We start from the raw sequence: 57671 nt of genomic DNA, 5'->3' as shown, positions 1-57671 counted from the left end.
TCCGGTCCTGCAGCCGCTTGGGCAGCCGCTCGTGCACGGACCGCCGCTCCCGGTCGTCACCGACCAGGATCAGCAGGTCGGCGCCCGTCTCCTCCTGGCACACGGCGAGCGCGTCCGCGATCTCCGCCGCGTTGTGCTCCCAGGTGTTCTCCACCCGCAGCTGGAAGTGGCGTTCGGACCAGTCGGCGGTGCTCGTGCGGTGCAGCGGCCACTGCCGGCCGGTCACACCGCCCGCGTCCGAGCTGCCCAGGGCGCTGCGCAGCTCGAAGTCGGCGCCCTTGCGGTCGATGTACGCCACCACGCACACCGGGTCCTCCCCGGCCAGTTCGAGCAGCGGCGCGACATGCGGCAACGGCGCCCAGTCGGCGGTGGTCCCGCCGTACGGGGGCCGGGCGAGCGGCGGATCGAGGACGACCCGGCCGGAGCGCGCGAACAGGGCCCGGCCGTGCGGGTCGGAGGCGTGGCGCAGTTCCTCCACCGCCTCCCGCACGGCCCGGCAGGTCGCGTCGTCGGCGCCCTGGTCCGCCAGCTCCCGGGCCACCGCGGCGGCCGTCAGCTCGCGTTCGTGGGCGGTGTCCTCGGCGTGCCGGGACAGGTCGACGTACACGGAGGCCCAGGGGCCCTGATGCTCGTAGAGGGGGTGCAGAAACGCGAGGTCCATGTGGCTGCCCTCCCGGGTGCCGCTCGGGGGTGGTAGTGCTCGGGGGCGGGTACCCGGACCGCATGAACGAACACGACATACGCGACATGGGGGACGACACCCCGACCGGAGTGGACCCGGGACGCCTGGAGGACCAGCAGCTCATGAAGGAGCTGGAGACCATCCACCGCACCCGCCACGACACGCTGCTGCACGGCTCGAACGACGCGCTGCGGGCCCACAACGAGCGCATGGCCCAGCTGGAGGGCGAGTGGCTGCGCCGCAACCCCCGGCGCCCGGTGGCCGCGGGCCGCACCCGTGAGGGCGCCCGGGAACGCGGCTGCGGGCAGGCCGCCGCTCCCGGCGGCTGAGCGCGGACCCTGCCACCGCCGGACCACGCGGCCGGGCCCGCTGCGGAATCCGGGCTCCCGCCCCCGTGTCAGCCGCCCGCCTTGGCGAACTCCGCGAGGAACGTCTCGCAGAACGCCTTGAGGTCGTCCGGCTTGCGGCTGGTGATCAGGACGTTGTCGCCGTGGTCGCAGACCTTCACCTGCTCGTCGACCCAGGTGGCGCCGGCGTTGCGAAGGTCGGTCCGCAGGCTCGGCCACGAGGTCACGACCCGGCCGCGTACGACGTCCGCCTCGATCAGCGTCCACGGGGCGTGGCAGATGGCGGCCACCGGCCGGCCCTGCTCGAAGAAGGCCTTGACGAACGCCACGGCCTTCTCGTCCATCCGGAGGAAGTCCGGGTTGGCCACGCCGCCGGGCAGGACCAGCCCGCCGAACGAGTCGGCGGCCGTGTCGCCCACCACCTCGTCCACCGGGAACGTGTCCGCCTTGTCGAGGTGGTTGAAGCCCTGGATCTCACCGGACTGCGTGGAGACGAGCACGGGCTCGTGGCCCGCGTCCTTCGCCGCCTGCCACGGCTCGGTCAGTTCGACCTGCTCCACGCCCTCGGGCGCGGTCAGAAACGCGATGCGCATGTGGTTCGTATTCCTTTCCCGGTGAGCCGGCCGGTTTCGCCGTCCGGCGTGCGTGTGTGGTTCGGCCGGGCGTGCCGGCCGGCTGCGGTGTCGTCCGCCCGGGCCGGCCGCCGCGCGCCGCCTCGGCAAGGGAGGAGTCCGGGCGGACGGCGGCCACGCCCGGGGCATGGCGTCCCCCACGTACTCGGCCTGTGCGGGGCACACCCTCTCCGGCGCTAGGCGCCGCGTGTTCCGGCCGGCCCGGACCCGCCGCTCTCGGTCAGGGCCACCGCCAGTTCCTGCACGTTGTCGTAGCGCGCCTTGTGCGGCAGCCGCTCCAGTCCCTCGACGAGGGCGTCCGGTGCGTGGCCGCGGCGCAGCGCCCGGGTCAGTTCCCGCGGGTTGGCGGGGAAGGAGCCCCGGGTCAGGTTCCGGGCCAGTTCGAGCCGGAGGGCCTCCAGGTACGTCGGTCCGCGGCCCGGCGTGACCGGTCCGTACGTGACGTCCGGGTCGTCCTCGGCGGCCGGTTCGGGGTCGTGCCACTCCTCGGTGCGGGTGGGGTGCCCGGACCGGAGCAGGCCCTGGAGTTCGTGCTTCATCTCGTCGTCGCGGTGGACGCTCATCCGGTCGCTGCCTCGCTGCATGTCTCCCTCCAGATCCTTCGGGGGTGCCGACCGCGTACCCGGACACCGCGGGCCGACACGGAATCAACCGGACGGTTCCGGTCCGACGGTTCCGGACACAGCGTGTGCCGCCGCGGGCACGGTGGGGCGGCCCGGCGGGCCCGGGGAACCCGGCCCGCGCCACCACCCCCCGCGCCCACCCCTTCTCGGGAAGGACGGATCATGGCGGTGCTGCTCGCCGTGGTCGTCCCGGTCCTCATGCCCGGCGTGGTGCCGGCCCCGGGCCGCCATGAGGAACTGTTGCTTCCGGACACCGCCCCGCCGTCCCGGGAGACCGGGCCGGCCGCGGCGTCCCGACGGATCAGTAATCGAGAAGCGGGAGCCACCGGCCCCCGTCTAGCGTGTCACTGCCGACCCGCCCGACGGAGGAGACCCGATGAGCAGCGCCAAGAGAAGCGACGCGCGGCCCGCCGTGCCGCACGTCGCCGACAGCCACGACATGATCCGTGTGCACGGCGCCCGCGAGAACAACCTCAAGGACGTCAGCATCGAGATCCCGAAGCGCCGGCTGACGGTCTTCACCGGCGTCTCCGGCTCGGGCAAGAGCTCACTGGTGTTCAACACGATCGCCGCCGAGTCGCAGCGCCTGATCAACGAGACCTACAGCGCCTTCGTGCAGGGATTCATGCCGTCCCTGGCCCGGCCCGAGGTCGACGTCCTGGACGGCCTCACCACCGCGATCATCGTGGACCAGCAGCGGCTGGGCGCCGACCCCCGCTCCACGGTCGGCACCGCCACCGACGTCAACGCGATGCTGCGCATCCTCTTCAGCCGGCTCGGCGACCCGCACATCGGCCCGCCCAGCGCGTACTCCTTCAACACCGCCTCGGTCCGGGCGAGCGGCGCGATCACCGTCGAGCGCGGCAACAAGAAGGTCACGAAGGCAACCTACGAGCGCACCGGCGGCATGTGCACGCACTGCGAGGGCCGGGGCACGGTCTCCGACATCGACCTCACCCAGCTCTACGACGACTCCAAGTCGCTCGCCGAGGGTGCCTTCACCATCCCCGGCTGGAAGTCGGACAGCCAGTGGACCGTCCAGACCTACGCCCAGTCGGGCTTCGTCGACCCCGACAAGCCGATCCGCGAGTACACCGAGCAGGAGCTGCGGGACTTCCTCCACGGCGAGCCGGTCAAGGTCAAGGTCAACGGCGTCAACCTCACCTACGAGGGCCTGATCCCGAAGATCCAGAAGTCCTTCCTGTCCAAGGACAAGGAGGCGATGCAGCCGCACGTCCGGGCCTTCGTCGAACGGGCCGTCACCTTCACGACCTGCCCCGAGTGCGACGGCACCCGGCTCAGCGAGGGCGCCCGGTCGTCGCGGATCGGGAAGCTCTCCATCGCCGACGCCTGCGCGATGGAGATCCGCGACCTGGCCGCATGGGTCCGCGGACTCGACGAGCCGTCGGTGGCGCCGCTGCTCAGCGCGCTGCGGGACACCCTCGACTCGTTCGTGGAGATCGGCCTCGGCTACCTCTCGCTCGAGCGTGCGGCGGGCACGCTGTCGGGCGGCGAGGCCCAGCGCGTCAAGATGATCCGCCACCTGGGCTCCTCGCTCACCGACACCACGTACGTCTTCGACGAGCCCACCATCGGCCTGCACCCCCACGACATCCAGCGGATGAACGACCTGCTCCTGCGACTGCGGGACAAGGGCAACACCGTCCTCGTCGTCGAGCACAAGCCGGAGACCATCGCGATCGCCGACCACGTCGTCGACCTCGGCCCCGGTGCCGGCACGGCGGGCGGCACCGTCTGCTTCGAGGGCACCGTCGAGGAACTGCGGGCCGCCGGCACCGTCACCGGCCGCCACCTCGACGACCGGGCCTCCCTCAAGAAGACCGTCCGCGAACCCACCGGGACCCTGGAGATCCGCGACGCCACGCGGCACAACCTCCAGGGCGTCGACGTCGACGTCCCGCTCGGCGTGCTCTGCGTGGTCACCGGCGTGGCGGGCTCCGGCAAGAGCTCCCTGATCCACGGCTCGATCCCCGCCGGCGCGGACGTCGTCTCGGTCGACCAGAGCCCCGTCAAGGGCTCCCGGCGCAGCAACCCGGCGACGTACACCGGGCTGCTCGAACCGATCCGCAAGGCCTTCGCCAAGGCCAACGGAGTGAAGCCGGCCCTGTTCAGCGCCAACTCCGAGGGCGCCTGCCCCACCTGCAACGGCGCCGGCGTCATCTACACCGACCTGGCCATGATGGCGGGCGTCGCCGCTCCCTGCGAGGACTGCGAGGGCAAGCGGTTCCAGCCCTCGGTGCTGGAGTACCGCCTCGGCGGCCGGGACATCAGCGAGGTGCTCGCGATGTCGGTGGCCCGGGCCGAGGAGTTCTTCGGTGCCGGCGAGGCCCGCACCCCGGCCGCCCACAGGATCCTGGAGCGGCTCGACGACGTCGGGCTCGGCTACCTCACCCTCGGGCAGCCGCTCACCACGCTCTCGGGCGGCGAGCGGCAGCGGCTGAAGCTGGCCACGCACATGGGCGAGAAGGGCGGCGTGTACGTCCTCGACGAGCCCACCACCGGCCTGCACCTCGCCGACGTCGAGCAGTTGCTCGGCCTGCTCGACCGGCTGGTCGACTCGGGCAAGTCGGTCATCGTCATCGAGCACCACCAGGCGGTCATGGCGCACGCCGACTGGATCATCGACCTGGGCCCCGGCGCCGGCCACGACGGCGGCCGGATCGTCTTCGAGGGCACCCCCGCCGACCTCGTCGCCGGCCGCTCCACCCTCACCGGCGAGCACCTCGCCGCCTACGTCGGCGCCTGACCCGCGACCGCGATCCCGCGGCGCCGGTGGCCGGCACCGGTGGTGTCCGGCGCTGTGGGATCGTGGTGGGGTGACGACGCTGGAGGACCTGGCCCGGCTGCGCCGGGCCCGCGACCTGATGGACCGCGACTACGCGAAGCCGCTCGACGTTCCGGCGCTGGCACGCGTCGCCCTCATGTCGGCGGGCCACTTCTCCCGCAGCTTCCGCGCGGCCTACGGCGAGACGCCGTACAGCTACCTGATGACCCGCCGGATCGAGCGGGCCAAGGCGCTGCTGCGACGCGGCGACCTGAGCGTGACCGAGGTCTGCTTCGAGGTCGGCTGCACCTCGCTCGGGTCCTTCAGCGCGCGCTTCACCGAACTGGTCGGCGAGAGCCCGAGCGCCTACCGGGCCCGCGACCATGCCGACGGCGCCGACATCCCGGCCTGCGTCGCCAAGATCTACACGCGACCGGTCAGGAACGGAGAAGCGAAGCCGCCGGGCCGCCCGTAGCGTGCGACGCATGGACATCAGCCTCTCGCAGTGCTTCATCGCCGTCGACGACCACGACAAGGCGCTCGCCTTCTACCGGGACGTACTCGGACTGGAGGTGCGCAACGACGTCGGCTTCGAGGGGATGCGCTGGGTGACCGTCGGCTCGCCGGCCCAGCCCGCCGTGGACATCGTCCTCGAGCCCCCGCTCGCCGACCCGAACGCCTCGGACGCCGACCGCAAGGCCATGGCCGAACTGCTGGCGAAGGGCATGCTGCGCGGCGTCATCTTCACCACCGACGACGTCGACGCCACCTTCGAACGCGTCCGCGCCGCGGGCGCCGAAGTCCTCCAGGAGCCGGTGGACCAGCCCTACGGCGTCCGCGACTGCGCCTTCCGTGACCCGTCCGGCAACATGCTGCGCTTCAGCCGGCCGCGCGAACGGTGACCCCCCGGGTCGGGCCGCCCGCCCGGCCCTCGTCCTCCACCCCTGTCCTGCCCCGGCCGGAGCCGCCGCGCCGTCGCCTTGAACCCGTGCTCCGCACGGGCACGACATCCGTGTGTTTGACGGGGGCGCCGGTGGGCAGGCGCAGGTCAGTGCTTCGGACAGGAGGCACGTCCGTGGGAGCGGCGCGACGCCGTCACGGGCGCGTCCGTCCGTACGCCGGACGCCCTCCCACGGTGACCGCCCGACCGAGGGCCGGGTCGTCGTACCGGCGCCCGCCCCGCACCCAGGGGGTCGCAGGCGCTCCCCGGGTGCCGTACCGCGCCGGGGCCGGCACCCGGCGCGCCGACCGGACCCCGCGCTCCGAGGGAGTTGCGACGCACATGCCGATCCACGCCAGCGTGAGGCACCCGCACGACGACGCCCCCGACACGGCCGACGCCTTCCGCCGGCTCACCGCTCTGCCCGACGGCCCGGAACGCGAGGCGGTCCGCGACCGGATCGTCGAGGCCTGGCTGCCCATGGCGGAACGGCTCGCGGGACGGTTCCGCAGTCGCGGCGAGAGCTACGAGGACCTGCGCCAGGTCGCCGCCCTCGGCCTGGTCAAGGCCGTCGACCGGTACGACCCCGAGCGCGGCAACGCCTTCGAGAGCTACGCCGTGCCGACGATCACCGGCGAGATCAAGCGCCACTTCCGCGACCACATGTGGACCCTGCACGTGCCGCGCCGGGTCCAGGATCTGCGCAACCGCGTGCGCTTCGCCGGCCAGGAACTGTCCCAAACGATCCCGGGCCGCAGGCCCACCGTCGCCGAGATCGCCGAGCACGCCGACCTGAGCGAGGAGGACGTCCGGGCGGGGCAGGAGGCCCTGGAGAGCTTCACGGCCCTGTCCCTGGACGCCGAAGTGTCCGGCGGCGAGGACGGATACTCGCTCGGCGACGCACTCGGCGGCCCCGACCCGGCCCTCGACACGGTCGTCGACCGCGAGGCCGTCAAGGACCGCCTGGCCGCCCTGCCCGAGCGGGAACGGGCCATCCTCTACATGCGTTTCTTCGACGACATGACCCAGAGCCGCATCGCCGAACAGCTCGGCATCTCCCAGATGCACGTCTCCCGGCTGATCAGCCGGTGCTGCGACCGGGTGCGGGAGCAGGTGCTGCGGGACCCGGCCGGCTGAACCGGCGGGGACTGGACCGGCGGCGCCGGGTCCGAAACCCGGCACTCACCCGCTCGGGCGCCTCGTTCCCGCGAACGGCGCACGGCGGCGCGCGCGGGTGTGCCGCGCGGGCTGTGATGGCCGCAGGGGCGCGCGTGTGCCGTGCCCTCCGCAGCCGTCGCTCGAAGGAGCCCGCCCCCATGCGCCGCACCGCCCGTGCCCTGTCCGCCGCCGTCCTGGCCGGCGCCGCCCTCGGCGTCTGCACGGGGCCCGTCTCGGCCGAACCCGGCGTGCCCTCGCCGCCGGCCGAACCCCGAGCGCCGTCCCCGCCCGTCGCGCCGGGCACGCCGTCCCCGCCCGTCGCGCCGGGTGCGCCATCCCCGCCTGTCGCGCCGGGTGCGCCCACGGCGCCCGTCGGTCCCGGTGCGCCTGTGCCGCCCGCCGTTCCCGGCGTGCCCGCTCCGCCCGCCGGTGCCGGCGAACCCGTCGCCGAGGCCGGCCCGGCCGACGTCGCGCGGGCTGGCACGGTGACCGTCTCCGTCTCCTGCGCCCCCACCGGTGGGTCCGTGCCCGCACCCCCGGACGCCGTCTCACCGGCCATCGACGAGGGCACCACGGCCCTGCGCGAGGTGGTGGCCGACGACGGGTCGGCGTCCGGTCCCGCCTACCGCGGCACCGTGCGCACAGCCGCGGCCGAGGACGCCGAGGAGCCCACGGACGCCGAGGACCTCATGGACGCCGGCCCCACGGACGGAGTGGGCGGCGAGGACGCGTGGACCGTCGACGGCGCCTGCCCGGAGGATTCCGGCGGCGAGGGCGGCTCCTGGAGTACGACGACGACCGTGCCGGAGCCGGAGGAGGGGAGCGCCGCGGGCGCACCCCCGTGCCCCGAGCCCGCCCCGCACGGCGAGGCCCCGGTGCCGGGCGGGGCCCCGGTGCCGGACGGGGCTCCCGCGCACCGTGAGGCTCCGGCCCCGGGCGAGGCTCCCGCGCGCGGTGCCTCCTGTGCCACCGAGCCGGCCTGCCCCGAACCCGTCGCGCCGCCCGGCGGAACCTCCGCGAAGAAGCCCTGTGGTGGCGCGGCCGTGGAACACGGCGTGCGGGCCGGCGCGGGCGGTGCCTTCACCGACTCGACGCCCGCCCTGGTCGCCGGTGGCCTGCTGCTCGCGGGCGCGGGCGCCGCGGCCGCACACCGGCTGCGGCTCCGGCCGCGCGGCGACACCGGGCACCGCTGACCCCGCACCGCCGCCGGCCCGCCTGTGATCGGCGCGACCCGCACCACAGCCATGGCAGGGCGCCGCGGTGGGTACTGGGAGCAACGACAGGGCAAGCAGGGCACCTGGCCGGCGACGACGGCACACGGCACCACGGACTGCGCGGAGGCACGCATGCGGCGGACGGACCCCGAAGGGCCTGACCCCCGGGGGCAGGAGTCCGAGCAGCGCGGTCCGCAAGGGCGTGGCCCCGAAGACGGTGCCACCGGACGACCCGGCCCTGGACGGGACGGACTCGAACGACCCGGACCCGAGCCTCCCGAGTCCGGTCGGGACGGGTCCGGACGACACGATTCCGCACGGCACGGCCTCGCGCGGCACGGCTCCAGACGACACGGCAGCCCCGAAGGACGTGACGGCGAAGGACGCGACGGCGAAGGACACGAGCCGGTAGGACACGGCCCCGTCCGCTACGGCCCGCACCTCCCCGGGGACGGCCTGCCCGTGCTGCCCGAGCTGACCGCCGTCCTCGCCGCCGCGGCCGACCGCGGTCACGAGGAACCGGTCGGCGGCGCTCGGGCCCTCCTGGCCGCCGCGAGCGGTTACTGGGACCGGCGCGGCCTGCCCACCGACCCCGGTCACGTGGCCGCCGCTCCGGGCGCCAACTCCCTGCTGCTCGCGCTGACCGCCGTGCTCGGCGGCGACGTCCTGGTGCCGCGCCCCTGCGCGGCCTGGTGGGCGCCGTACGCGCGACTGCTGGGCCGGCCCGTCTTCCACGTCCCGACACCGGCGGAGTCCGGCGGCGTACCCGATCCGTACGCCCTGCTGGAAACCGTCCGCCGGGTCCGTGCGGAGGGCGGCGACCCCCGCCTGCTCGTGCTGTCCGTCGCCGACGACCCCACCGGCACCGTCGCACCCCCCGAACTGCTGCACGAGACCGTCGAGGCCGCGGCCGGCGAGGGACTCCACCTGGTCAGCGACGAGACCTGGCGCGACACCCTGCACGACCCGCACGCCACCGTGCTGCTCAGCCCCGCCGAGATGCTGCCCGAACGGGTCACCGTCGTCACCGACCTGGCCGGCGCGCTGCTGCCGCCGGGCTGGCCGGCCGCCGTCGCCCGCTTCCCCGCGTCCGCCACCGGGGACGGCCTGCACGCGCGCGTGCAGGACGCGCTCACCGCACTCGGCGCCCGCGTCGCCGCGCCCGTCGCCGCCGCGGCCGGCCACGCGCTCGCCGAACCCGAGGCGGTCACCGCCCGCCGCTCGGCCACCGTCGCCCTGCACGCACGCGTGGCAGCCGCCCTGCACTCCGTCGTCGTCGCCGCGGGCGCCACCGCCCGGCCCCCGCAGGCCGGCCGCCACCTGTACGCCGACCTCGGCCCGCTGCGTGACGCCCTCGCCGCCCAGGGTGTCGGCGACGCCCAGGAACTGGAGGACTTCCTCGGCGCCCGCCTCGGCATGCCCGCGCCGGGCGGTCACCGCTTCGGCGACGACCTCCAAGCATTTCGCGTCCGGATCTCCACCGGCCCTCTGCTCGCCGGCGGTACACACGAGCAGCGCGCTGAGTGCCTCATGTCCCCCGACCCGTTGGAACTGCCACACGTGCAACGCGCGCTGATCGGTCTCCAGTCGGTCTTCGCCGATCTCCGCGACGCTCAGCGATGGGAGCCTCCTCGATGACGCAGCAGCCCCGGTCGACCACGAGTACCCGCACGTCCGTCAAGGACGTCGACGCGCCGGCGGCCACGCCCTCGTCGGCGCCCCCGGACCCACCACTCGCCGAACCCCGTCCGCTGGCCGAGCACCGGGTGTGGCCGCGGACCTTCCACGACCGGCTGACCACGCCGCTGCCCGGCCTGAAGGCGTGCGCCAGATTCGCCCGCGAGGGCGCGGTGAGACCCGGCCCCGAGGGCCTCGCCGACATCCCGAGGCTGCCGTACACCCCCGGCCGACCGCCCCGCGTGGACGCCGGGACCGTCGCCGTGACCTGGGCGGGACACGCGAGCTGGGTGGTGAACATGGGCGGACTCACCGTGCTCACCGACCCGGTCTGGTCCCGCCGCATCCTCGGCACCCCGGCGCGCGTCACGCCCGTCGGCGTCCCCTGGAGCGCCCTGCCGCGCGTCGACGCGGTCGTCATCAGCCACAACCACTACGACCACCTGGACGCCCCCACCCTGCGCAGGCTGCCCCGCGACACCCCCGTCTTCGTGCCGGCCGGCCTGGGCCGCTGGTTCCACCGCCGGCGCTTCACCCGCGTCACCGAGCTGGACTGGTGGGAGGCGGCCGAACTGAACGGCGTCCGCTTCGACTTCGTGCCGGCCCACCACTGGTCCAAGCGCACCCTCACCGACACGTGCCGCACACTGTGGGGCGGCTGGGTCCTCACCGACCCCGACGGCACGCGCGTGTACTTCGCCGGCGACACCGGGTACGGCCACTGGTTCAGCCGCATCGGCCGCCGCTACCCCGGCATCGACCTCGCCCTGCTCCCCATCGGCGCCTACGACCCCCGCTGGTGGCTCAGGGACGTCCACTGCGACCCCGAGGAGGCGGTGCGGGCCGCCCAGGACGTCGGCGCCCGGCGGATGGCTCCGATGCACTGGGGCACCTTCGTCCTGTCCGCCGAACCCGTGCTGGAGCCCCTCACCCGGGTGCGGGCCGCCTGGCAGCGCGCGGGCCTGCCCCGGGAGCGCCTGTGGGACCTGCCGGTCGGCGGCTCCCGCGTGCTGGAGTGACCACCCGGCCGGGGCGGCACGGTCCGAGGCCAGGGGCGCCGCCGTGGACCGAGGCGTACGCGGCGACGGCACGGCCTCGTACGCCCTACGCCGTACGCCGCGCGCCCCTGCCGCGCCCCGTGCGAGACGCACGCACGCGAGACGCACGCACGCGGGGCGCACGCACGCGAGGACGGAACGCGGGCCACGGGACGCGGGCGACAGGCGGCAGGGCGCGCACCACGCCGCCCCCGTCCCGCGCCCCCGCCCGCCTCGCGCGCCGGTGCGGCGCCTACGCCTTCGCCGGTCCCCGCAGCCGCCGCCACACGCTCGGCGCCCCGCTGACCAGCACGGTCAGCGCGATCGCGGCGGCCACGCCCTCCCACGGCTTGTCGAACAGGGCGCCGCTCAGCACACCGATCAGCTGGTACGTCACCGCCCACGCCAGGCAAGCGGGAAGGTTGCCCCGGGCGAACCGGCGCAGCGGCCACGCGGCCAGGAGACAGGCCAGCATCACCGGTATCCGCCCCGCCGGCACCAGCCGGGACAGCACCAGCACGGCGACGTCGTGCTCGGCGAGCTTCCGCTGCGCCTGCGCCAGCCGGTCCTCGGGCGCCCGGGACCGGATCGCCTCCAGCCAGCGCGAGCCGTTCCTCGAACCGACACCGCGCCGCCCCAGCCAGTACAGCGCCATGTCCCCGCAGAACGCGGCCAGCGAGGCCGTCACGAACACCATCAGCATCGAGAACGGCAGTGCCTGATGCATCGCCACCACGGCCGCCGAACTCACCAGCGCACCCGTCGGCACCACCGGCACCAGCGCCCCGATCAGCACCAGCAGGAACAGAGAGGGATAGCCGAACGCCTGCTGGGCCGGCGCGGCAGGGAAGTGCGTGGCGGCGTCCAGCCAGCTCACCGCGCGCCCCCCACCCGCACGCTCTCGCCGTGCCCCAGCCGGTGCACGGACACGTCCGGCGCGCTCAGCGCCGACAGGCGCACGAACTCGTCACCCGGCGTGTGGAACATGTGGGGGCGCACGGCGTCCAGCCCGATCGGCCAGTACGTGCCGTGGTGCACCGGCACCGCGGTGCTCGGGGCCAGCCGGGCCAGCGCCTCGGCCGCCCGGCCCGCGTCCAGGTGCTCCTCGCCGAGGGACGGCCCCCATCCGCCCACCGGCAGCAGTGCCGCGTCGACCGGCCCGACCTCCTTCTCCATGCCGTCGAACAGGCCGGTGTCCCCGGCGAAGTACGTCCGGGCCTCGCCCTCGATGACGTAGCCGAGGGCGGGGGAGCGGCGCGGCCCGAACGGCAGCCGCCGCCCGTCGTGCCGCGCGGGCACCGCCCGTATCCGCAGGTCCCCGACGGTCGTCTCGTCGCCGGGGGCCACCTCGGTCAGCCTCAGGTGCCCGAGCCGGCGCAGCCCCGGCACCGAGCGGCGTGCGCCCCGGGGCACGAGCAGGCGCGTGCCCGGCGCGAGCCGCGCGAGCGAGGGCACGTGCAGGTGGTCGGCGTGCAGATGGGACACCAGCGTCACGTCCGCGCGCCAGGCGTCCGGCGGCGGCATCGCGCCCCGCCTGCGGCGCAGATGGGCCAGTCTGCGGGCGAACAGCGGGTCGGTCAGCACACGTATGTCCGAGTCCTCGACCGTGCAGGTGGCGTGACCCCACCAGGTGAGCTCCACCGGCACCTCTTTGCCTCCTTCGCGCGACTGCCCGAAGCCTACGTCCAGGAGTAGGGTCGGCGGCGAAAACGGGAGGTGAGGGGGGACACCATGGGTCTGGTACGAGTGACGGCGATCGCGAGTCTGACGCCGCTGGAGCAGCTGGACGACGATCCCTTCCTGGTCGATTCCCGCGGCCAGCACGCCATGTGTGCCCGCTGGGCCGCGGAGCACGGCTACGTCGTCGCCAGGGAACTGCTGGTGCGCGGTCTGCGACCCGACCACGACGCCCTGTGGGACGGCGTCCGGCCCGGACGCGACGTGTTCGTGGCGCCCAGCCGCCGGGTGCTGGAGTGCGCCCTGTCCTCGGTGGAGGAGTTCTCCGTGGAGTGCGCGCGGCGCGGGGTCCGCGTCGAGACGGCCGGTCTCGCCGAACCGTCCTACGACGCCCGGATGAAGGCGTGCGTGCACCGGCGGCTGTCGATGCCGACGGCCGGGTACGACGGCCGCTGACCTGCGCCGCGGCGCCGCGGGGGTGTGTGAACCGGACCCGGGGGGACAAACGGGTGCTCAGCACCGTTGTGACAGGGTGGGGCAGGCCCGCGCCGAAACGGGCCGGGACGTGAGGTGTGCGGAGCGTGGGTGGAGGGCGTTGGCGCCGGGTCGCCAGTCAGATCGGGCGGAGTGCCGCGGTGTGGGCCGTGTCCACCGCCACCATGCTCGCGCTCGCCGGCATCCTGCCCGACTTCCGGCTCCAGTCGCCCGACGGTGACAGCGCCACCGACATCGCCGTCACCGCCGCGGTGGGGGCCGGCGGCTTCGGCCTGCTGTCCGCCCTGGTGTGGCCGCTGATGGTCCGGCTGCTGCTCCTGGTGCCGGCGCTCGTCCTCGGGCTGCTGGTCTTCTTCCTCAACGGCGCGCTGCTGCTCCTCGCGATCGACGCGAACCCGGCCGGGAGCGGCGGCGTCGCCCCGGAGACGGCGGTCGTGGTGGCCGCCGTCATGTCCGCGGTCGCCTCCGCCACCGGCGGCGCCCTGGCCGTGCACGACGACGACGCCTACCGGCGCCGGCTGTACCGCCTCGCCGACCGCCGCCGCAGATCCGGCCCGCCCTGCCCGGCCGGGCCCGGCACCGTCTTCCTGCAACTGGACGGCGTCGGCCACGACGTGCTGCTGGACGCCGTCGACAGCGGCGCCATGCCCACCGTCGCCCGCTGGCTGGGCCGCGACGGCAGGTCCGCGACCCACCGGCTCGCCGTGTGGCACACGGACTGGTCCAGCCAGACCGGTGCCAGCCAGCTCGGCATCCTGCACGGCAGCAACCACGACGTCCCCGCCTTCCGCTGGTACGAGAAGGACAGCGGCGAGGTCGTGGTCTGCAACCGCCCCACCAGCGCCGCCGAACTCCAGCGCCGGGCCGTCGAGCGCACCGGCGACGGCGGGCTGCTCACCTTCGACGGCGCCAGCCGCGGCAACCTGTTCGGCGGCGGCGCCGACGAACAGGCCCTCGTGCTGTCCATCGCCACCCGCCGCCGCAGCCCGGAGACCCGGTCCCGGTCCGGCTACTTCGCCTACTTCTCCGACCCGGCCAACGCCGTCCGCACCGCGTTCTCCTTCGTCGCCGAGGTGGGCCGTGAGATCGGCCAGTCCACCCGGGCCCGCGTGCACAAGGTCCGCCCGCGTGTCTCGCGCGGCGGCCTCTACCCCTTGGTCCGCGCCTTCGCGACCGTCGTCGAACGGGACGTCGTGGTCACCGCGGTGATGGGCGACATGCTCGCCGGACGCACCGCCGTTTACGCCGACCTGGTGGCGTACGACGAGGTGGCGCACCACTCCGGACCGCGTGGCCGGGACGCCGCGAAGGTCCTCCAGCGCCTGGACCGGTCCCTCTCCCTGATCGAGAAGGTCGCCGAGCACGCCCCCCGCAAGTACCGGATCGTCGTCCTGTCCGACCACGGCCAGAGCCCCGGCGAGACCTTCCGCGCCCGCTACGGCCTCACCCTCGGCGACCTGGTGCGCGCGGGCTGCGGACTGCCCGTGCCGCGCCGGGCGCAGCGCACCCGAAGCGGAGCCGAGGCCCGCAACACCGTACGGGCCGCCCTGCACCGGCCCGTCGAGGAGGGCGCCGAGCAGCAGCGCCCCGCCGACACCCCCGCCGGCCGCCGCTCGGAACCGATCGTGCTGGCCTCCGGCAACCTGGGCCTGGTCTCCTTCCCCGACGTGCCGCACCGGATGACCAGGGAGGAGATCGACGCCCGCCACCCCGCCCTGCTGCCGACCCTCGCCAATCACCCCGGCGTCGGCTTCCTGCTCGTCAGCAGCGAGCGGCACGGAGGCGTGGTGCTCGGCGCGCGCGGCGCGGAGATCCCCCTGGACCGCCTCGACGAGGACCCCGGCCCGCTCGCCGCCTTCGGGCCCGGTGCCGCCGACGCCGTCCGCCGCACCCACTCCTTTCCGCACACCGCCGACATCATGGTCAACTCCTTCCACGACCCGGCCGACGGCGAGGTCCTCGCCTTCGAGGAGCAGATCGGCTCCCACGGCGGACTCGGCGGTGCCCAGTCGCGCGCCTTCCTGCTGTCGCCGGCCGTCCTGTCCGCACCGGTCGGCGAGGGCGCGGAGATCGTCGGGGCCGAGCACGTCCACCACATCCTGCGCCGCTGGCTGCGGGAGTCCAACGGCCCGCAGGTGCCCGTGGAGGATCCCCGGTCCAGGGCCGCCGACAGCACACCGTTTCCGGTCGTGGAGGAGGTCGTGCGGGAGAACAGCGCCTGACGCGGCGTCGCGCCGGACCGCGCCCGGCCACGGGCGCCGCCCCGGCCGCCCCGGGCACGCGCGCCGCCCGGCCGTCCCGGGCACGGTGCGGGCCGGCACCGTGCCCGGAGGACTCCTGCACGACCCGGAGCCGGCCGGTCCGACCGCCGGGGAAGTCCACGACCGCATCGCCGGTGACCCGCGCCGCACGCGCCGCCCGTCCCCCTGCGCGGCTGCGTTCACCGCCCGAGGGCAGGTCCCCTGGGTGAGCTGAGCCGGAGTGTGATCGGATGGGGGTGGGCTCCCGGGCCCGGGAGCCCACCACCTCAGTACAGCAAGCGAATTCGAGAGGACCCGCCGTGGCAACCACGCGCTCCGCACACACCGTCTGGGAAGGCAACCTGCTCGAGGGCAAGGGTGTCGTCACCTTCGACTCGTCCGGCATCGGCGAGCAGCCGGTGTCGTGGCCGTCGCGCGCCGAGCAGGCGAACGGCAGGACCAGCCCCGAGGAGCTGATCGCCGCCGCCCACTCCAGCTGCTTCTCCATGGCGCTGTCGCACGGCCTGGCCGGCGCCGGCACCCCGCCCACCAAGCTCACCACCTCGGCCGACGTCACCTTCCAGCCGGGTGAGGGCATCACGGGCATCCACCTCACCGTGGAGGGCACCGTCCCCGGCCTCGACGGCGACGCCTTCGCCGCCGCCGCCGAGGACGCCAAGAAGAACTGCCCGGTCAGCCAGGCCCTGACCGGCACGACCATCACCCTCACGGCGAAGCTGGCCTAGCCGGGTCGGGAGCCCCGCGCGTTCCCAGCCCCGCCGGTCCGGGCGCGGCCCCAGCTGCCTGGGGCCGCGCGACCGGTACACCACGTACGGCCGGGTGAGGTGCTGCACCGGCGCGAGGACGGGCGCTTTGGTGCGACGCCGGTGAACCAGGGGCAGCATCCCCGCCACCGCCACCGCCACCGCCACCGCCACCGCCGGCGTCCCGGCCGCCGTGCCGCCGTACAGGGACAGCAGGTGGTGGGCGTGTTCGCCCACGCCGAGCGCGTCCCTCCACGGCTGGGGGACGAACAGCGCGACGAGGACGAACGGGACGCCGTGCTGGAACGCCGGCGACGCGATGTCCAGCAGCCTGGACCCGTGGATCGGGGAAGACCGCGTCGTCCGGCCGGAACGGTCGTAGCGGTGGCGCCGGAGCAGGCCGGCGATCAGCAGGACGAAGGCGGCGTAGGGCGGCACACCCGGAGGAGGAGGGTCATCGGCGGGCTCCGGCCGACGCGGGCGGCAGGGTGGCGCACACGGCGTCCAGGACGCACGCGTAGGGCGTGCCGCAGGCGGTGAGCCGGGTACGGAGCCGGTCCAGGGCGTCGCGGTGTTCGGTGAGCATGCCGATGTCCCCGGTGCGGGAGACGAACTCCAGCACCGCCGGCAGGAAGTCGGGCAGCTCCTCGCCGGTGAACTCCAGTCCGTGGGCGCGGTACAGCTCCATGAAGCGGACCAGCGACATCCCGCGGTCGCGGGCGTCTCCGCCGGTCCACCAGCTCAGGTACAGGCTGTGCCGGTTCTTGAGGCCGAAGACCTCCACGTAGTGCGCCTGGAGTTCGTCCTGCGGGGTGACGGCGGCGTGGTCGGTGAAGGCGCGCAGTGGGGGCGCGGCCTCGCGCAGCAGGGGCAGCCGGGCGCGGAAGTCGTCGTCGGGATAGGTCAGGCAGAGCGCCGCCGCCTGGTACAGCACCTCGAATCCGGGCATCGGACCTCCTCCTCGTCGTCCGCGGTCTGCCGCCTGTGCAGGAGGTGGAAGTTCTCCACCGGCACCAGCGGCAGCCTCCTGCGCAGGCCGGGCGCGGCGGTGCCGGGCCGGAAGAACCGCCCCGCGCGCGGCAGAACCGCGCCCGGCCCGGTGGGCGGTGTCCGTGTGTCCGTCACGTGCGCTCCCTCGATCGCCCAGGCCCTGACCACCGAACCTAGGGGCGGGCGCGGGAGCGCACCCGTTCGCGGGGACCGTACGGGTCAGGGCGGGCCGGCCGGGGCGGCTCAGGCCTTGCGCGCGACCCCCGCGTACACCGGCACGATGCCCTGCGCCTGGGCCGCCACGTCCTCCGGGTCCGGCCGCCACCCGGCGACCGGGATGACGCCGGGGCCCAGCAGCTCCAGGCCGTCGAAGAAGCGCGCGAACTCGTCGAGCGGGCGCGGGTGGAACGGTGTGCCGCTGCGGGCGAACAGGCCGGCGGCCCGGCCCACCGCCTCCGGGTTCAGATCGGGCGTGACCTGGGACAGGACCAGGTGACTGCCGGGTGCGAGGGCGTCGACGTACCGCTTCAGCAGTCCGTGGACGTCGTCGCCGTCGGCCGCGTCGCCGAGGTAGTGCGTCAGGGCCACCAGTGACAGCGCGACCGGCCGGCCGAAGTCCAGGGACTCGCCCGCCAGCCGCAGGATCGTGTCGGGGTCCCGGACGTCCGCGTGGACGTAGTCGGTGGAGCCCTCCGCCGAACCGTGCAGCAGCGCCTCCGCGTGCCGCAGGACGATCGGGTCGTTGTCGGCGTAGACCACCCGCGCCTCGGGGGCCACGGCCTGCGCCACCTGGTGCAGGTTCGGCTCGGTGGGAATGCCGGTGCCGATGTCCAGGAACTGGCGGATGCCGGCCTCGGCGAGCGTCCGGACGGCCCGGTGCATGAACCGGCGGTTGGCGCGGGCCCCCCGGACGGCCGTGTCGTCCGCGGCGAGGATCCTCCGGGCCAGTTCCTCGTCCACCGGGTAGTTGTCCTTGCCGCCCAGCCACCAGTCGTAGACCCGGGCCGGATGCGGCCGGCTGGTGTCGAGCGGGGCGGGGAGGGCGTCGGATCCGGTCATGCGGTGTCGTCTCCTCGGGGCCTGAGGCCTGAGGCCTGAGGCCTGGGGCCTGAGGCCTGGGGCCTGGGGCCTGGGGCCTGGGGCCTGGGGCCTGGGGCCTGGGGGGGTGGGGAGGGGCGGGGACGCGGGCTCAGAAGTACTCGCGGTACTCGCGCAGGACCTTCTCGGTGCGCCGGGTCGAGGCGGCACGCGCCGTCATGTGGTCCAGGACCTCCAGGTGGGTGGAGACCTCCGTGCGGGAGTCCAGGTACAGGGCGCCCGTCAGGTACTCGGTGAAGACCATGTCGGGCAGCTCCGGCTCCGCGAACCGGAACAGCGTGAACGGCGCGTACGTCCCGGGATGCGGGCCGTCCTCGAACTCGGCGACCTGAAGCGTCACCCGGTCCCGGACCGAGAACTCCAGCAGCTTGTCCACCTGGTCGCGCATCACCCGGCCGTCGGTGCTCACCGGGCGCCGCAGCACCGTCTCGTCCATCACCACCCACAGATGGGGCGGCTCCGTGCGCTCCAGCAGTCGCTGGCGCTCCATGCGCAGGGACACGTGCCGCTCGACCGCGTCCTTGCCCGCGTTCCCGATCGTCCCGGCATCCAGGACCGCGCGGGCGTAGTCCTCGGTCTGCAGGAGCCCCGGAACGAAGTGGGGTTCGTAGGAGCGGACGATCCGCGCGGCGCCCTCCAGGCTCACGTACATGCTGAACCAGTCCGGCAGCACGTCGTGGTACCGCTGCCACCAGCCCGGCTGGTTCGCCTCCTCGGCCAGAGCGACGAACCCCGCCACCTCGTCCTCGGGCACACCGTACGCCGTCAGCAGTATCTGGACGTACGGTATCTTCAGCGCGACCTCGGCCGTCTCCATGCGCCGCACGGTCGCCGGGGCCACCCGGAGGACCTTGGCGGCCTCCTCGCGTCTGAGGCCCGTGGCCTCCCGCAGTTCCTGCAGCCGCCTGCCCAGGACCACCTGGCCCACGGTGGGTGCGGCCCGCCGCTCACTCACGCCACGCCTCCCCAACGCGCCCACGTCTCACCACAGTCTGTCATGTTCACCCGTCGGCCTCACAGGGGAGGCCGCGGACGGCGTCATGACCCGGCGGGTCATCGACCCGGCGCGGACCGGACGGCATCGTGGGGTCCACCGGGTTCCGGGCCGGCGCACTCCGGCCCGGGACCCGGCTCCCACAGCCGTGCCCGGCCCCGACGGAGGGACCTCCGGACGTTCGCCGCCACCGGCTTCGCGCCGCCCCCGTACGCCGCGCCGAGGCCGCGTCAGGGCAGCAGCGTGCGCAGGTACTCGACCGTCGCCGGGTCGGCCGGGAGCAGCGTCTCGATGGCCAGCTCGGCGACCGTCACGTCCATCGGCGTGTTGAAGGTGGAGATGGACGAGATGAACGACAGGGTCCGGCCCTCGTGCTCGATCTGCATCGGCAGCGCGAAGTACGGCACCGGGGCGGACGGTTCCCCGCCCGGCGCGGTGTCCGGCACGGGATACGCCGCCACCTCCTCGTACAGCGCCCGCAGCGGCTCCGAGCGGTGCAGCGCGATCTGCCGTTCCATCTGCTCCAGCAGGTGCCCGCGCCACGCGCGCAGGTTGCGGATGCGCGGCGCCAGGCCCTCGGGGTGCAGGGTCAGCCGCATCGCGTTGAGCGGCGGTGCGAGCAGGTGCTCCGGGAGGCCCTCCGTCAGCATCGCGACGCCCCGGTTGGCGGCCAGCACCCGGTACGTCGCGTCGACGACCAGCGCGGGATACGGCTCGTAGCCCCGGATCAGCCGCTCCATGCCCTCGCGCACGGAGTCGAGCGCCGGGTCGTCCAGCGGCGTGTCCGGACCGTGCGGGGCGTAACCGGCCGCGAGCAGCAGCGCGTCGCGCTCCCGCACGGGGACGTCGAGGTGTCCGGCGAGCCGCAGCACCATCTCCTCGCTCGGCCGCGAGCGGCCCGTCTCGACGAAACTGATGTGCCGGGCGGAGGAGCCGGCGCGCAGCGCCAGCTCCAGCTGGCTGACCCGCCGCCGCTCCCGCCAGGCCCGCAGCAGCGGGCCCACGCCCTGGGCGGCGGGGGCGGTGCCGGAGACGGGTACGGTCATGGTCCGCACGGTAGCCGACCAGGGGGCGCGCCGGGGCTCCGCCGTCGCTCGCGGCCGGGGCCCGCCGGCCGGGCTGTGGCAGGCTGACGGAGTAGCCGCCACCCAGGTGAGGAGAAGAGCCCGTGCCCGTCGAACCGCTGTCGCGGACGGAGATCGAGGAACGACTGGCGCAACTGCCGGGCTGGTCCCTCGACGACGGCCGTCTCACCCGCTCCTACCGGCTCGGCTCGCACTTCGCGGCGACCGCGATGGTCGTGCACGTCGCCCAGGTGCAGGAGGAGCTCGACCACCACTCCGATCTGACCCTCGGCCACCACACGGTCCGCCTGGCCGTGCACACCCACAGCGCGGGCGGCGCCGTCACCGAGAAGGACGTCGAGCTCGCCCGCAGGGTGGAGGACCTGGCCGCCGGGCATGGGGCACACTGACGGACGTGCTCGACTACGACGAGGAAGCGGAGCGCTACGACGCCTCCCGCGGCGGTGAGCCCCGGGCCGCGGCCGCCGCGGAGGCCGTACTGAGCCTCGTACCGCCGCGGGCGCGCAGCCTGCTCGACGTCGCCTGCGGCACCGGCATCGTCACCCGGCGGCTCGCCGCCGGACGGGACGGCATGCGCGTGACCGGCGCCGACCTCTCCTCCGCCATGGCCCGTCGCGCCGCCGCCCGGCTGCCCGGCGCCGTGGTCCTGGCCGACAGCCGCCGACTGCCCTTCGGAGCCCGGGAGTTCGACGCGGTCAGCAGCGTCTGGCTGTTGCACCTGGCCGAGGGCCCCGGCGACGTACGGGCCGTCGTCGGCGAGTGCGCCCGCGTCCTCGGGCCCGGCGGGGTGTACGTGACGACGGTCGACAAGGGCGCCTCGCACAACGTGGGCAGCGACATCGACGCCGTGCTGGCCTCCCGCCCGCCGAGCACCGCCCACGACACCGCCGAGCGGGTCGAGTCGTACGCCCGCGCACACGGCCTGGTCCCGGCGGGGCACACCCGCTTCACCGGCCGCGGCCAGGGGCGCAGCCCGCGCCGCACGATCGCCGACCTGCGCCGCGGCTGGTTCGTCACGCTGCCGCCGGGCGATCCGCGCGCGGAGGACTTCGCCGCCCGGCTCGCGGCCCTCCCCGGCCAGGACCGGCCCCGGCCCGACCCCGTCTTCACCCTGCGGGCGTTCGCGAAGCCGTAGGCCGGGGGTGGTCCCGCCGCCCCGCACCGCGGCCGGCCCGGACTTCACCCGCCCCGCCGGCCTCGGCCTCGCCGCCTGCCGGGCGGCGTACCGACGCGAGGGCCAGCGCCGGCCGCACCGCGGCGCAACGGGTCGGGAGACCCGGCAACCCCGCCGCCCCGGGCGGCGACTGAGAGGCGGAACCCATCCGTCCTCAAGGAGGTCCGTCCCGTGAGGCACTCCCGCAGGTACCGCAGACGCCCGCTCGTCCTGGCCTCGGCCCTCGCCGCCGCCGGTCTCGTCGGCGCGGGTCTGACCACGCTGGCCCCCGACACCGCCGAGGCCGCCACGGCGCGGCAGGTCGAAGCCCTCGACCGGGGCGTGGTCAGCGTCCACACCGGTGACGGCAACCTGGTCGGCTGGCGCTGGCTGGGCACCGACCCGGACAACGTCGCGTTCAACGTCTACCGGGCCGGCACGAAGGTCAACTCCAGCCCGGTCACCGGCTCCACCACCTACTTCCACTCCGGCGCCCCCTCCCACGCCGACTACACCGTCCGAGCCGTGGTGAACGGCACGGAACAGGGCGACTCGGTCCACGCGATCCAGTTCCGGGCCGGCTACAAGGACGTGCCCCTCAGCCCGCCGTCCGGCGGGACGACCCCCGACGGCGTCTCCTACACCTACGAGGCCAACGACGCCTCCGTCGGCGACCTCGACGGCGACGGCGCGCTCGACCTCGTCCTCAAGTGGCAGCCGACCAACGCCAAGGACAACTCCCAGTCCGGTTACACGGGCAACACCGTCGTCGACGGCCTCAAGCTCGACGGCACCCGGCTGTGGCGCGTCGACCTGGGCCGCAACATCCGCTCCGGCGCCCACTACACGCAGTTCCAGGTGTACGACTACGACGGCGACGGCCGGGCCGAGGTCGCCATGAAGACGGCCGACGGCACGAGGGACGGCACCGGCGCGGTGGTCGGCAGCTCCTCCGCCGACCACCGCAACTCCTCCGGCTACGTCCTCACCGGCCCCGAGTACCTGACCATGTTCAACGGGCAGACCGGCAGGGCCATGGGCACCGTCGACTACGTCCCCGCACGCGGCAACGTCTCCTCCTGGGGCGACTCCTACGGCAACCGCGTCGACCGCTTCCTGGCGGGTACGGCCTACCTGGACGGCTCCCGGCCCTCCCTCGTCATGGCGCGCGGCTACTACACCCGCTCGGTGATCGCCGCCTGGGACTGGCGCGACGGTGCCTTCACCCGCCGCTGGACCTTCGACACCAACTCCTCCACCAACGCCGGCAAGGGCTACGACGGCCAGGGCAACCACCAGTTGTCCGTGGCCGACGTCGACGGCGACGGCAGGGACGAGATCGTCTACGGCGCGATGGCCGTCGACGACAACGGCGCCGCCCTGTGGACCACGAGGAACGGCCACGGCGACGCCATGCACGTCGGCGATCTCGACCCGTCCCGCCCGGGCCTGGAGGAGTTCAAGGTCGACGAGGACAGCTCGAAGCCGTCGTCGTGGATGGCGGACGCGCGCACCGGCCGGATCATCTGGGCCACCGGCGCGAGCGGCGACAACGGCCGGGGCGTCTCCGCGGACATCTGGTCCGGCAGCGCGGGCGCCGAGTCCTGGTCGTCGGCGGAGAGCGGCATCCGCAACCCGAAGGGCGCGGTCGTGAACAGCCGCAAGCCCTCGAGCGCCAACTTCCTGTCCTGGTGGGACGGCGACCCGGTGCGCGAACTCCTCGACGCCACCCGCGTCGACAAGTACGGCACCTCCGGCGACACCCGCCTCCTCACCGGCTCCGGCGTCGCCTCCAACAACGGCACCAAGGCCACCCCGGTCCTGGCCGGCGACATCCTCGGCGACTGGCGCGAGGAGATCATCTGGAGAACCGCCGGCAACACGGCCCTGCGCATCTACTCCACCCCGCACGACACGGACCGCAGGATCACGACCCTCCTCCACGACCCCCAGTACCGCACGGCCCTGGCCTGGCAGAACACCGCCTACAACCAGCCCCCGCACCCGAGCTTCTTCATCGGCGCCGGCATGGCGACACCACCCCGGCCGACGGTGTACACGCCCTGATCCGGCGGCTACCTGCGCCGACATGAAGCCGAGGTTCCCCCGTCTGTCCATGGGGGTGGGCCCGCTGCCGTCCCGGTGCATCCGCCGCCCGGGCGCCGGGGGAAAGGGGGACGAGGGCTCATCCTCGGGACCCTCGCCGCCCCCGGTGCCCGGCGGAATCACCACCGGGGGCGGCTCCGGCCCGCGGCCCCGGCTGTGAGCCGCAGACGGCGCTCCCCACGGGACGGGTCAGGTGCCGGCCGAGCACTTCCTGCCGGCCACCTCGAAGGCGGACGGCACCGCGTTCGTCCCCGACCAGCTGCCGGTGAAGCCGAAGCCCACCGACGCGCCGGGTGCCACGTTCGCGTTCCAGCCGGTGTTCCTCGCGCTCACCGTGGCGCCCGACCGGGTGTGCTCGGCGTTCCACATCTGGGTCACCTGCTGGCCGTTCGCGAAGGGCCAGGTGAGGGACCAGCCGCTCCAGGGTGACGTACCGGTGTTGGTGAGCCGTACGTCCGCCTGGAAGCCGCCGGACCACTGGTTGGTGATCGTGTACGTCACCGCGCACGCGCCCGTCGGCTCCGGGTCGGGCCCCGGGCCGGGACCGGTGCCGGCCGTGTCGCCGTAGACGACGCCCCGCCCGTTGGTCGCCACGTACACCCGCCCGTACACGCGCGGGTCGCCCGTGATGGCCGCGCCGGTCCAGCCCCACTGGTGGGCGTCGTCGTTGACGCGGGTCCAGGTGGCGCCCTGGTCGGTGGAGCGGAAGATGCCGCGGACACCGCCGATCTTCGCGCTCGTGTAGAGGGTCTGGTACGAGGCGTCCGGTGCCGCCTTGCCGAAGCCGACGGTGTCGGCCTCCTCGACGTTCGGGAGCTTGGTGAAGGTCGCGCCGCCGTCCGTCGAGTGCCACAGGCCGTACGGTCCGTCCGCCGCCCCGCCCGCCAGCCAGACGTCGCCCTCGCCGCCCGGCAGCGCCTTGAACCGCACGCTGTCACCGGCCGGCAGGCCGTTCGCCGCCGACGCGGTGAAGGTCGCGCCGCCGTCCCTGCTGACGTAGAACGTCCCGGACTTGAAGCCGTAGAAGGTCTTCGGGTCCACCCGGTCGGACTCGACGACCGCGCCGGCCGGGATGCCGCTCGACGCCTGCCAGGACGTGCCGAAGCCCGTCGTGTGGTGCACGCCGGTGCCCTCGGGGCTCCACACGAAGCGGCTGCCGTCTGCGCCCGCCGCGACCGTGCCGCCGCCGCTCACCCCGGAGGGGTCGCTGCCGCCGAACCAGTGGGCGCCGTTGTCCGTCGAGAACGCGATGTGCGGGCCCGAGTCGAGGTTGCCGGCCCGCACGACCGTGTCCGGCTTCTGCTCCGCGAAGTCCAGACTCGTGGAGGAGGCGAAGTTCGGGGCGGTGAACATCATCGACGGCACCTCGGTCAGGCTGGTGTGCCGGAAACCGCCGATGTCGCCCAGCGCGCTGAGCAGGGGGGCACCGGAGGGGGGAGAGGCCAGGTCGTTCACCGCCGTCTCCTCCAGGCCGCGCACCATCGGTTCGATGGCGAACTTGCCGCCCGAGTCCCAGTTCGTGAGGTTCTCCGTGCCGTAGATCGTCGCTCCCGTCCCGTACATCATCCGGTCCGGGTCGAACGGGTCGATCTCCAGCGCCTCCGTCATCCAGCCCAGCTTCGGCGTCTGCTCGGGCGGGGCCGGGTTCGCGCCCCACGTCAGCCAGGGTGAGGAGGAGACGTCCATCGTGTACCGGTTCTCGCGGGCCGGGTACGACGTGTAGTCCCAGGCCTGCGTCCACGTGGCGCCGCTGTCCGTGGAACGGAAGATCTGCGTGTCCGGCCACCAGGAGCTGTACGCCGTCGCCATCACCGTTCCGGGGTTCTGCCGGTCGACGCTCAGGCCGCTGAAGCCGTAGAAGGTGTCCGCCTCGGCGACCGGGCTGATGTCCGTCCAGGCACCGGTAGCCGTCGCGTACCGGTACAGCCGGCCCTTGCCGCCGTCGTACGGGCCGCCCGTGTCGCTGTAGGCGAGGTAGAGGTGGCCGTTCTCCGCGTCCAGCACGCCCTTGTGCGCCAGGTACCCCGTCGGCTGACCGGCGATCCGCTGCCAGCTCGCGCCCGCGTCCGTCGAGCGGTAGACGGTGTTCTCCTTGTCGGCGACCCCGACGTAGACCGTCTTCGTCGCCGTTCCCGCGGAGCCCGTCGACTCGTCGAAGGTCACCCAGACGACGCCCTGGTTGTCGGAGGCGTAGCCGCTGGGGTCGTCCGGGTCCTGCGCGTAGTTCCCGGGGTTCGGGAAGGCCGTCACCTCGGCCCAGGTCGCGCCCGCGTCGGTCGACCGCCACAGGCCGTTCCCGCTGGGCGCGCCCAGGTACAGCACGTCGTTGTCGTGCGGGTCGACGGCCAGGCGCTCGCCCATGCCGCGGCCCGGCATGTTGCCGCCCAGCTTGAACGGCAGGTCGGCCTTCTCCCAGGTCGCGCCGCGGTCCGCGGACCGCAGCACCGCGCCGTTGCCCGGGTCCCAGTCGTTGGTGTAGGTGCCGACCGCCGCGTACACCCGGTCCGGGTCGACGGAGTCGGAGGCGACGCTGACCACACCCGTGTGGCCCCAGTCGTCCCAGCCGACGTGGTCCAGCAGCGGTGTCCACGTCTTCGTCGGTTCCTGCCAGCGGTAGGCGCCGCCGATGTCGGTACGGGCGTAGGCGAGGTCCTTCTCGGTGCGGTTGAAGACGATGCCGGGGACGAAGCCGCCCCCGTCGATGCGGGCGTTCTTCCAGGTGTAGGTGTCGGCGGCGACGGCCGCCTTCGGCGTCTCGGCGGCCAGGGCCGCGGGCGGGCTGCCCGCCAGGACGCCGGCCGCCAGCGCCAGTGCCGTGGTGAGGATCCGGGTTCTTCGCACGAGGGGAGAGCGCACGGTGGGGAACCGTCCTTCCGTCAGGAGGCAGGAGGGGACGTGCGACGACCGGGCGGCCCCTGTGCGGGTGGGGCCGCCCGGCCCGGTACGCGGAGAGCGGGGGCTATTCCAGTAGCTCCGCGTACGAGCCCATGGCGAGGGCTATGTCCGCCTGGGCCCAGAACCGGTGGTAGGTGAAGGTGGGCGCGGCACCGCCCGCGAGGTAGCTCTCGATCTTCGGCCAGGCCGGGTCGTCCCGGTAGAAGGAGCGGATCGAGGTGAAGGTCGACGACGCGTCGATCGTGTCGCCGTTCGGCATGGTCCCGGTCCAGCCGTCCGGGACGTGCACCGGGTCGTCGAAGCGGCTGTAGTCGGCGCGGGTCTCCGGGACGGCGATGCCGAGCGCGTCCTGGTTGTTCTCCCACATGCCGTCGAGCAGCGCCTTGGCGGTCGCGGCCGCCTCCGTGTCGCCCGAACGGTCGGCGTAGTACGTCAGGGTCTTGGCGTACGCCGCCGCCACGCCGACGTCGTTGGTGTAGTCCGAGACGGTGACGTGCAGGCCGCTGTTGTCACCCGGGGAGGAGGCGTTCCAGGTGTCCGGCTGCCCCGACCACTGCATCGTCGAGGGGATCCGGAAGGTGCCGTCCGGGTTGACCGTCGTCTCCGACAGCGCCCAGTCGACCCACTTGTCGAGGACCTCCTCGGCCCGCGCGTCGCCGCTCTGCTGGTAGTACTCGGCGACCCGCTCCATGGACCACGCCTGGAAGCCGAACCACTGGTTGGACGGCGGGTCGTGGTACACCGGCTTCTCGTCGTAGTACATGCCGTAGAAGGTCGGCGTGCCGGCCGGCGGGGTCGCGTACCGGCCCGCCCAGCTGTTGGTCGCGCCACCCGCGATGGCTCCTTCGTCGGACTGGAGCCAGCGGTAGAACTCCACCTGCCGGTCGAGGGACTTGGCCCAGTCGGACGCGCCCGTGGCCGACTTGGGCTTCAGGTCGTCGTAGGTGCTCAGGGCGTAGGCGGCCAGCGGGTTCTGGTAGCCGCCGTGGGCGTGGCTGGAGCCGATGCGCCAGGCCCAGCCCGCCGAGGTGTCCACCGCGCCGCCCCAGGCGTAGTACCAGGACAGCAGGTAGTGCGAGGAGTCCTTGCCGGTGCCGGCCGGGCAGGCCGCCGGCCCCACGCAGCCGCCGGCCTTCTTGAAGTACTTGTCGAACATGGCGTAGCGCAGGTAGTCGCCCATCTTGGCGGCCTTGTCGAGGGTCCCGGCGATCTCGGCACCCCTGCCCTGCTCCTCGGCCCACTTGTCCGCCCAGTACGCCGCCTGCACGGCCCGCGCGTCGGCGTCCGGGGCGTTGGTGAACTTCCACTGCCTGGCGTAGGAGGCGTCCCCGGTGAACAGGTCCAGGTAGCCGTTCCTCCCGCCGTACTTGAAGGCGTCGCAGGTGGGCTGCGGCACCGTCTCCCACACCGACTCCTGCGCGCCGCGCTGGAAGGTGTTGACGTACGAGGGGCCGGTGTCCGACGGCCCCGCCTCGCACTTGCCGGGCGAGTTGCCGTAGCCGTAGGTGTTGTCGACGTCCTGCAGCCAGTGCATGCCGTACACGTCGTCCGTGCCGTACGCCGACTTCAGCTCACCGGCGATCGGGTCCGGGCCGACCGGGACCGCGCCGTCCAGCTGCGCCGGGTACTCCTGCGGCGTGTCCAGTTCGGGGGCGTACGTCGCCGGCTTCGAGGCGTTGTAGGCCGAGTTGGTCGGCTGGTCGGCGTGGGTGGGGATCATGTACGTCTCCATGATCTCCCAGGCGTTGTTGAACCTGGTCCAGTCGCCGGTCACCTTGCCGTACATGGCCTGGAGCCACAGCAGGTAGCTGTACGCCTCGGACGTGGTCTCGTGCCCGTGGTCGGGCGCCTCGACGATCAGCGTCTCGACCGAGTGGTACGGGATGCCCTCGGGCGAGAAGTAGCCGCTGGCCGGGTCGGTGATCTTCCCGTACAGCTCCAGGAAGCGGGCGTCGTAGTCCTTCGCGGCGGCCAGCTGGGTCACGGTGACCGCGGCCTTGCCGTGTCCGGGGGCCGTCGACTCGAAGACCGCCGATCCGGTGCCGGACGCGTCGGCCGCGACGGTCACCTTCTGGGCGGTGTCCCAGTTCGACGGGGTGAAGGTGAGGCTCGCCCCGCCGGTGACGGACAGGCCGGTGTTCCCGCTCGCGCGGGCCGTCGTCACGGCGATGTTCGCGGCCGGCCGCTTCGACAGCCTGACCTCGTACGTGCCCGACTCGCCCTGTTGGACGCCCAGGTGGGACGGTGCGGCGACCACGACCGGTCCCGAGGCGACCGTGATGCCGACCGGTGTCGAGTCCGCGAAGGCGCCCGTGCTGTCGTACGCCTTCGCCACCAGGGAATGACTGCCCACGGTCAAGCCGGAGGCCGTGTGCGTGTACGGGGAGCTGGTGTCGGTGCCCAGCAGCCGCGTGTCGTCGTAGAACTCCACCTTGCTGATCGTGGCGCCGTCGGCGGCGGCCGCCGTGGCCGCCAGCGGGACCGCCTCGCCCTGCGTGTACACGGCGCCCGCCTCGGGGCTGGTCAGCACGGCGATCGGAGGCTGGTGGGCGCCGGTGCACGCGGTGCCGTTGACCGTGAAGTTCGCCGGTGCGGCGTTGGTGCCGCTGTAGGTGAACTGCCCGCCGGTGGTGACGGCGGCGCCGGCGGCGATCCGGGCGTTGTACGAGGCGTTCTGCACGGTGACGGTCCGGCCCGACTGGGTCCAGGTGCCGTTCCACCCGTTCGTCAGCTTCTGGTCGCCCGCGTAGTCGTAGGACAGCGTCCAGCCGTCGATGGTGTCACTGCCGCGGTTGGTGAGCGTCAGCTCCGCGGTGAAGCCGGAGCCCCAGTCGTTGGTCCGGTAGTCGACGCCGCACTGGAGTGCCGCCGCCTGGGCGGGAGTCGAACCCGCCCCCAGCATCGTGAGGGGTAACGCGATGGCCGCCAGTGCGGCCGTCCACAGCCGCCGCGCGGTGCGGCGTCTGCGTCTGTGTCCGGGGTGCATGGTGCTGGTTCCTCCTTGCGGCTCGGGGAGGGTGGAGGAGGGGCAACAAGCCTTGAACCAGTGGGAGCGCTCCCATAGTGAGGAGGGGGCCGACCGCGGTCAAGATGTGTGGAGAGTCGAAAAGATTCGACAGGTGCCGCCGGGAGAAAGTCGGTAACTCCTCTGTTCTTTACCGTCACTTGGCGCTACCTTCGCTGGCACCAGTGGGAGCGGTTCCATCAGTCGACGCGTCCGTCACGGCGTGCCCGAACTGCGAGGAGTCGCTCATGCGCCACCCCCCGTTCCACGTTCCGCGTTCAGGACTTTTAGCCGCCGGTGCGGCGGGTCCGGCGCGTCATCGGCCGGCGTGCCGGCCCGCACCACCCCCGGGCGGTTCCACCGTGCCCGCGGGCCGTTCCTGATCTCCCCGGACCCGGCGGCATCCCCATGCCGTCCGGCAGCGGGCCGCGCCCGGAAGGCGCGCGGCCCCGGACGACAGCACCCGCACCCCCACGAAAGAAGGAATCCGCACTCATGACCCGTAGCAGAACCGCGATGCTCGCCGCCCTGACGCTGGTCGCCGGGGCATCCGGCACGGCCCTGGCCGCCCATTCCGCGAGCGCCGGCGTGGCGGCCGTCCCCTGCACCGTCGACTACCAGGTGCAGAACGACTGGGGCAGCGGCTTCACCGCCGCCGTGACCGTCACCAACAACGGTGCGGCCACGTCCAGCTGGTCGCTGGGGTGGACGTACGCCGGCAGCCAGAAGGTCACCAACAGCTGGAACGCGAAGGTCAGCCAGAGCGGTGCCGCCGTCACCGCGGCCAACGAGTCCTACAACGGCACCCTGTCCACGGGGGGTTCGGCGAGCTTCGGCTTCCAGGGCACCTACAGCGGCAGCAACGCCGTCCCGGCCACCTTCCAGCTCAACGGCGTGACCTGCAACGTCGACGACGGCGGTTCGACCGACCCGGACCCGACCGACCCGCCGGACCCCGGCGGCCCGTCCGACCGGGTGAACAACCCCTACGACGGTGCCAAGGTCTACGTGAACCCCGAGTGGTCCGAGAAGGCCGCCGCCGAACCCGGCGGGAACCGCATCGCGGACCAGCCCACGGGCGTGTGGCTCGACCGGACCGCCGCCATCGAGGGCGTGAACGGGGGCATGGGCCTGCGCGACCACCTCGACGAGGCGCTGGCGCAGAAGGGTTCCGGTGAACTCGCCATCCAGCTCGTCATCTACAACCTGCCCGGGCGGGACTGCGCGGCGCTCGCCTCCAACGGCGAGCTGGGCCCGACGGAGATCGACAAGTACAAGACGCAGTACATCGACCCGATCGCCGCGATCCTCGCCGACCCGAAGTACGCGGGCCTCAGGATCGTCACCACGGTCGAGATCGACTCGCTGCCCAACCTGGTCACCAACGTCACGCCGCGGCCGACCGCCACGCCGAACTGCGACGTGATGAAGGCCAACGGCAACTACCAGAAGGGCGTCGGCTACGCCCTGAACAAGCTCGGTGACATCGGCAACGTCTACAACTACGTCGACGCCGGCCACCACGGCTGGCTCGGCTGGGACGACAACTTCGGTGCCTCCGCCGACATGTTCAAGACCGCCGCCACCACCGAGGGGGCGACCGTCGCCGACGTGCACGGCTTCATCGTCAACACCGCCAACTACAGCGCCCTGAAGGAGGAGAACTTCACGATCACGGACTCCGTGAACGGAACCTCCGTGCGCCAGTCCAAGTGGGTGGACTGGAACCGCTACACCGACGAGCTGTCCTACGCCCAGGCCATGCGCGACAAGCTGGTCTCGATCGGCTTCGACCAGAACCTCGGCATGCTGATCGACACCTCCCGCAACGGCTGGGGCGGTGCCGCCCGGCCCGCTGGACCCGGCCCGCAGTCCAGCGTCGACGCCTATGTGGACGGTGGCCGCTACGACCGCCGCATCCACCTCGGCAACTGGTGCAACCAGGCCGGAGCCGGCCTCGGCGAGCGCCCGCAGGCCTCTCCCGCCGCCGGGATCGACGCGTACGTGTGGATGAAGCCCCCGGGCGAGTCCGACGGCGCGAGCAAGGAGATCCCGAACACCGAGGGCAAGGGATTCGACCGCATGTGCGACCCGACCTACGAGGGCAACGCGCGCAACGGCAACAGCCCGTCGGGCGCCCTGGCCGACGCCCCGATCTCCGGGCACTGGTTCTCCGCGCAGTTCCAGGAGCTGATGAAGAACGCCTACCCGCCGCTGTCCTGAGCGGGCTCCGGCGTAGGTGACGTCGTCGGGGTCCGGCCCTCCCGGCCGGGCCCCGGCGGCGCGTCTTGCGGTAACGGCAACAGGAGTTGCCTCCTCGCGGTGAGTCGTCGCACCCTGGCGGCACCGCGAACGGGAGGTTGACCACCATGGCGCACGACCACCAGCACGAGCACCGTAACGACCACGAGCATGCCGTACCGGGGCACGGCCACGCCCACGGCCACGTCGACTGGGCCGCCATGGCCCCGTTGCTCGAAGCGCAGGCGGAGCTGTACACGCCGCTGTACCGGCAGGCCCTGACCTGGCTGGCCCGGGAGGTGACCGAGCCCGGCCTGGTCGTCGACCTGGGCAGCGGACCCGGCGTCGTCTCCTGCCTGTTCGCCGAGACCTTCCCCGGTGCCCGCGTCGTCGCCGTCGACGGCGACGCACCGCTGCTGGAGCGGGCCCGCGACCGCGCCGCCCGCCTCGGTGCCGCCGACCGCTTCGGCACCCTCGCCGGCGACCTGCCCGGGGTGCTGGGCGAGCTGGACTACCCGGCCGACCTGATGTGGGCGAGCCAGAGCCTGCACCACCTCGGCGACCAGCGTGCGGCGCTCGCCGAGATCGCCGGGCACCTCGCCCCCGGGGGCACGCTGGCCGTCCTGGAGGGCGGCCTGCCGGCCCGGTTCCTGCCCCGTGACCTCGGGACCGGGCGTCCCGGGCTCCAGGCCAGGATGCACGCCGTGGAGGAGGACTTCTTCGCCGAGATGCGCGCGAGCCTGCCCGGCACGGTGGCCGAGGCCGAGGACTGGCCCGCCCTGCTGACCGCGGCGGGACTGAAGCACACCGGCACCCGCAGCTTCCTGCTGGACCTGCCGGCGCCCGTGCCGGACGAGGCGCGCGCGTACGTCGCCGCCTCCCTGTCCCGGCTGCGCGGCCGGGTCGGCGACGGGCTCGACGCCACCGACCGGGCCACGCTCGACCGGCTGCTCGACCCCGGGGACGAGGCGAGCGTGCACCGCAGGCAGGACGTGTTCGTGCTGCTGGCGCACACGGTCCACACGGCGGTACGGCCGGTCTGAGCGGCCGTGGGGGCGGTAAGGCCGGACGGCCACCGGGACGCCCCGGGCCGCGGCACGCGAAGGGCCCGGTCGCACCGACCGGGCCCCCGCACTCGGAACGACGCCTCAGCGGCGACGTCTCATTCCCCGTTGACCTCCGCCGGGTCCCACCCCAGACGCCGGTCCTCGTTCAGCGCGCTGATGGCCGCCAGGTCCTCGGTGTCCAGGGTGAAGCCGAACACGTCGATGTTCTCCTTGATCCGCGACGGCGTCACGGACTTCGGGATCACCACGTTGCCGAGCTGGAGGTGCCAGCGCAGCACGACCTGGGCCGGGGTGCGGTCGTGCTTGCGGGCGATCGCCACGATCGCCGGGACCTCCAGCAGGCCCTTGCCCTGGCCGAGCGGGGACCACGCCTCGGTGGCGATGCCCCGCTCCGCGTGGTACTCGCGGGCGGCGGGCTGCTGGAGGTGCGGGTGCAGCTCGATCTGGTTGACGGCCGGCACGACCGACGTCTCGCCGATCAGCCGCTCCAGGTGCTCGGGCAGGAAGTTGGAGACGCCGATGGCCCGGACCCGGCCGTCGGCGTGCAGCTTCTCGAACGCCTTGTACGTGTCGACGTACCGCTCCCTGGCCGGCATGGGCCAGTGGATCAGGTACAGGTCCACGTACTCCAGGCCGAGCTTCTCCAGCGAGGTGTCGAACGCCCGCAGGGTGGAGTCGTACCCCTGGTCGTCGTTCCAGAGCTTGGTGGTGACGAAGAGGTCCTCGCGGGCGACGCCGGAAGCCGCGAGTGCCTTGCCGGTGCCCTCTTCATTGCCGTAGATCGCCGCTGTGTCGATGCTGCGGTACCCGGCCTCCAGCGCCGACGTCACGGCCGACTCGGCCTCGGCGTCCGGCACCTGCCAGACGCCGAAGCCCAGCTGGGGCATCTCGACGCCGTTGTTCAGGATGATCGGGGGGACCTTGCTGCTCACGAGCTCTTGATCCTTCGGTTGTGGTCAGGTGGTACTCACATGGTCAACGATCAGGGGTTCCCACACATTCCTGACCGCCAAACTCACACCGTGTACAACGCCTCGACCTCGGTGCCGTAGGCCTTCTCGATGGCCCTGCGCTTCAGTTTCAGCGAGGGCGTCAGCAGTCCGTGCTCCTCGGTGAACGGCTGGGCCAGGATGCGGAAGGTGCGGATCGACTCGGCCTGCGACACCAGCGTGTTCGCGGCGACGACCGCGCGCCGCACCTCCGTCTCCAGGTCGGCGTCGTGCACCAGCTCGGCCGGGGGCATCCGGGACTTGTTGCGCATCGCCAGCCAGTGGTCGACCGCCTCGGTGTCGAGGGTGATGAGCGCGGCGACGTAGGGGCGGTCGTTGCCGACGACGATGCACTGGGCGACCAGCGGATGGTCCCGGACGCGCTCCTCCAGCGGGCCGGGGGAGACGCTCTCGCCCCCGGAGGTCACCAGGATCTCCTTCTTGCGGCCGGTGATGGTGAGGTAGCCGTCCTCGTCCAGTGTGCCGAGGTCTCCGGTGGCGAGCCAGCCGTCGTCCAGGGTCCGGTCGGTGGCCTCGGGGTCGTTGAGGTAGCCCCGGAAGACGTTGTCGCCGCCCAGCCAGACCTCGCCGTCGTCCGCGATGCGCACGGTGACGCCCGGGACGGGACGGCCGACGGTGCCGTAGCGGGTGCGGTCGGGCGGGTTGGCGGTGGCGGCCCCCGTGGACTCGGTCAGGCCGTAGCCCTCGTAGATCTGCACGCCGGCGCCGGCGAAGAAGAGCCCGAGCCGGCGGTCCATCGCCGAGCCGCCCGACATGGCGTTGCGGATGCGTCCGCCCATCGCGGCCCGCACCTTGGCGTAGACGAGCCTGTCGAAGAGCCGGTGCTGCACGCGCAGGCCCGCCGACGGTCCGGGGCCGAGGCCCCAGGCCTTCGCCTCCACCGCGTCCGCGTACTTCACGGCCACCTCGACGGCCTTCTCGAAGGGACCCGCCTTCCCCTCCCTCTCGGCCGTGCGCCGGGCCGCGTTGAACACCTTCTCGAAGACGTACGGCACGGCCAGGATGAAGGTCGGCCGGAAGGCGGCCAGGTCGGGCAGCAGGACGGCCGCGTTCAGCTGCGGCTGGTGGCCGAAGCGGACCTGGCCGCGGACCGCCGCGACCTCCACCATCCGGCCGAAGACGTGGGCGAGCGGCAGGAAGAGCAGGGTCGCCGCCTCGTCGCCCCTCCTGGACTGGAACACCGGCTCCCAGCCCTCGATGACGGCGTCCGCCTCGTACATGAGGTTGCCGTGCGTGAGGACGCAGCCCTTGGAGCGGCCCGTGGTGCCCGAGGTGTGGATGACGGTGGCGACCGTGTCGGGCGTGACCGCCCGCCGGTGCCGGTGCACCACCTCGTCGTCGAGGTGGGCGCCCGCGTCGTACAGCTCCTGGACGGCGTCGGAGTCGAGCTGCCACAGGCCGCGCAGGTGCGGCAGCCGGTCGATGACGGTGGCGATCGTCATCGTGTGGTCCTCGTGCTCCACGACCGCGGCGGTCGCCTCGGCGTCGTACAGCGTCCACAGGCACTGCTCGGCCGAGGAGGTCGGATAGAGGGGCACCACCTGGGCGCCGACCGTCCACAGGGCGAAGTCGAAGAGGGTCCACTCGTAGCGGGTGCGGGACATGACGGCGACCCGGTCGCCGAAGCGGACCCCCTGGGCCAGCAGGCCCTTGGCGAGGGCCAGTACCTCGTCGCGGAACGCGCCGGCGGTCACGTCGCGCCACCGGCCGGTCTCGTCCTTGCGGCTCAGCGCGACGTGCTGCGGGTCCTCGAGCCCGTGCCGGAAGACGACGTCGGCCAGACCGCCCACCGGAGGTGCCGACGTCGTCGGAGGACTGGTGAACTCGCGCAAACCCCGCTCCCCGCTTGTCATGTCACCCCCGCACGGCGCGGTGAAAGCTACCCCACCCGGGGCGGGGGCGGGAGGGGTGCCGGGATCGAGCAACACTCCTGTTCACGCTGGTCAGCGACAGGAAATGCACCCACATGGGGAAGGGTCGGACACTTTCCTGACCGTTGAGTAAGTTTCGGCCCCGTAATCTCCACCGAATCCGTACGACCCGCTTACCGTCGGTACGGTCGGTGTCCCGACGGCCGTCAGGACTCTGTGAGGCCCGTTCGCCGGGCCCGGCGCAGACGGTCGCCGCCCGCCAGGACGGCCGCCGCCAGGGCTTCGGCGGCGCCCTGCGCCGCGGGGTGGCGCCGGCCGTGCACCAGCACGAAGTCCACCCGGCCCAGCCCCGGCAGCCCCGCCCGGTCCGGTACCCGTACCAGGCCGGGCGGGACGAGTCCGCGCGAGTGCGCCATCACGCCGAGGCCCGCGCGGGCGGCGGCGATCAGGCCGTTGAGGCTGCCGCTGGTGCACGCGATGCGCCAGTCGCGGCCCTGCCGCTGCAGGGCGTCCAGCGCGAGCGCACGGGTGATGCCCGGCGGCGGATAGACGATGAGCGGGACCGGACGGTCCGCATCGAGGCGCAGTCGCTCCGCGCCGATCCACACCAGCCGGTCGCGCCAGACCGGCTCGCCCCGCGGATCCTCGGGCCGCCGCTTGGCCAGCACCAGGTCGAGCTTCCCGGCGGCCAGCTGTTCGTGCAGGGTGCCCGACAGCTCCACCGTCAGTTCCAGGTCGACCTCGGGGTGCTCGTACCGGAAACCCTCGAGGATCTCCGGCAACCGGGTCAGCACGAAGTCCTCCGACGCTCCGAAACGCAGCCGCCCGCGCAGCCGGGTGCCGGTGAAAAACGCCGTCGCCTGCTCGTGCACCTCCAGGATCCGGCGCGCGAACCCCAGCATCGCCTCCCCGTCCTCCGTCAGCTCCACGGAATGCGTGTCGCGGCTGAACAGCTGCCGGCCGGCGGCGTCCTCCAGCCGCCGCACGTGCTGGCTCACGGTCGACTGGCGCAGCCCGAGCCGCCGGGCGGCCTGCGTGAAGTTCAGGGTCTGGGCCACCGACAGGAACGTGCGCAGGTGGGAAGGGTCGTACACCCCGCCAGCCTATCGCCGGACGTGATGACAGTCAGAGCGGCGCAGCGGATTCCCGATCGCGGCGCGAGGGAGCACGATGGAGCGGGCCGAGCCGGTTCCCCTGCCCCCGGACGACAGCGAACGAGCAAGTGGAGCACCGTGAGACGCCTGCGACGGCCGCGTTGGACGCCGGTCGACCCGTACCTCCTGCTGCTGCTCGGGACCGTGGGCCTCGCGGCGCTGCTGCCGGCCCGCGGCACGGGCGCGGACGTGGCCTCCGGCGCCTCCACCGCGGCGATCGCGTTCCTCTTCTTCCTCTACGGCGCCCGGCTCTCCACCCGTGAGGCGCTGGACGGACTGCGCCACTGGAGACTGCACGTCACGGTGCTGGCCTGCACCTTCCTGGTCTTCCCCCTGCTGGGCCTCGCCTCCCGCGCACTCGTCCCGGTCCTCCTGACCGACCCCCTCCACCAGGGCCTGCTCTTCCTCACCCTGGTCCCGTCGACCATCCAGTCGTCGATCGCCTTCACCTCCCTCGCCCGCGGCAACGTGCCCGCCGCCATCTGCGCCGGTTCCTTCTCCTCGCTGGTGGGCATCGTCGTCACGCCGCTGCTGGCCGCCGCCCTGCTGGGTGGCGGCACCGGCGCCTTCTCCGCGGACTCCGTGGCCGGGATCGTGCTGCACCTGCTGGTGCCGTTCGTCGCCGGGCAGGTGCTGCGCCGCTGGATCGGCGGCTTCGTCGCGCGGCACAGGAAGGTGCTCGGACCGGTCGACCGCGGCTCGATCCTGCTCGTCGTCTACACGGCGTTCAGCGAGGGCATGGTCCAGGGCGTCTGGCACCAGGTCGGTCCGGGCCGGCTGGCCGGGCTGCTGGTGGTGGAGGCCGTACTCCTCGCCGTGATGCTGGTGCTGACCTGGTACGGGGCGAAGGCGCTGCGCTTCGGGCGCCGGGACCGGATCGCCATCCAGTTCGCCGGGTCGAAGAAGTCGCTCGCCGCCGGGCTGCCGATGGCGAGCGTCCTGTTCGGCGCCCAGGCCTCACTGGCCGTCCTGCCGCTGATGCTCTTCCACCAGATGCAGCTGATGGTGTGCGCGGTCATCGCCAGGCGCCGGTCGCACGACCCGGAGGCGGACGCCCCCGAGGGGCCCGCCGCCCCGCCGGGCGCCGCGGTCGGCACGGGCGGCCGCTGAACGGGCGGGAGCGCCCTCAGCGGCCCGCCTCCACCGTGTCCATGGGCAGGTGCAGCACGGTGTGCCCGAGGGCCGGGGGCGGGCCGCCGGCGGTGATCTCCTCGTCGGTCAGCGCCCGGTTCCACACGCGCACCTCGTCGACCGCGCCGGTGAGACGCGCCCGGCCGTCCGGGCGCTCCCCGATGTGCACGCCGAACGGCGAGTCGCGGCTGACCGAGCCCGGTACGTCCGCCGTGCCGACGGCCCTGCCGTCGAGGAACAGCGTGAGCCGCCCCCCGCCGCGCCGCAGGGCCACGTGGTGCCAGTCGCCGTCGTTGTGGGCGCGGTCGGTACGCACCCACGCCGAGCGCGGAGCGGCCCCACCCGTGCGGGCGGTGATCAGCCCCTGGACGCGGTCCTCGCCGGGCTCGGCGCGCAGCCACACCTGGGGCTGCGTGGTGCCGACCCCGCCCATCCACAGCAGCGGCTGCTCCCCGTCGGCCGCCGCGTACCGGAACCGCAGCGTGGCCGTGAAGTCCCCGGCCCCGAGCCGGAGCCTCTCGTCGTACGGCAGCCGTACGGCGTCGTCGGCGCCGTCGAGGGAGAGCGCGCCGCGCACCGCGCCGTCCGTCGTCCCGGCGCCGCCGAGCACGGCCGCCGCGGAAGCCCCCGGGGCGAGGTCGGGTGTGGTGGGATCGGCGGCCCGGCGCGGCCGGAGCCAGTCCTCGGTGAAGCGGGCGAAGCGGATCTCGTCGCGCGCGTCGGCCGCTCCGGCCTCGTACAGCAGACCCACGGTGCCCTCGTCGACGGCCACCAGGTCGGAGTAGCCGGACCAGTCCCGGGTGACGACCGTGCCCCGGTCCACGCTGTCCCAGGTCGCGCCGCCGTCGTAGGAGGAGCGGACCGCCATCGTGCGGCGGCGGTCGGGGTCCGCGGGGGCGGACAGCAGCAGCCGGTCGCCCAGGCGGAGGACCGAGCCCTGCACCTGCGGGGTGTACAGGTCCGGGAGGGTGCGGAAGGGGCCGGCGAAGCTGTCGCCGCCGTCGAGGCTGACGGCCTGTGTGCGGTGGCCGAGGTCGGTGCCCTTCTCCTCGCGGCCGCTGACCAGGAGCGAGCCGTCGGCGCGTTCGGTGAGGGCCATCTCGGACGGCTTCTGCCGGAAGGTGCCGTCGGCGGCGACGGGCCAGGTGTCGGTGGCCCCCACCCTCCAGTGGTCGCCGCCGTCGTCGCTGATGACGAGCGCCGCGTGGTTGGCGGTGACCCTGCCGCCGTCCCAGGTCTCGGCGTTGACGCCGACGACGAGCCGCCCGGCGTGGCTGCCGCCGGAGAGCTGGACGCCGTGCACGGGGCCGGTCGCGTACCAGGAGTTCCAGTCGGGCGGCAGGATCGCGGCGCTCAGGTCGCGGGGCGCCGACCAGGTGCGGCCGTCGTCGTCGCTGTACTGGAGGTGGGGCGTGCGGGCGCAGGGCGCCGCGCAGCCGGCGGCGTCCGTGCGGCCGGCGTTGTACGTCTCGACCAGCAGGACGCGGCCGGTGGTGCGGTCCACGACCGGCGCCGGGTTGCCGTGGGTGTCGCCGCCGCCGTCGTTGACGACCCGCAGCGGGCCCCAGGTGCGTCCGCCGTCGGTGGAGCGCTTGACGACGATGTCGATGTCGCCGGCGTCCCCGCAGTTCAGGACGCGGCCCTCGGCGAAGGCCAGCAGGGTGTCGTCCGTCGTCCGCACGATCGCCGGAATGCGGAAGCAGGCGTAACCGCCCGGGTCCCGGTCCGCCTCGAAGAGGACCTGCTGCTCGAACCCCGCCGCCCCGCTCCCGGGTACGGCATGGGCGGGAAGCGAGGCGGCGGCGAGGGCGAACAGGGCGGCGACGGCGAGCAGGGGGGAACGCGGAGGCGTGCGGGGAGGTGACGGCATGGAACGGTCTGCCCTTCGGGCGGCTGGACGGGAGCCGGTCGTCAGGCATGAGTACATCAGGACCTTCCCGGCCCAGGGCGCCCCTCGTGATCATGCGCGTGTCGTCCGGCGGGCGCGCGGGGAGGGGACCGGGGCCCCGTGGGTCCGCCCGCGGGCATGCCGGCCTGCGTGCATGCCGTCCTGCGAGGCGGCGCGAGGGGGCGCTCCCCGGTGCCGTCCCGCGGAGGACCGGGTCAGCCCTGGGCCGCCGGGGTCAGCCCTGGGCCGCCGGGGCCGGCAGGGTGATCCGGTCCTCGCCCGCGTACACGTTCATGGAGCTGCCGCGCAGAAAGCCCACCAGCGTCAGCCCCGCCTCGGCGGCCAGGTCCACCGCCAGCGAGGACGGCGCCGACACCGCGGCCAGCACCGGGATGCCCGCCATCACGGCCTTCTGCGCCAGCTCGAAAGAGGCACGGCCCGACACCAGCAGCACGGAACGGGACAGGGGCAGGTCCCCGTTCTGCAGGGCACGGCCGACCAGTTTGTCGACGGCGTTGTGCCGGCCCACGTCCTCCCGCACGTCCACCAGTTCGCCCTCCTCGGTGAACAGGGCCGCCGCGTGCAGGCCGCCGGTGCGGTCGAAGACCCGCTGGGCGGCGCGCAGCCGGTCGGGCAGGCCCGCCAGCAGGCCGGGGGTGACACGGACCGGGGGCGTGTCGGCGACGGGCCAGCGGGCGGTGGTGCGCACCGCGTCCAGGCTCGCCTTGCCGCACAGTCCGCACGACGAGGTCGTGTAGACGTTCCGCTCCAGCGTCACGTCGGGGATCGGTACGCCGGGGGTGGTCCGCACGTCGACCACGTTGTACGTGTTGGAGCCGTCGCTGGTGGCGCCCGCGCAGTAGACGATGTTCTGGAGGTCGCCCTGCTCGGCGAGCACGCCCTCACTGACCAGGAACCCGGCGGCCAGCGCGAAGTCGTCGCCCGGAGTGCGCATGGTGATCGCGAGGGGCTTGCCGTTCAGCCGGATCTCCAGCGGTTCCTCGGCGACGAGCGTGTCCGGGCGGGTGGAGACCGCCCCGTCCCGTATGCGGATCACCTTGCGTCGTTCCGTCACTCGTCCCATGTCCGTGCCCCTTGCCGGTCCGTCCGGTTCCGTACGTGCGGACGGCCGAAGCGGTCCTTGGCGCACAGGTTGCCGTGGGGCACCGGATCGTCGTGCGACGAGGTGACCTCCACGGCCTCATTGTCCCGCACGAGGGAGGCGGCGCGGCCCGCTCCAGGGGCGCGCACCGCCGCCGTCCCGCCGGGCCGTTGACCCGGGCAGCTTCCCGGCACGCGCGTCCCGAACTCCGGCTCGGCCGGGGGGCCGGACGTCGAAGCCCCTGGCCGGGGAGGAGACCGTGGGGGTCCGGGTGTGGAAACCCCGGGCGGGGAGGGAAGCCGAGGGGGCCCGGGTGTGAACGCCCCGGCCGCGGACGGAGACCGCGAAACCGTCCGGGCGGCCGGGACGCTGACCGAAGCCGACAAGGCGGGCGCCGGTTTCCTGTCGTATCACCTGCCGTCGTACCGGTGGGTCACTGATCACACTGGTGGATCCCGTACCCGAGGCAGCGAGGACTCCATCCATGCACGGCTCCCGCATCACCGCCGTCGGCCACTACCAGCCCGCCACGATCCTCACCAACGAGGAGCTGGCGGGCATGGTCGACACCAGCGACGAGTGGATCAGGAGCCGGGTCGGCATTCGTTCCCGACGGATCGCCGGGCCCGACGAGCCGGTCGACGAACTGGCGGGCCACGCCGCCGCCAAGGCGCTCGCCGCGGCCGGGCTGACACCCGCCGACGTGGACATGATCGTGGTGGCCACCTCCACCGCGATCGACCGCTCCCCGAACACCGCCGCGCGCGTCGCGGCCCGCCTCGGCGTCCCCGGGCCCGCCGCGCTGGACGTCAACGTCGTGTGCGCGGGCTTCACCCACGCCCTGGCCACCGCCGACCACGCCGTCCGGGCGGGCGCGTCGAGCCGGGCACTGGTCATCGGCGCGGACAAGATGTCCGAGGTGACCGACTGGACCGACCGCACCACCTGCGTCCTCGTCGGCGACGGGGCGGGGGCCGCCGTCGTGGAGGCCTCGGCGCCGGACACGCGGGCGGGGATCGGTCCCGTGCTGTGGGGGTCCGTGCCCCGGATGGGGAACGCGGTCCGCATCGAGGGCACGCCGCCGAGGTTCGCGCAGGAGGGGCAGAGCGTCTACCGCTGGGCGACCACCCGGCTGCCCGCCATCGCACGCCAGGCCTGCGAGCGGTCCGGACTGGAACCGGCCGACCTCGCCGCGGTCGTCCTGCACCAGGCGAACCTGCGCATCATCGAACCCCTCGCGGCGAAGATCGGCGCCGTCAACGCCGTCGTCGCCCGCGATGTCGTCGAGTCCGGCAACACCTCGGCGGCGAGCATCCCCCTCGCGCTCTCCAAGCTGGTCGAGCGGGGCGAGATCACCACCGGCGACCCGGTCCTGCTCTTCGGCTTCGGCGGGAACCTCTCGTACGCGGGACAGGTCGTCCGCTGCCCCTGAACGGCCACCGCCGGACCGCGGCGCGAGCCGTGCAAAGCGGACCGCGGCGCGCTCCGTGCCGCGGCCCGGGCGCCGGTGCGGCCGGCGGTCCCGGACCGGGCACCAGCCGCCCGCCGCCGTCACCGATCCTGACGTGCGGACCGCGACCCGGCCGTACGCGAGCCCACCGGACAGCCCGCGCGCCCGTGCCGGGCGTGCGGAGACCACCAGGTCAGAGGCTGTACCGAGGCCGCCCGGTGCCACGGCCGGGCGGCCCGGCCGGGTGCCGGGCCGCCGAGCGCGCCCCGCACGGCTTTGTCCACTCAGTGGAGAAAGTTCGCAGCAATTCATGCGTGACTTCTTCCCACCCCCGGCGCCCGCTGCTACGTTCCCTCCGAAAGCAAGCCAAGGACGTGGCCGGGAACCGGCACACTCGAGGCCGATCGAGGCGGGGAGGGGTTCGTGAGACGCATGACGGCACGACCCGCCAACACCCACCAGGCCCGGCTGCTCCAGCTGCTGCGCGACGGAGGGCCCAACTCCCGCGCCCAGCTCGGCGACCAGGTGGACCTCTCCCGGTCCAAGCTGGCCGTCGAGGTGGACCGGCTGCTGGAGACGGGACTGGTCGTGGCCGACGGACTCGCCGCCTCGCGCGGCGGGCGCCGCAGCCACAACATCCGCCTCCATCCAAGCCTGCGGTTCCTCGGCGTCGACATCGGCGCGACCTCGATCGACGTCGCCGTCACCAACGCCGAGCTGGAGATCCTCGGGCACATCAACCAGCCCATGGACGTACGCGAGGGCCCGGTCGCGGTCTTCGAGCACGTGCTCTCCATGGCCGCCAAACTGCGGGCCTCCGGGCTCGCGGAGGGCTTCGACGGCGCCGGCATCGGCGTCCCGGGGCCGGTCCGCTTCCCCGAGGGCGTGCCGGTGGCTCCGCCGATCATGCCGGGCTGGGACGGCTTCCCCGTGCGGGAGGCGCTCAGCCAGGAACTCGGCTGTCCGGTCATGGTCGACAACGACGTGAACCTGATGGCGCTGGGGGAGCAGCACGCGGGTGTCGCCCGCACCGTGCACGACTTCCTCGTCGTCAAGATCGGGACGGGTATCGGCTGCGGCATCGTCGTCGGCGGTGAGGTCTACCGCGGAACGACGGGCAGCGCGGGCGACATCGGGCACATCCAGGCCGTGCCCGACGGACGCCCGTGCGCCTGCGGCAACCGGGGCTGCCTGGAGGCCCACTTCAGCGGCGCGGCGCTGGCCCGCGACGCCGCGGAGGCCGCCCGGCAGGGCCTGTCGGCCGAGCTCGCGAACCGGCTGGAGGCGAACGGGGGCCTCAGCGCCGCCGACGTCGCGGCCGCCGCCGCCGCGGGCGACGCCACCGCACTCGACCTGATCCGGGAGGGCGGCCGGAGCACCGGCCAGGTCATCGCGGGTCTGGTCAGCTTCTTCAACCCGGGGCTCGTGGTGATCGGCGGCGGGGTGACCGGCCTCGGCCACAACCTGCTCGCCGCGATCCGCACCCAGGTCTACCGCCAGTCACTGCCCCTGGCGACGGGCAACCTGCCCATCGTCCTGGGGGAGTTGGGCCCCACCGCCGGAGTCATCGGCGCGGCCCGGCTGATCAGCGACCACCTGTTCTCACCCGCGTAGGCGTCATCCGGCCCCCGAGCCCGGCCGGCTCGGACCGCGCACAGCACCAGCACAGCGCTCCCCAGCACAGCGGCTCCACCCTGCCCTGATCCGCCCCCTGCTCCGCTCCACCTGGTCTGCTCCACCCGGTTCCGCTCCACCCCGTTCCGCTTCCACCTGCCCTGTCCCACCCCGCCCTGCCCCGCTCTGCCCTGACACCGGCCCGCACGCCCGCCGAGGGGACCTCACATGGCACCAGAACCACCGCTGCTCAGCATGTCCGGCATCACCAAGTCGTTCCCCGGAGTCCGGGCCCTGGACGGCGTCGACCTCGACGTCCAGGCCGGCGAGGTGCACTGCCTGCTCGGCCAGAACGGCGCCGGGAAGTCCACCCTGATCAAGGTGCTGGCCGGCGCCCACCAGCCCGACACCGGCACCATCCGCTGGCGCGGCGAGGACGTCACCCTGCGCTCGCCCCTCGCGGCCATGCGCCTCGGCATCGCCACCATCTACCAGGAACTCGACCTGGTGGAGCACCTGTCGGTCGCCGAGAACGTCCACCTCGGCCATGAGCCGACCGCCGCCGGCTTCGTCGTACGGGGAAGGGCGGCCAAGACGTCAACGGCTCGGCTCCTGAAGCGACTCGGTCATCCGGAAGTCGATCCGGGGCGGCTGGTCGGGGAACTCCCGGCGGCACAGCAGCAGATCGTGTCCATGGCGCGGGCGCTCTCCCACGACGTACGGCTGATCGTGATGGACGAGCCGTCCGCCGCCCTCGACCCGGACGAGGTCGACAACCTCTTCCGCATCGTGTCCGACCTCACCGCCGACGGCGTCGCCGTCGTCTACATCTCGCACCGGCTGGAGGAGATCCGCCGCATCGGCGACCGGGTCACCGTCCTCAAGGACGGCCGGGCCGTCGCGGGCGGGCTGCCCGCCAAGCAGACGCCCACCCGCGAGGTGGTGGCCCTGATGACCGGACGCAACGTCGAGTACGTCTTCCCCGAGCGGCCCACCGCACCACCGGCGGGACCGCCCGTGCTCAGCGTGCGGGGCCTCTCCCGGGAGGGCGAGTTCGCCCCCCTCGACCTGGAGGTCCGCCCCGGGGAGATCGTCGGTCTCGCCGGCCTCGTCGGCTCCGGCCGCTCGGAGATCCTGGAGACCGTCTACGGGGCCCGGAAGGCGAGCACCGGCCAGGTGGTCGTCGAAGGACGGCCGCTGCGGCCGGGAAGCGTGCGCGCCGCGGTGCGCGCCGGGCTCGGGCTCGCCCCCGAGGAACGCAAGGCGCAGGCCCTGCTGATGCTGGAGTCCGTCACCCGCAACGTGTCGGTGTCCGCCCTGTCCCGCTTCTCGCGCGGCGGCTGGATCGACCGCGGGGCCGAACTCGGCGCGGCGCGCGCGGCGACCCGCGAGCTGTCCCTGCGGCCCGACAACCCCTCGGTGCCCGTGCGCACCCTCTCCGGCGGCAACCAGCAGAAGGCGGTCCTCGCCCGCTGGCTGCTGCGCGGCTGCAAGGTCCTGCTCCTGGACGAACCCACCCGCGGCGTCGACGTCGGCGCCCGCGCCGAGCTGTACGCGGTCGTCCGCCGCCTCGCCGACGAGGGCCTCGCCGTCCTGCTGGTCTCCAGTGAGGTGCCCGAGGTGCTCGGCCTCGCCGACCGCGTGCTGGTACTGCGCGAGGGCCGGGTCGTGCACGAGGCCCCCGCCCGCGAACTCGACGAACACCGCGTACTCGACCTCGTGATGGAAGGAAGCCCGGCGTCATGACGCAGCACGTGTCCCCGCCCCGGGACAACACCGGCAAGGCGGCACCGGTGGACGGCCCGCCCGCCTGGCGCGTCCAGTTGGGCCGCGCCGACGTCCGCACCCTCACCCTGCTCGGTGTGCTCGCCGCCCTCGTCCTCATCGGCGGCATCACCCAGCCCGACTCGTTCCTGGACACCCGCAACCTCCAGCTGGTGCTCACCCAGGCGTCCGTGATCGGCGTCGTCACCGTCGGCATGACCTTCGTCATCGTCTCCGGCGGCATCGACCTGTCCGTCGGCGCCATCGTCGCCCTGGCCTCGGTGTGGGCGACCACGGTCGCCACCCAGGAGTACGGCTTCGCCGGCATCCTCTTCACGGCGGTCGTGGTCGGCGTGGGCTGCGGACTGGTCAACGGGGTGCTCATCGCGTTCGGCCAGATGGTGCCGTTCATCGCCACCCTCGCCATGCTGGCCTCGGCGCGCGGCCTCGCCCTGCAGATCACCGACGGCCGCACCCAGGTCGTCACGGTCCCGAGCGTCCTCGACCTGGGCGAGCGCGACGCCTACGTACTCGGCATCCCGCCCCTGGTCCTGGTGTTCGCGGCCGTCACCGTCGTCGGCTGGCTGGTGCTCAACCGGACCACCTTCGGCCGCCGCACCGTGGCCGTCGGCGGCAACGCCGAGGCCGCCCGGCTGGCCGGCATCGACGTCCGGCGCCAGCGGCTCTACCTCTACCTGCTGTCCGGACTGTGCTGCGGCATCGCCGCCTTCCTGCTGATCGTCCTGGCCGGTTCCGGCCAGAACACCAACGGCAACCTCTACGAACTCGACGCCATCGCCGCCGCGATCATCGGCGGCACGCTCCTGACCGGCGGGCGCGGCCACATCATCGGCTCCGTGCTCGGCGTCCTGATCTTCACCACCATCACCAACATCTTCGCCCTGAACAACCTGCAGAGCGACGTCCAGCAGATCGCCAAGGGCGCGATCATCGTCGCCGCCGTGCTGGTCCAGCGCCGTACCGCAAGCACGCACTGAGGAAAGGGTTCACCGTCATGACGCAACTCACGAGCCGCAGAGGACTGCTCTTCGGAGCCGCCGCCGTCTCCGCCGGCGCCGTCCTCACCGGGTGCACGAGCAACGACCCCGACGACGGCGACGACAAGGCCGCCGCGAACGACCAGCCGGCCGCCGACGACAAGCCGGGCAAGCAGGTCACCATCGGCTACGCCGGCCCGCAGGCCGACCACGGCTGGCTCAACGCCATCAACGACAACGCCCACAAGCGTGCCGAGAAGTACTCGGACGTGACCCTGGAGGTCACCGAGGGCTCGAACGACACCGCCCAGCAGATCGGCCAGATCGAGACCCTCATCAACAAGAAGGTCGACGTCCTGGTGGTGCTGCCCGCCGACGGCAAGGCGCTCACCCAGGTCGGGCTGAAGGCCATGCGCGCCGGCATCCCCGTCGTCAACCTCGACCGCATCTTCAACAGCCCCCAGGCCTACCGCTGCTGGATCGGCGGCGACAACTACGGCATGGGCCTCAACGCCGCCCACTACATCGGCGAGAAGCTCAAGGACACGCCGGACGCCAAGGTCATCGAGCTGGCCGGCCTGGACAACCTGGAGCTGACCAAGCAGCGCACCCAGGGCTTCGACGACGGACTGAAGAACTACCCGAACATCAAGAAGGTGGCCCGCCAGGCCGCCGAGTTCACCGTCGAGTCCGGCCAGGCCAAGATGGCCCAGCTGCTCCAGGCCCAGTCGGACTTCGACGCCCTGTGGAACCACGACGACGACCAGGGCGTGGGCGCGCTGCGCGCCATCGAGCAGGCCGGACGCGACGACTTCCTGATGGTCGGCGGGGCGGGAGCGCTCTCCGCCTTCCAGGCCATCAAGGCGGACAGCGGCGTACTGAAGGCGACCGTGCTCTACCCGCCCACGATGGCCGCCTCCGCGATCGACCTGGCCCGCGCCCTCGGTCAGGGCAAGGGCGTCAGCGGTCTCGCCGAGTACGAGATCCCCTCGATCGTCACCTGCTACTCGGCCGTCGTCGACAAGGAGAACGTCGACCAGTACATGTCCACGGGCTTCAAGTGACGGCTGCCGCCCCGGCAGCGGCCCGACCAGCCGGCCGGGGCGGGGCCCACCCCCACCGCGCCACGACGACGAGGAGGACATCCGCATGGGACAGCCGCAGCAGCCCGACGGGGCAGGGGCGGGGACAGCAGCCACCGGCACCGGCACCAGGGCGATGGGGGCATCCTCGACCAGACCACCGCTGCGCGTCGGCATGGTCGGCTACGCCTTCATGGGTGCCGCACACTCCCAGGGCTGGCGCACCGCCGGCCGGGTCTTCGACCTGCCGCTGAACCCGGTGACGGCCGCGATCTGCGGCCGGGACGCCGACGCCGTCCGGACGGCGGCCGACCGGCACGGCTGGGCGAGCACCGAGACCGACTGGCGGGCCCTGGTGGAGCGGGACGACATCGACCTCGTCGACATCTGCACCCCCGGCGACAGCCACGCCGAGATCGCGCTGGCCGCGCTCGCCGCCGGGAAGCACGTCCTGTGCGAGAAGCCCCTGGCCAACACCGTCGCGGAGGCGGAGGCCATGGCCCTGGCCGCCGTCGAGGCGGCCACCCGCGGGCAGCTGGCGATGGTCGGGTTCAACTACCGCCGGGTGCCGGCCACCGCGCTGGCCCGGCGGATGGTGGCCGAGGGCCGCGTCGGACGCCTGCGGCACGTGCGGGTGACGTACCTCCAGGACTGGCTGGTGGACCCGCAGTCGCCGCTGACCTGGCGACTGCGCAGGGAACTGGCCGGATCGGGAGCCCTCGGCGACCTGGGCGCGCACATCGTCGACCTCGCGCAGTACCTGACGGGGGAGCGGATCGCCGGCGTCTCCGCCCTCACCGAGACCTTCGTACGGGAACGCCCGCTGCCCGCCGGCGCCCCCCGGGGCCTGTCGGCCGGCTCGGCCGACGGTGTCACGGGACAGGTCACCGTGGACGACGCCGCCGTGTTCACCGGCCGGCTCACCTCGGGCGCCCTGATCTCCTTCGAGGCCACCCGGTACGCCACCGGCCGCAAGAACGCCCTGCGCATCGAACTCAACGGGGAACGCGGCTCGCTCGCCTTCGACCTGGAGCGGCTCAACGAGCTGTCGTACCACGACGGCACGGAGCCGGGGGAGTACACCGGCTTCCGCCGCATCCTCGTCACCGAACCCGAGCACCCCTACCTGGACGCCTGGTGGCCGCCGGGGCACGGGCTCGGCTACGAGCACACCTTCGTCCACCAGGTGCGCGACCTCGTGCACGCCCTCGCCGAGGGCCGCCGGCCCGAGCCGTCCTTCGCGGACGGGCTGCAGGTGCAGCGCGTGCTCGCGGCCGTGGAGGAGAGCGCCGAGAAGAACTCCGTCTACACCCCGATCACCCCCTGAGGAGGCTGGCAGCGACATGCCGCGCAACTTCACTCTCTTCACCGGCCAGTGGGCGGACCTGCCTCTGGAGGAGGTCTGCCGCCTCGCCCGCGACTTCGGCTACGACGGGCTGGAACTCGCCTGCTGGGGCGACCACTTCGAGGTCGACAAGGCGCTGGCCGACCCCTCGTACGTCGACTCCCGCCATCAGCTGCTCGACAAGTACGGCCTCAAGTGCTGGGCGATCTCCAACCACCTGGTCGGCCAGGCGGTGTGCGACGCCATCATCGACGAGCGCCACCAGGCCATCCTGCCCGCCCGGATCTGGGGCGACGGTGACGCGGAAGGCGTGCGGCAACGCGCCGCGGCCGAGATCGAGGACACCGCACGGGCCGCCGCGCGCCTCGGCGTCGACACCGTCGTCGGCTTCACCGGGTCGGCCATCTGGCACCTGGTCGCCATGTTCCCGCCCGCCCCCGAGGCGATGATCGAACGCGGCTACCAGGATTTCGCCGACCGCTGGAACCCGGTCCTCGACGTCTTCGACGCCGAGGGCGTGCGGTTCGCCCACGAGGTCCACCCCAGCGAGATCGCCTACGACTACTGGACGACCCAGCGCGCCCTGAGGGCCGTCGGACACCGGGCCGCCTTCGGCCTCAACTTCGACCCTTCCCACTTCGTGTGGCAGGACCTCGACCCGGTCGGTTTCCTGTGGGACTTCCGCGACCGGATCTACCACGTCGACTGCAAGGAGGCCCGCAAACGCCTCGACGGCCGCAACGGACGGCTCGGCTCCCACCTGCCGTGGGGCGACCCGCGCCGCGGCTGGGACTTCGTCTCCGCCGGCCACGGCGACGTGCCCTGGGAGGACGTCTTCCGGATGCTGCGCTCCATCGACTACCGCGGCCCCGTCTCCGTCGAGTGGGAGGACGCCGGCATGGACCGGCTGCAGGGCGCCCCCGAGGCCCTCACCCGGCTCAAGGCCTTCGACTTCGAACCGCCCACCGCGTCCTTCGACGCCGCCTTCAACAGCTGACCCGACCGCCCGGCGGCAGGCCGGGGACGGGGCCGGCAGGTGCGCCGGTCCCCGGTCCGGCCTGCCCTCCGACGGCTTTGTCCTGTCAAGGGGAAAAGTTCAACCAGTCCCGATCCAAGGGGTGTTGGCCCCGGAAGAACGCGGTTACCGTCCCTGAAGTGTTCAGGACACCCACGCACCCGGGGTGACGGCGCACCCCGGCGCCCGCCGCATCGCACGTCTTCGCACCGAATCCGTACGGCCCATTCCGTTCCCGGAGGGACTTCGTGCACAGAAGCAGAGTCGAAAGCACCAGGACCACGAGGCGCCCCAGGCTGCGCACCACCCTCGCCCTGTTCACCGGCCTGATGCTGGCCGTGGGCACCCCGGCGACCGTCGCCGGCGCCCACCCCGGACACCCGGAACACGACGAACCGGCGGCAGCCGAGGGGCAGTTCCAGCAGGTACCGCTCGCCAAGGGCGAGCCGGAGACGGGCGAGCCGATGTCGCTCGCCGTACTCCCCGACCGCAGCGTCCTGCACACCTCGCGCGACGGCACGCTGCGCCTCACCGACCAGGGCGGCGTCACCAAGGTCGCCGGCAGGCTCGACGTCTACAGCCACGACGAGGAGGGCCTGCAGGGCGTCGGCGTCGACCCGGACTTCGAGAACAACCGGGCGATCTACCTGTACTACGCCCCGCCGCTCGACACCCCCGCGGCCGACGCCCCCGAGACCGGAACCGCCGAGGACTTCGAGAAGTTCGACGGCGTCAACCGCCTCTCCCGCTTCGTCCTCAACGCCAACGGCACCCTGGACCCGGCCAGCGAGAAGAAGGTCCTGGACGTCGCGGCCTCGCGCGGCACCTGCTGCCACGTCGGCGGCGACATCGACTTCGACGCCGAGGGCAACCTCTACCTGTCCACCGGCGACGACACCAACCCCTTCGCCTCCGACGGCTTCACGCCGATCGACGAGCGCCCGGACCGCAACCCGGCCTTCGACGCCCGCCGCAGCTCCGGCAACACCAACGACCTGCGCGGCAAGATCCTGCGCATCAAGGTCGCCGAGGACGGCTCGTACACCGTCCCGGAGGGCAACCTCTTCGCCCCCGGCACCGAGAGGACCCGCCCCGAGATCTACGCCATGGGCTTCCGCAACCCGTTCCGGATGAGCGTCGACGACGAGACCGGCACGATCTACGTCGGCGACTACGGCCCCGACGCGGGCGCCGCCGACCCGAACCGGGGACCGGCCGGACAGGTCGAGTTCGCCAAGGTCACCGAGCCCGCCAACTTCGGCTGGCCGTTCTGCACCGGTGACAACGACGCCTACGTCGACTACGACTTCGCCACCAAGGCCGCCGGCGAGAAGTTCGACTGCGCCGCTCCGAAGAACACCTCGCCGCACAACACGGGCCTCGTCGACCTGCCGCCCGCGCAGGCCGCCTGGATCCCGTACGACGACGGCAGCGTGCCCGCGTTCGGCAGCGGCTCCGAGTCCCCGATGGCCGGCCCGGTCTACCGCTACGACGCCGATCTCGACTCCAAGGTGAAGTTCCCCGAGGAGTTCGACGGCGACTTCTTCGCGGGGGAGTTCGGCCGCCGCTGGATCAAGCGGATCGAGCAGAACGCGGACGGCACCGTCGCGAGGATCAACGACTTCCCGTGGACCGGCACCCAGATCATGGACATGGAGTTCGGCCCCGACGGCGCGCTCTACGTGCTGGACTACGGCGTCTCCTGGTTCCAGGGCGACGAGCACTCCGCGCTGTACCGGATCGAGAACGCCGAGGACGGCTTCTCCCCGATCGCCGAGGTGAGCGCGGACAAGACGTCCGGCGCCGCCGGCCTGAAGGTCACGTTCACCGCCTCCGCCAAGGACGCCGACTCCCCGGACCTCACCTACAGCTGGGACTTCGGCGACGGCACCGGGGGCGAGGGGCTGACCCCCACCCACCAGTACAAGAGGGTCGGCACCTACACCGCGACCTTCACCGCGAAGGACCCCGAGGGCAACACCGGCAGCGCCAGTGTCCGCATCGTGGTCGGCAACACCGAACCCACGGTGAAGATCGAGATCCCGGGCAACGGCAGCCTGGCCGCCTTCGGTGAGCCCGTGCCCTTCAAGGTGAGGGTCACCGACCCCGAGGAGACCGTCGACTGCTCCAGGGTCAAGGTCGCCTACAGCCTCGGCCACGACTCCCACGCCCATGAGCTGACCGGCGAGACGGGCTGCGAGGGCACCCTCAACCCGCCGCCGGGCGACGGCGGACACGACCCCAATGCCAACATCTACGGTGTCGTCGGCGCCAGTTACACCGACGGCGGGGCGAACGGCCAGGAGGCCCTGACCGGCACCGCCCGCACGGTGATCCAGCCACTGCACCGCCAGGCCGAGCACTTCACCGAGCAGCAGGGCGTGTCGGTCATCGACAAGACCGGCGCCAACGGCGGCAAGACCGTCGGCGACATCGACGACGGCGACTGGATCTCCTTCAGCCCCTACCGGTTCGACGGGCAGAAGAAGCTGACCGTGCGGGCCTCCTCCGGCGGCGCCGGCGGCTTCGTCGAACTGCGCACCGGCTCGCCCACCGGCAAGCTGCACGGTTCGGCGTACATCCCGCCGACCGGCAGCTGGGAGACGTTCCAGGACGTCGACGTGCCACTGCGCTCGCTGCCGAAGCGCACCACGGAGATCTACCTGGTCTTCCGGGGCGGCGACGGCGCGCTGTACGACGTGGACGACTTCGAGTTCTCCAAGGAGCCGTTCAAGAAGGGCAAGAAGGTCCTCGTCTTCTCCAAGACGGCCGGCTTCCGCCACGACTCCATCCCGGAGGGCATCGCCGCGCTCAAGGAACTGGGCGCGCCGGCCGGCATCTCGGTCACCGCGACCGAGGAGGCCCGCCAGTTCACCACGGCCAACCTCGCCAGGTACGACGCGGTCGCCTTCCTGTCCACCACCGGTGACGTGCTCGACGCCGACCAGCAGAAGGCGTTCGAGAACTACGTCGGCAACGGCGGCGGCTACCTGGGCATCCACGCCGCCGCCGACACGGAGTACGACTGGGAGTTCTACGGCGGCCTCGTCGGCGCCCACTTCGACTCGCACCCGGCCGTCCAGAAGGCCACCGTGCGCGTCGAGGACCACGACCACCCGTCGACCGCGCACCTGGACGACGCCTGGGAGCGCACGGACGAGTGGTACAACTACCGCGCCAACCCGCGTGGACAGGCCAAGATCCTCGCCACCCTCGACGAGACCACCTACGACGGCGGCACCATGAAGGGCGACCACCCGATCGCCTGGTGCCAGAGCTACGGTGGCGGCCGCTCCTTCTACACCGGAGGCGGCCACACCAAGGAGTCCTACGCCGAGGAGGCCTTCCGCGCCCATCTGCTCGGCGGCATGCAGTACGCCACCGGCCAGGTCAAGGCGGACTGCAAGCCGGGCAAGGGCTACCGGAAGATCTTCAACGGCCAGACCCTCGACGGCTGGAAGCAGGCCGGACCCGGCACGTTCGACGTCAAGGACGGCACGCTGGAGTCCCGCGGCGGCATGGGCCTGCTCTGGTACCAGGCCAAGGAGCTGGAGTCGTACTCCCTCACGCTCGACTGGAAGATGCGGGGCGACGACAACTCCGGGATCTTCGTGGGCTTCCCGGCCTCCGACGACCCGTGGTCGGCGGTGAACAAGGGCTACGAGATCCAGATCGACGCCACGGACGCACCCGACCGCACCACGGGCTCCGTCTACTCCTTCAAGTCGGCGAACATCAAGGCCCGTGACCAGGTCCTGCGTCCGCCCGGCCAGTGGAACTCCTACGAGATCAAGGTCCAGGGCGAACGCCTCCAGGTGTTCCTCAACGGAGTCAGAATCAACGACTTCACCAACAAGGACCCCGAGCGGAGCCTGACGGACGGATACATCGGCCTCCAGAACCACGGCGCCGACGACCAGGTCTCCTTCCGCGACATCCAGCTCAGGGAACTGCCCTCCTAGGGCCACCGGAACGGCGGCGGGCGGCGGACGCCGGACCTCCGCCCGCCGTCCCGCCGGGCCTCCGCGCCCGGCACCCCGCTCCTCCCCCTCCCGGCACTCGCACCCGGTTCGCGTACGACAAGGAGGCTGCCCATGTCCGCCGAACCGTCCCCGCCCACCTCCTCCCCGGCTCCGCGCCTCGGCGTCTGGCTCATCGGGGCACGCGGATCCGTGGCCACCACCGCGATCGCGGGCTGCGCCGCCGTCGCCGCCGGCCTCCATCCGCCGACCGGCATGGTCACCGAGACCCCGCCCTTCGCCGCGAGCGGCCTGCCGTCGTTGCCGTCGCTCGTCTTCGGCGGCCACGACACCCTCGACTGCCCGCTGCCCAAGCGTGCCGAGCACCTGGCCGCGGGCGGCGTCCTGCCGCACGGCCTGCCCTCCGCCGTACACGCCGAACTCGTCGCCGCCGACCGGGAGATCAGACCCGGCGGTCCGGTCCCCGGGGACCCCGCGGGCGGCCCGGGCCGTACCCAGGACGCGTGGATCGACCTCTTCGCCGCCGACATCCGCGACTTCGTCCACCGCCAGGACCTCGTCGGCGCCGTCGTGGTGAACGTCGCCTCCACCGAGCCCACCCCCACCGACGGCACCCTGCCGCCCAGCTCCCTCTACGCGGCGGCCGCCCTGCGCGCCGGCTGCCCCTACGTCAACTTCACGCCCTCCACGGGCCTGCACCACCCGGCGCTGGCCGCGCTCGCCGAGTCGTCGGGCCTGCCGTACGCGGGCCGCGACGGCAAGACCGGGCAGACCCTGCTCCGCTCCGTGCTGGGCCCGATGTTCCTCCAGCGGGCCCTCGCCGTGCGCGCCTGGTCGGGCACGAACCTGCTGGGCGGCGGCGACGGCGCAGCCCTGGCCGACCCCGCGGCGGCCGCCGCCAAGAACGCGGGCAAGGAACGCGTGCTGGCCGACACCCTCGGCGCCGCGCCCCAGGGCGAGGTCCACATCGACGACGTGCCCGCCCTCGGCGAATGGAAGACCGCCTGGGACCACGTGGCCTTCGACGGTTTCCTCGGCGCCCGCATGGTTTTGCAGACCACCTGGCAGGGCTGCGACTCGGCGCTCGCCGCCCCGCTCGTCCTCGACCTGGCCCGGCTGACCGCCCGCGCCCACCAGAAGGGCCTGACCGGTCCGCTGCGGGAACTGGGCTTCTACTTCAAGGACCCCGTGGGCGACGGCCCGGCCTCCCTGGCCGAGCAGTACGCGGAGCTGAGGGGCTTCGCCGGGCGGCTGCGGGACGGTGCCGGCACGCGCGAGGAACAGCGGTGAGCCGCACGGACGCCGTGGCGCGGGACGCCTCCGCACCGGCCGGGGCGACGGCGGACGGGCCCGATCCGGACGACGCCGTCCCCGCCCCCGGCGGTGCCGCGGCCCCCACACCCCGCTCCGGACGCGCGGGCGCCTGGGCCGAACTGCTGCGTCTGCCCGCGCTCTTCACCGTCCCCGGTGACGCCCTGGCCGGCGCCGCGGCGGCGGGCACCCGCCCCGGGCCCCGCACCCTGCTCGCCATCGGATCGTCCCTGTGCCTGTACGAGGCCGGCATGGCCCTGAACGACTGGGCGGACCGCGCCGAGGACGCCGTGGAGCGCCCGCACCGCCCCCTCCCGTCCGGCCGTGTCCGTCCGGCCGCCGCCCTCGCCGCGGCCTGTGGCCTCACCGGCGCGGGACTGGTGCTCGCCGCCGGCGCCGGCCGGCCCGCCCTCCGGGTGGCCGCGCCCCTGGCGGCGACCGTCTGGGCCTACGACCTCGCGCTGAAGCACACCCCCGCCGGGCCCGCGGCCATGGCCGCGGCCCGCGGACTGGACCTGCTCCTGGGCGCGGCCGCCACCGGCGGCGGCACCCGGGCCGCGCTGCCCTCCGCCGCACTGCTCGGCAGCCACACCCTCGCGGTCACGGCCGTGTCCCGCCGGGAGACCACCGGCGGCTCGGTCCTGGCCCCGCTGGCCGCCCTCGCGACGACGGGGGCGCTGACGCGGCTGGCCACCCACCGCCGCACCCGGCCCCCGGCAGGCCGGCGGGCAGCAGCCGCCCCCGGCCTGCCGGGCCCCGGCCCCGCCGAGCGCCCGCCCCGGGCCACCGCCGCCCTCGCCACCGTCCTGGGCGCCGCCTACGCCGCCACGGCCGCCCGCCCCTACTTCCACGCCACGCTCAACCCCTCGCCGCCGCTCACCCAACGGGCCGTCGGCGGCGGCATCCGGGCCACGATCCCGCTCCAGGCCGCGCTCGCCGCCCGCTCCGGGGCGGCCACCACGTCCCTCCTCGTCGCGGCCCTGGCCCCGGCCGGCCGGGTGTTCGCGCGACGGGCCGCCATGAGGAAGGTGAGCATCACGTGAGCGAGTACCCGGACCGGGGGCCGCGCGGAAAGAACGGGAACGCGCGCCCGGGGGCGAGTGGCGGCGTGAACGGGAGCCCGCGCCGGGACGCGAGCACGGGTGCGCGGGCTGCGGACGCGGGGGCGAGCAGGGCCACCGCCCCGCCGCGGGAGGCGGACGGAGCGGCTCCGTCCCGGAAGGGGGTCGGAACATCTCCGTCCCGGAAAGAGGGCGGAACATCTCCGTCCCCCCTCCGCTTCGGCTACGGCACGAACGGCCTCGCCGACCTGCGCCTGGACGACGCCCTCGCCCTGCTCGCCGACCTCGGCTACGACGGCGTCGGCCTGACCCTCGACCACATGCACCTCGACCCGCTCGCCCCCGACCTGGCCGCCCGTACCCGCCGGGTCGCCCGCCGCCTCGACGCCCTCGGCCTGGGCGTCACGGTGGAGACCGGCGCCCGCTACGTGCTCGACCCGCGCCGCAAACACGGCCCCTCCCTGCTGGACGAGGACCCGGACGCCCGCTGGGCACGCATCCGCCTGCTGATCCGCGCCGTCCGCGTCGCCGCCGACCTCGGCGCCCACGCCGTGCACTGCTTCAGCGGCCCCACCCCGGCGGGCACCGACGAGGAGACCGCCTGGAAACGCCTCGCCGACGCCCTGGGCCCGGTGCTGGACGCGGCCGAGGACACCGGCGTGCCCCTCGCGGTGGAACCCGAACCGGGTCATCTGCTGTCCACCCTCGCCGGCTTCCACCGCCTGCGCACCGACCTCGGCGACCCCGCCCCGCTGGGCCTGACCCTGGACATCGGCCACTGCCAGTGCCTGGAGCCCGCGTCCCCCGCCGACTGCGTGCGCGACGCCGCCCCCTGGCTGCGGCACGTCCAGATCGAGGACATGCGCCGCGGCGTCCACAAGCATCTCCCCTTCGGCGACGGCGAGATCGACTTCCCGCCCGTCCTCGACGCCCTGACGGCCAGCGGCTACCAGGGCCTGACCGTCGTCGAACTGCCCCGCCACTCCCACGC

General features: G+C 73.4%; 45 protein-coding genes and 1 pseudogene (1 of these 46 running past the window's edge). 28 read left to right on the top strand and 18 right to left on the bottom strand.

All coding sequences use genetic code 11. The features are described 5' to 3' along the window. Positions 1 to 661, bottom strand: partial view of a baeRF2 domain-containing protein gene (locus ACVV2G_RS25105; RefSeq protein WP_453845027.1) — the 5' portion only. It extends 461 nt beyond the left edge of the window; only the first 661 of its 1122 coding nucleotides appear in the window; it begins with the start codon at positions 659 to 661; its stop codon lies beyond the left edge, outside the window. A 62-nt stretch (positions 662 to 723) separates the two neighbouring features. Here ACVV2G_RS25105 and ACVV2G_RS25100 point away from each other — a divergent pair, with 62 nt between their 5' ends. Further along, the gene (locus ACVV2G_RS25100; protein WP_453845026.1) at positions 724 to 1011 is read left to right on the top strand and encodes a DUF6158 family protein; all 288 of its coding nucleotides are present in this window, start codon (positions 724 to 726) and stop codon (positions 1009 to 1011) included. A gap of 68 nt (positions 1012 to 1079) precedes the next feature. Here ACVV2G_RS25100 and ACVV2G_RS25095 read toward each other — a convergent pair whose 3' ends face one another. Next, a complete protein-coding gene (locus tag ACVV2G_RS25095) occupies positions 1080 to 1622 on the bottom strand; it encodes a type 1 glutamine amidotransferase domain-containing protein (protein WP_453845025.1) in 543 nt (180 codons plus the stop codon). 215 nt (positions 1623 to 1837) lie between these two features. Next, a complete protein-coding gene (locus ACVV2G_RS25090; protein WP_453845024.1) occupies positions 1838 to 2245 on the bottom strand; it encodes a DUF2795 domain-containing protein in 408 nt (135 codons plus the stop codon). A 415-nt stretch (positions 2246 to 2660) separates the two neighbouring features. Here ACVV2G_RS25090 and ACVV2G_RS25085 point away from each other — a divergent pair, with 415 nt between their 5' ends. The 7 genes from ACVV2G_RS25085 to ACVV2G_RS25055 all read left to right on the top strand — a co-directional run bounded on the left by ACVV2G_RS25085 (position 2661) and on the right by ACVV2G_RS25055 (position 11077). Next, positions 2661 to 5051 carry an ATP-binding cassette domain-containing protein gene (locus ACVV2G_RS25085; protein WP_453845023.1) on the top strand — a complete coding sequence of 797 codons (2391 nt, stop codon included), beginning with the start codon at positions 2661 to 2663 and terminating at the stop codon, positions 5049 to 5051. 70 nt (positions 5052 to 5121) lie between these two features. Beyond that, on the top strand, positions 5122 to 5544 hold the full coding sequence (locus ACVV2G_RS25080) for a helix-turn-helix transcriptional regulator (protein WP_453845022.1): 423 nt from the start codon (positions 5122 to 5124) through the stop codon (positions 5542 to 5544). A 10-nt stretch (positions 5545 to 5554) separates the two neighbouring features. Beyond that, entirely contained in the window at positions 5555 to 5971 is a 417-nt protein-coding gene (locus tag ACVV2G_RS25075) for a VOC family protein (RefSeq protein ID WP_453845021.1), read from the top strand. Between the two features lie 380 nt (positions 5972 to 6351). After that, positions 6352 to 7146 carry an RNA polymerase sigma factor SigF gene (locus tag ACVV2G_RS25070; RefSeq protein ID WP_453845020.1) on the top strand — a complete coding sequence of 265 codons (795 nt, stop codon included), beginning with the start codon at positions 6352 to 6354 and terminating at the stop codon, positions 7144 to 7146. A gap of 431 nt (positions 7147 to 7577) precedes the next feature. Next, on the top strand, positions 7578 to 8360 hold the full coding sequence (locus ACVV2G_RS25065; protein WP_453845019.1) for a hypothetical protein: 783 nt from the start codon (positions 7578 to 7580) through the stop codon (positions 8358 to 8360). Between the two features lie 153 nt (positions 8361 to 8513). Next, positions 8514 to 10019 carry an aminotransferase class I/II-fold pyridoxal phosphate-dependent enzyme gene (locus tag ACVV2G_RS25060; RefSeq protein WP_453845042.1) on the top strand — a complete coding sequence of 502 codons (1506 nt, stop codon included), beginning with the start codon at positions 8514 to 8516 and terminating at the stop codon, positions 10017 to 10019. After that, entirely contained in the window at positions 10016 to 11077 is a 1062-nt protein-coding gene (locus ACVV2G_RS25055) for an MBL fold metallo-hydrolase (RefSeq protein WP_453845018.1), read from the top strand. Before ACVV2G_RS25060 ends, ACVV2G_RS25055 begins: the two co-directional genes overlap by 4 nt. Positions 11078 to 11348: 271 nt before the next feature. Here the strand turns inward: ACVV2G_RS25055 and ACVV2G_RS25050 are convergent, their stop codons facing one another. After that, a complete protein-coding gene (locus ACVV2G_RS25050; protein ID WP_453845017.1) occupies positions 11349 to 11972 on the bottom strand; it encodes a DedA family protein in 624 nt (207 codons plus the stop codon). Next, positions 11969 to 12742 (bottom strand): MBL fold metallo-hydrolase, encoded by a 774-nt coding sequence (locus ACVV2G_RS25045; protein ID WP_453845016.1) that lies wholly within the window; start codon positions 12740 to 12742, stop codon positions 11969 to 11971. The genes ACVV2G_RS25050 and ACVV2G_RS25045 overlap by 4 nt, the downstream gene beginning before the upstream one ends. A gap of 84 nt (positions 12743 to 12826) precedes the next feature. Here ACVV2G_RS25045 and ACVV2G_RS25040 point away from each other — a divergent pair, with 84 nt between their 5' ends. The 3 genes from ACVV2G_RS25040 to ACVV2G_RS25030 all read left to right on the top strand — a co-directional run bounded on the left by ACVV2G_RS25040 (position 12827) and on the right by ACVV2G_RS25030 (position 16253). Next, positions 12827 to 13228: a hypothetical protein gene (locus tag ACVV2G_RS25040; RefSeq protein WP_453845015.1), complete on the top strand. Its 402-nt coding sequence runs from the start codon at positions 12827 to 12829 to the stop codon at positions 13226 to 13228. 116 nt (positions 13229 to 13344) lie between these two features. Beyond that, on the top strand, positions 13345 to 15489 hold the full coding sequence (locus ACVV2G_RS25035; protein ID WP_453845014.1) for a phage holin family protein: 2145 nt from the start codon (positions 13345 to 13347) through the stop codon (positions 15487 to 15489). A 338-nt stretch (positions 15490 to 15827) separates the two neighbouring features. Next, on the top strand, positions 15828 to 16253 hold the full coding sequence (locus tag ACVV2G_RS25030) for an OsmC family peroxiredoxin (protein WP_453845013.1): 426 nt from the start codon (positions 15828 to 15830) through the stop codon (positions 16251 to 16253). Positions 16254 to 16382: 129 nt separating this feature from the next. Here ACVV2G_RS25030 and ACVV2G_RS25025 read toward each other — a convergent pair. The 5 genes and pseudogenes from ACVV2G_RS25025 to ACVV2G_RS25005 all read right to left on the bottom strand — a co-directional run. After that, positions 16383 to 16709 (bottom strand): annotated as a pseudogene (locus ACVV2G_RS25025) (respiratory nitrate reductase subunit gamma); the annotation flags it as partial. A 16-nt stretch (positions 16710 to 16725) separates the two neighbouring features. Then, positions 16726 to 17220 carry a nitrate reductase molybdenum cofactor assembly chaperone gene (gene narJ, locus ACVV2G_RS25020; RefSeq protein ID WP_453845012.1) on the bottom strand — a complete coding sequence of 165 codons (495 nt, stop codon included), beginning with the start codon at positions 17218 to 17220 and terminating at the stop codon, positions 16726 to 16728. A 284-nt stretch (positions 17221 to 17504) separates the two neighbouring features. Next, the gene (locus ACVV2G_RS25015; RefSeq protein ID WP_453845011.1) at positions 17505 to 18320 is read right to left on the bottom strand and encodes an SAM-dependent methyltransferase; all 816 of its coding nucleotides are present in this window, start codon (positions 18318 to 18320) and stop codon (positions 17505 to 17507) included. Positions 18321 to 18450: 130 nt separating this feature from the next. Then, entirely contained in the window at positions 18451 to 19314 is an 864-nt protein-coding gene (locus ACVV2G_RS25010) for a helix-turn-helix domain-containing protein (RefSeq protein ID WP_453845010.1), read from the bottom strand. 269 nt (positions 19315 to 19583) lie between these two features. Beyond that, positions 19584 to 20399 carry a helix-turn-helix domain-containing protein gene (locus ACVV2G_RS25005; RefSeq protein ID WP_453845009.1) on the bottom strand — a complete coding sequence of 272 codons (816 nt, stop codon included), beginning with the start codon at positions 20397 to 20399 and terminating at the stop codon, positions 19584 to 19586. A gap of 122 nt (positions 20400 to 20521) precedes the next feature. On the opposite strand from ACVV2G_RS25005, the gene ACVV2G_RS25000 reads away from it, so the two are divergent. From ACVV2G_RS25000 to ACVV2G_RS24990, 3 genes are all read left to right on the top strand, one after another. After that, on the top strand, positions 20522 to 20827 hold the full coding sequence (locus tag ACVV2G_RS25000; protein WP_453845008.1) for a 4a-hydroxytetrahydrobiopterin dehydratase: 306 nt from the start codon (positions 20522 to 20524) through the stop codon (positions 20825 to 20827). Between the two features lie 5 nt (positions 20828 to 20832). Continuing rightward, entirely contained in the window at positions 20833 to 21573 is a 741-nt protein-coding gene (locus ACVV2G_RS24995) for a class I SAM-dependent methyltransferase (RefSeq protein ID WP_453845007.1), read from the top strand. A gap of 210 nt (positions 21574 to 21783) precedes the next feature. After that, a complete protein-coding gene (locus ACVV2G_RS24990) occupies positions 21784 to 23658 on the top strand; it encodes a rhamnogalacturonan lyase (RefSeq protein ID WP_453845006.1) in 1875 nt (624 codons plus the stop codon). A 228-nt stretch (positions 23659 to 23886) separates the two neighbouring features. Here the strand turns inward: ACVV2G_RS24990 and ACVV2G_RS24985 are convergent, their stop codons facing one another. Together ACVV2G_RS24985 and ACVV2G_RS24980 are read right to left on the bottom strand one after the other, a co-directional pair. Further along, positions 23887 to 26538 (bottom strand): cellulose binding domain-containing protein, encoded by a 2652-nt coding sequence (locus ACVV2G_RS24985; RefSeq protein WP_453845041.1) that lies wholly within the window; start codon positions 26536 to 26538, stop codon positions 23887 to 23889. 118 nt (positions 26539 to 26656) lie between these two features. Continuing rightward, positions 26657 to 29578 (bottom strand): glycoside hydrolase family 48 protein, encoded by a 2922-nt coding sequence (locus ACVV2G_RS24980; protein ID WP_453845005.1) that lies wholly within the window; start codon positions 29576 to 29578, stop codon positions 26657 to 26659. A gap of 513 nt (positions 29579 to 30091) precedes the next feature. Here ACVV2G_RS24980 and ACVV2G_RS24975 point away from each other — a divergent pair. Then, positions 30092 to 31819, top strand: a complete 1728-nt coding sequence (locus ACVV2G_RS24975; RefSeq protein ID WP_453845004.1) for a glycoside hydrolase family 6 protein — start codon at positions 30092 to 30094, stop codon at positions 31817 to 31819. Positions 31820 to 31965: 146 nt separating this feature from the next. After that, entirely contained in the window at positions 31966 to 32880 is a 915-nt protein-coding gene (locus ACVV2G_RS24970) for a class I SAM-dependent methyltransferase (RefSeq protein WP_453845003.1), read from the top strand. A gap of 119 nt (positions 32881 to 32999) precedes the next feature. On the opposite strand, the gene ACVV2G_RS24965 is transcribed toward ACVV2G_RS24970, so the two are convergent. The 3 genes from ACVV2G_RS24965 to ACVV2G_RS24955 form a co-directional block, all read right to left on the bottom strand. Next, a complete protein-coding gene (locus ACVV2G_RS24965) occupies positions 33000 to 33836 on the bottom strand; it encodes an aldo/keto reductase (RefSeq protein ID WP_453845002.1) in 837 nt (278 codons plus the stop codon). Positions 33837 to 33919: 83 nt separating this feature from the next. Continuing rightward, entirely contained in the window at positions 33920 to 35746 is a 1827-nt protein-coding gene (locus ACVV2G_RS24960) for an AMP-dependent synthetase/ligase (RefSeq protein WP_453845001.1), read from the bottom strand. Positions 35747 to 35991: 245 nt separating this feature from the next. Next, complete coding sequence (locus ACVV2G_RS24955) at positions 35992 to 36879, bottom strand: LysR substrate-binding domain-containing protein (protein WP_453845000.1); 888 nt, start codon at positions 36877 to 36879, stop codon at positions 35992 to 35994. Between the two features lie 138 nt (positions 36880 to 37017). Here ACVV2G_RS24955 and ACVV2G_RS24950 point away from each other — a divergent pair, with 138 nt between their 5' ends. Continuing rightward, positions 37018 to 38049, top strand: coding sequence for a bile acid:sodium symporter family protein (locus ACVV2G_RS24950; protein ID WP_453844999.1), 1032 nt, complete (start codon positions 37018 to 37020; stop codon positions 38047 to 38049). Between the two features lie 16 nt (positions 38050 to 38065). Here ACVV2G_RS24950 and ACVV2G_RS24945 read toward each other — a convergent pair whose 3' ends face one another. The 3 genes from ACVV2G_RS24945 to ACVV2G_RS24935 form a co-directional block, all read right to left on the bottom strand. Further along, on the bottom strand, positions 38066 to 39940 hold the full coding sequence (locus ACVV2G_RS24945) for an exo-alpha-sialidase (protein ID WP_453844997.1): 1875 nt from the start codon (positions 39938 to 39940) through the stop codon (positions 38066 to 38068). Between the two features lie 253 nt (positions 39941 to 40193). Beyond that, on the bottom strand, positions 40194 to 41042 hold the full coding sequence (gene fdhD, locus ACVV2G_RS24940) for a formate dehydrogenase accessory sulfurtransferase FdhD (RefSeq protein WP_453844996.1): 849 nt from the start codon (positions 41040 to 41042) through the stop codon (positions 40194 to 40196). Further along, positions 41030 to 41155: a hypothetical protein gene (locus ACVV2G_RS24935; RefSeq protein WP_453844995.1), complete on the bottom strand. Its 126-nt coding sequence runs from the start codon at positions 41153 to 41155 to the stop codon at positions 41030 to 41032. The genes fdhD and ACVV2G_RS24935 overlap by 13 nt, the downstream gene beginning before the upstream one ends. A 389-nt stretch (positions 41156 to 41544) precedes the next feature. Between ACVV2G_RS24935 and ACVV2G_RS24930 the strand changes: the two genes are divergently transcribed. The 11 genes from ACVV2G_RS24930 to ACVV2G_RS24880 all read left to right on the top strand — a co-directional run. After that, positions 41545 to 42492 carry a beta-ketoacyl-ACP synthase III gene (locus ACVV2G_RS24930; RefSeq protein ID WP_453844994.1) on the top strand — a complete coding sequence of 316 codons (948 nt, stop codon included), beginning with the start codon at positions 41545 to 41547 and terminating at the stop codon, positions 42490 to 42492. 450 nt (positions 42493 to 42942) lie between these two features. Further along, on the top strand, positions 42943 to 44124 hold the full coding sequence (locus tag ACVV2G_RS24925; protein WP_453844993.1) for an ROK family transcriptional regulator: 1182 nt from the start codon (positions 42943 to 42945) through the stop codon (positions 44122 to 44124). Between the two features lie 228 nt (positions 44125 to 44352). Beyond that, on the top strand, positions 44353 to 45870 hold the full coding sequence (locus tag ACVV2G_RS24920; RefSeq protein ID WP_453844992.1) for a sugar ABC transporter ATP-binding protein: 1518 nt from the start codon (positions 44353 to 44355) through the stop codon (positions 45868 to 45870). Next, entirely contained in the window at positions 45867 to 46886 is a 1020-nt protein-coding gene (locus ACVV2G_RS24915; protein WP_453844991.1) for an ABC transporter permease, read from the top strand. The genes ACVV2G_RS24920 and ACVV2G_RS24915 overlap by 4 nt, the downstream gene beginning before the upstream one ends. Positions 46887 to 46903: 17 nt before the next feature. After that, positions 46904 to 47950, top strand: coding sequence for a substrate-binding domain-containing protein (locus tag ACVV2G_RS24910; protein ID WP_453844990.1), 1047 nt, complete (start codon positions 46904 to 46906; stop codon positions 47948 to 47950). An 85-nt stretch (positions 47951 to 48035) separates the two neighbouring features. Further along, positions 48036 to 49295: a Gfo/Idh/MocA family protein gene (locus tag ACVV2G_RS24905; protein WP_453844989.1), complete on the top strand. Its 1260-nt coding sequence runs from the start codon at positions 48036 to 48038 to the stop codon at positions 49293 to 49295. A 16-nt stretch (positions 49296 to 49311) separates the two neighbouring features. Next, positions 49312 to 50310, top strand: a complete 999-nt coding sequence (locus ACVV2G_RS24900; protein ID WP_453844988.1) for a sugar phosphate isomerase/epimerase family protein — start codon at positions 49312 to 49314, stop codon at positions 50308 to 50310. 266 nt (positions 50311 to 50576) lie between these two features. Beyond that, positions 50577 to 54290 (top strand): ThuA domain-containing protein, encoded by a 3714-nt coding sequence (locus tag ACVV2G_RS24895; protein WP_453844987.1) that lies wholly within the window; start codon positions 50577 to 50579, stop codon positions 54288 to 54290. 132 nt (positions 54291 to 54422) lie between these two features. Next, positions 54423 to 55598 carry an inositol-3-phosphate synthase gene (locus tag ACVV2G_RS24890; RefSeq protein WP_453844986.1) on the top strand — a complete coding sequence of 392 codons (1176 nt, stop codon included), beginning with the start codon at positions 54423 to 54425 and terminating at the stop codon, positions 55596 to 55598. After that, positions 55595 to 56662: an SCO3242 family prenyltransferase gene (locus ACVV2G_RS24885; protein WP_453844985.1), complete on the top strand. Its 1068-nt coding sequence runs from the start codon at positions 55595 to 55597 to the stop codon at positions 56660 to 56662. The genes ACVV2G_RS24890 and ACVV2G_RS24885 overlap by 4 nt, the downstream gene beginning before the upstream one ends. Positions 56663 to 56928: 266 nt before the next feature. Then, positions 56929 to 57671: sugar phosphate isomerase/epimerase family protein (locus ACVV2G_RS24880; RefSeq protein WP_453845040.1), on the top strand; the 743-nt coding region annotated here is incomplete at its 3' end.

This window comes from Streptomyces sp. JK94, from assembly GCF_053613315.1.
This window is presented reverse-complemented; position numbering and strand designations above follow the sequence as displayed.

Coding starts and splice junctions, on each gene's coding strand:
- ACVV2G_RS25100 (WP_453845026.1), top strand. CDS start 724: ATGAACGAACACGACATACGCGACATGGGGGACGACACCCCGACCGGA.
- ACVV2G_RS25095 (WP_453845025.1), bottom strand. CDS start 1,622: ATGCGCATCGCGTTTCTGACCGCGCCCGAGGGCGTGGAGCAGGTCGAA.
- ACVV2G_RS25090 (WP_453845024.1), bottom strand. CDS start 2,245: ATGCAGCGAGGCAGCGACCGGATGAGCGTCCACCGCGACGACGAGATG.
- ACVV2G_RS25085 (WP_453845023.1), top strand. CDS start 2,661: ATGAGCAGCGCCAAGAGAAGCGACGCGCGGCCCGCCGTGCCGCACGTC.
- ACVV2G_RS25075 (WP_453845021.1), top strand. CDS start 5,555: ATGGACATCAGCCTCTCGCAGTGCTTCATCGCCGTCGACGACCACGAC.
- ACVV2G_RS25070 (WP_453845020.1), top strand. CDS start 6,352: ATGCCGATCCACGCCAGCGTGAGGCACCCGCACGACGACGCCCCCGAC.
- ACVV2G_RS25060 (WP_453845042.1), top strand. CDS start 8,514: ATGCGGCGGACGGACCCCGAAGGGCCTGACCCCCGGGGGCAGGAGTCC.
- ACVV2G_RS25055 (WP_453845018.1), top strand. CDS start 10,016: ATGACGCAGCAGCCCCGGTCGACCACGAGTACCCGCACGTCCGTCAAG.
- ACVV2G_RS25040 (WP_453845015.1), top strand. CDS start 12,827: ATGGGTCTGGTACGAGTGACGGCGATCGCGAGTCTGACGCCGCTGGAG.
- narJ (WP_453845012.1), bottom strand. CDS start 17,220: ATGCCCGGATTCGAGGTGCTGTACCAGGCGGCGGCGCTCTGCCTGACC.
- ACVV2G_RS25015 (WP_453845011.1), bottom strand. CDS start 18,320: ATGACCGGATCCGACGCCCTCCCCGCCCCGCTCGACACCAGCCGGCCG.
- ACVV2G_RS25005 (WP_453845009.1), bottom strand. CDS start 20,399: ATGACCGTACCCGTCTCCGGCACCGCCCCCGCCGCCCAGGGCGTGGGC.
- ACVV2G_RS24980 (WP_453845005.1), bottom strand. CDS start 29,578: ATGCACCCCGGACACAGACGCAGACGCCGCACCGCGCGGCGGCTGTGG.
- ACVV2G_RS24975 (WP_453845004.1), top strand. CDS start 30,092: ATGACCCGTAGCAGAACCGCGATGCTCGCCGCCCTGACGCTGGTCGCC.
- ACVV2G_RS24970 (WP_453845003.1), top strand. CDS start 31,966: ATGGCGCACGACCACCAGCACGAGCACCGTAACGACCACGAGCATGCC.
- ACVV2G_RS24945 (WP_453844997.1), bottom strand. CDS start 39,940: ATGCCGTCACCTCCCCGCACGCCTCCGCGTTCCCCCCTGCTCGCCGTC.
- fdhD (WP_453844996.1), bottom strand. CDS start 41,042: ATGGGACGAGTGACGGAACGACGCAAGGTGATCCGCATACGGGACGGG.
- ACVV2G_RS24930 (WP_453844994.1), top strand. CDS start 41,545: ATGCACGGCTCCCGCATCACCGCCGTCGGCCACTACCAGCCCGCCACG.
- ACVV2G_RS24925 (WP_453844993.1), top strand. CDS start 42,943: ATGACGGCACGACCCGCCAACACCCACCAGGCCCGGCTGCTCCAGCTG.
- ACVV2G_RS24920 (WP_453844992.1), top strand. CDS start 44,353: ATGGCACCAGAACCACCGCTGCTCAGCATGTCCGGCATCACCAAGTCG.
- ACVV2G_RS24915 (WP_453844991.1), top strand. CDS start 45,867: ATGACGCAGCACGTGTCCCCGCCCCGGGACAACACCGGCAAGGCGGCA.
- ACVV2G_RS24910 (WP_453844990.1), top strand. CDS start 46,904: ATGACGCAACTCACGAGCCGCAGAGGACTGCTCTTCGGAGCCGCCGCC.
- ACVV2G_RS24905 (WP_453844989.1), top strand. CDS start 48,036: ATGGGACAGCCGCAGCAGCCCGACGGGGCAGGGGCGGGGACAGCAGCC.
- ACVV2G_RS24900 (WP_453844988.1), top strand. CDS start 49,312: ATGCCGCGCAACTTCACTCTCTTCACCGGCCAGTGGGCGGACCTGCCT.
- ACVV2G_RS24890 (WP_453844986.1), top strand. CDS start 54,423: ATGTCCGCCGAACCGTCCCCGCCCACCTCCTCCCCGGCTCCGCGCCTC.